We start from the raw sequence: 57,526 nt of genomic DNA, 5'->3' as shown, positions 1-57,526 counted from the left end.
GATAAAGCGACGCAAGAAGCGATCGATGCGCGCGTCAAATCATCGCAGGAACTGGAAAGAACGCAGACTGAGCTCAAAATTGCCGAAGCTGAAGCGAAGAAGAAAAAGATCGAAGCCGAAGGGATCGCAGAGTATAATGAAATTATCAAAAAATCAATGTCAGACGAAATGATTCAATACCAATGGATACAAAAGTGGGATGGAAAAATGCCGAAGGCTACGGGTTCGAATGCTTTCATCCAGCTCCCGCAAGATGAAAACGATAAATAGGTGAACACATCTGTGAAAAATCCCTTACTTGTCTAAGGGTTTTTTCGCGTATTTGATCGAATAAGGAAGGAGGGCGGAAAATGCTTGCATCGAACGACATCCTTTTGACATGGAGAAAATTTGACCATTTTCCGATGGAAACGCTGACGAAAGCGTGGTATGATCAGCGGGCCGGCGAAAAGAAGCAGCGAGATGTGTCTTTAATGAAAGAGCATTACCGCCAATACGGGATTTCAGGCAATTGCTTTGACCTGGCGATTTGGCTGCTTGACGAATTTCAAAAAGACGGGATAGAAGCTTATACATCATTTCAAAACAGACGGCGCGCATGCCGCGGTGATCGCCCTTGATGAAAAAGGTAGGCGTTTTCTATGCGATTTGGGTGACCAATGGCTGCAGCCGATTTTAGTGGACGTTGACTCCGAAGACTTTACCGTTGAAAAATTGAGCGGCTTTTTTCCGGCTGCCCAGGTTCAAGTGAGGCCCGTCCCAGAGCGAATAGAAGTCGTCTATCACAGGCCTAACGGAAAAACGTCAACCCAAATCTATCATCCGGAGCCTGTCGACAAGAAGATGTTTTTAGAAGCCGCCGAATACTCTCAAAACGTACTAAAGAATGAGCCGTTATTGGAATGCAGAGTGCCGTATCAAGGTGAAACGGCGCATTGGGAGTTTTCCGGCTGGAACAGCTGGTTGAGCACAAGCAGGGGGATGGTCACAGAGCCCGCTTACGGCGATGTTAAGGGATGGGCCGAAAAAATTCATCACATGACCGGATATAACAAACATGTCCTGCGCGAAGCCTTGGAGATTTACAGCTTACGAACGTAAGATTTTGCTATTGAAAAAAACGGATTTTATTCATATCATTTTTGGTGAGGAGAGGATAACATGAGCCACTATGATCAACAATACAACGCAATCATCCAAAAAATCATTGAAACCGGCATTTCTGATGAAGAATATGACGTGCGGACAAGGTGGGATTCAGACGGCACTCCGGCCCATACATTGAGCATCGTCAGTCAGAAGATGCGTTTTGACAATTCAGAAGTTCCGATTTTGACGACAAAAAAAGTGGCTTGGAAGACGGCGATTAAAGAATTGCTGTGGATCTGGCAGCTTAAATCAAACGATGTCCGGACGCTTCAAGATATGGGCGTGCACATATGGGATCAGTGGAGGCTTGAAGACGGCACGATCGGTGCGGCTTACGGGCATCAATTAGGCAAGAAAAACAGAACGATAAACGGCGAAAAAGTAGACCAGGTCGATTATTTGCTTCATCAATTAAAGCATAACCCGTCATCGAGAAGGCACATCACGATGCTGTGGAACCCGGACGATTTGGATGATATGGCGCTGACGCCGTGCGTATACGAAACGCAATGGTATGTAAAGGAAGGAAAACTATCCTTGGAAGTAAGGGCGAGAAGCAATGATATGGCATTGGGAAATCCGTTTAATGTGTTCCAGTATAATGTATTGCAGCGGATGATAGCTCAAGTGCTGGGATATGAACTCGGCGAATATATTTTCAATATCGGGGACTGCCACATCTACACCCGTCATATCGACAATTTACATATTCAGCTCAAACGCGAGCAGTACGAGGCTCCAAAGCTGTGGATCAATCCGGACGTCCAAAATTTTTACGACTTTACGATTGATGATTTTAAATTGATCGATTATAGGCACGGCGACAAGCTGACGTTTGAAGTTGCAGTATAAAAACAGGCGGGAAACCGCCTCTTTTTTTTGCTTTCGGGAGGAATCAACGTGAAGAAAAAACTCGCCTGACTTTATGCACATCATTCAAACATTGTATTCTCAGCATACGATATCGAGATCGTTCATTTTCCAGATCCGATGTTTAAACCTGAACAAAAAGCAAGGGAGCAAATGAATGAATGGCTGCGGGTAAGTCTGATGCGATTCTTTTGACTTGCACCTATTATATTGCCGTTTTGGAGGGGGCTTCGCTGCCTGTTTCAACGCCGGTTATAAACATTTTGATGAAATCTGCCGAACGAACGCATCCGGATACTGTGAAAGGAACGATGGATCGTCTGAACCGCCATGCAACTCACCGCCAGGCATCTGTGGATGTAGAGATTGCCGTAATTGATGATGCGTTTGACCTGATCATGAAAGGAAGAGCACGAACATATGGTGGCAAGTTTTTTTGAGTACGTTTGAAAGACGGCTGCAAGGCGGTGGCTGCCGCTCAGCTGGCGATGACAGATGCCGCAAAAACAGCAAGTCAGACAGGGGGAGGGTACGATCAGGACGCCGCTTGATGTACTCGAGGCTGATATCGTCAATCAACTTAAGCTAAAATGGCAAGGGTGGAAACCGGCAGCGGTTTTTCCATCTTTTTTTATAAATCAGTTTCAATTGGCAGAGGAGATTTCATCATCGACAGCCAATTTATAACATTGAAGCAAAGAGGGCGGTCATACCGGCTCTTTAGCGAAGATACAGCCAAGCTTTCCCGCCCATTTCAGCGCTTACATTATAAGAAAGAGGTGTCTTTAGAATGGTGCAATTCAGGAAACCTTTTGATGTGTCTCTACATGCAGGATGGCGGTCTCATTTTCGTGAGGATTCCATTACGCTACCAGAAATGGAGCAGCTCAAAGCAAGGATGCAAAATCTGATACAGCATGCAGGGGCTTCTCAAAGCGTTGAAGTGACAGATGCCAGGGTGACGGCCGAAGGAGAGATCACCTCACTGTTAAAGGAGCGGCTGGACAAGGAATATCATAAACTTCTCAGCAAAATCACCAGGGAAGTAAACGTCGAAGATTTTGGGGCTGTACCCGACGGCAGGGACAATACCGAAGCTTTTCAGAAAGCGATCGGCACAGGATGCGTTAAGGTAAACGTTCCGGCAGGCGTTTATCTTGTTCAGGGAATTAAGCTGCCGTCCTGGACGTATTTCGTCGGACAGGGAAAAGGCGTAACGGTCATTAAGCTTCACGAAAACGCCCCCGCCTATGAGTGGGTGATCACAAATGATGACTATGAAAATGGAAACCGCAATATTTTTGTCCAGGGCATGACATTAGACTGGAATCCGGACAGACAGGGCGGCGTGAGAAATCCGGGCGGGCAGTATTCAAGCTGTTTAACGTTTGCCAAAGTCGAATTCGGCTGGATCAAAGATATTGAAGCCGTCAATGCGGGGCTTCACGGCATTGATATTACATCGCCGACATATGACCACCTGCCTGATACCGACTGGACAAAAGACGGTTCCAAATATATTTGGGTCGATAATTGTGTGGCGTATGGCGCAGGGGATGACGGCATTACCACGCATTACAGCGAATACGTTTTTATTTCTAACTGCCATTCGGCAAATCCGCGCGGAACAGAGCATGCTGAAGGGATGTCCAACTCCAACGGGATAGAGATTGACGACGGATCCAAACACGTTTGGCTGTTAAACAACATAACAAGCGGGAATATCCGCGGGGTGGAAGTGAAGGCGCACGAGATGTGGCCGGCTTCGCAAAACGTTCATATCATCGGGCATATCTCCTACCGTGATGTCCGCGCGTTCGACCTTCGGCATATCGGCCATCACCAGGCTTCAGATCCGGAAAGCACCACAGCGTACGATGTCACGCTCACCGACTGTACGGCCGTCGAGCCTGTCTTCAACCCGCTTTACGACGGTGTGACGCCGAGGGCGCTCGTTGTTTCTGCATATAAGAATGTATATGTCAACGGATTTACGGCGATCGGCGATCCCGAGTATGACTATGGAGGCAATCCTGTGGTTGCTTTACAGTACCGCAGCCAAAACATCACGATCAACGGGATTAAAATCCGCGGGTTTAAAAAGGCCGGTGTTGATATTAATTTATCCGGCGGGGCCAATAAAACCGATTATGTCAAAATATCAAACTTCGATATTTATCATTCCGCTCCAAAAGGAATCTCGATCGGCGGCGGGCTTTATAACGTCAATATGATGAACGGAACGATGATAACAGACAGCGGAACGGTTGGAATCCAATCGCCAAACAGCCAAGCCGTGATCATCGGCGTGCAGGCGGCCGGATATGATGCGGCAGCTTCCATTAAAGGCCAAACGTATGAGCAGGTGCCTGTCAGCTTAAAGGGTGGGGCGCAAATTGCCACCACCTCAGGCTTTGCGTTTGGGGAATCGAGCGCCGTCATTGCCGGCACCGGCGATATTACGGCAAAAGGCGAAAGAAATGCTGTCATCGGTTCTTCAGGCGGTTCGAGTACAGAGGGCTCCCGCGCTTTCGTCGCTGCTTCAAACAACTCCCATATTAAAGGAAACAGCGTATCGAGATCGATTTTGTCTTCAGAAAGCATTACGCTAGAAGAGCCGTACACCGTGGCAGGCGGATACCAGACCATCAACTGGCTTTTGGACTCTCTGCACGGGAACGGCACATTTGCCGGCTCTGTAAGATCATCATTGCCCTGCGGATACGGAGAGTATTTTGAAAGTGAAAACGGGCAGCTGATCGATACGGGGACCATCGTAGCATTAAGAGGGGAAAAAATCGCGCCAGCTCAAGAAAGGGATGATATGCTGGGTGTTGTGTCGGAAACGGCTGCATTTATATCGGGAGAATCGAGCTTCACCTGGCAGAACCGCTATTTGACAAACGAATTCGGCGGATTGATATATGAGGAAAAAATGGATGAAGAAACAGGGGAGCTGATTCGCGTACCGAAACAGAATCCACATTTTCAAGAGGTTTTGGAAGAAAGTTATCTTTCACGGGCTGCAAGGAATGAATGGCATGTTGTCGGACTGTTGGGCCGGCATTACGTCCGGATAGACAGTACGGTTCGCCAAGGAGATTACGTCAAGGCGCTTAACGGGATCGGGACGAGAGCATCTGAAGGCTCCTGGAAGGTGATGAAAATAACTGCCCCATACAATCCTCAAAATGGATACGGCATCGCGCTTGCTATGATCAAATAGTAAATTGAGACAGGTTTCTAACTTTCACCAAGGAAGTGATAGTGATTGAACAGGAAAAAGCCGATGCCAAGCTGCCAAACATTTTTCGTGTGAATGAGCTTTTTGACAAGCGCGACAGAACGTTTATTTTAAGAAACGTAAAGAACGGACAAACCTTTGTCTACATCAAGAAAAGAGCCCAATGAAAGGCTGACGTCCGATCCGCTTTTTAAGCGGAAAATGCGCTGTTCGGATTTCAGACCGGGACCGTCAGAGATGAATACGATGTCAAGCGCCTGGACGGCGTGAAAAGGGAGTTTGATTCCTGGAATCGCGGTCATTTGCCCGGGGCGGGTATGCATGATTCGGTTTTACCAGGCGATGGCCGGGGTATCGGTGAGCAGCGCATGGAAGAATGGATCCGGAAATTGTCATACGGAAATAAGCGGCTGAATCGGTCAGTTTTGGCGTGCAGCACACTGAAGATTTCCGCGATCGTACAAGCGGATTTCACGGAAAAGCTGTACAAAGAATCGCTGCCGTTTGATAAGCCCGTTATGAAAACAGTAAAACGGATGATGATTCAGGAAGAAACGGACAGCTGTACCCTTTATGGAAAATCCGGCGCGAGATTGTCCCGCTCCGGATTAAGATGGTTTGCAGGCTTTATCACATCAGGTGACAGCACTTATGTATTCACTCTAAACATGAACGGCTCAGTAAGGGAATAAACAAGAATCCCCCTGGTCTATCGGCAAAGAGATTTGAATACCTTTAAAGAGTTTCCTTTGTACAACTTTTTTGTTGACAGCAAATATAGTTTTCGAGATAATGAATTTGTAAGCATATTATGAATTCCTCTTTTTCAGGTTCGTATCCCGCGGGACATGAACCTGATTTTTTTGTGAAGAAAAAGGCTGCCGGAAAACCGGCAGCCGAAACGAGATGCTTGCAGATTAATGAACGGTCCGAAACACGCCGATGACCTTTCCGAGAATGGTCACATTTTGGAGAATGATAGGCTCCATCGTCGGGTTTTCCGGCTGAAGGCGAATGTGGGTCGCTTCTTTAAAGAAACGCTTAACGGTCGCTTCATCGTCTTCGGTCATGGCAACGACGATATCCCCGTTGTTTGCCGTGTTTTGCTGCTTTACGATCACATAGTCTTTGTCCAATATTCCCGCGTCTATCATGCTTTCCCCCATAATCTCCAGCATGAAGACATGCTCGTCCGGCGGAGCCAGTCGATCCGGCAGCGGAAAGTACTCCTCGATGTTTTCGACGGCGGTAATCGGCGTTCCGGCCGTTACCTTTCCGATGACGGGAACGTTCACAACCTGGCTTTGCGGAATGTGTACCCCTTCTTCAGTGTCCAATATTTCGATGGCTCGCGGCTTTGTCGGGTCCCTTCTGATCAGCCCTTTTGACTCGAGCCGCGCCAAGTGGCCGTGTACGGTTGAACTTGATGCCAGGCCGACCGCTTCGCCGATTTCCCTGACGGAAGGCGGATAACCTTTGCGTTTCACTTCTTCTTTGATGAAACGCAAAATATCAAGTTGTCTTTTTGATAGCTTCGTCATGATTTGCACCTCAAAACGTCGATTTTAGCTAGATTATAGCATGTTTTTCCTTTGAGTACAAACATAGGTTCGAAAAAAGCGATTGACAGAAACATTTGTTCGTATGTATACTGAACAAAAAGCGAACAAACATTCTATCTTGAGGTGATCGTATTGAAAAGAGAATCATTGATTTTCGTCAGTCTATTTACCGCTGCGATTAGCACCTGTGTTCTGTTTTTGTCTTTTGCCGCTAAGCTCGAAGAAAGCAAGCAATATGTTAAAATAGAAGTTCAGCAAGGAGATTCGCTATGGAAGCTGGCCGACCGCATTGAAGGCGGAACAGCTGCTGACAAGCAGAAATTCGTCGAGTGGGTTGCGGATCGAAACGGTCTGCCGACGTCTGTCATCAAACCCGGCGATGTTTTAGTCGTGCCGGTAACGAAGCAGCATTCTGATCAGTATCAGCTGGCGGTTGTAGAATAGAAGGAACGGGGGGATTTCTGTGAATGCGATTATATACACCAGGGTGAGCACGGCGAAAGAAGAGCAGGAGACCTCCTTAAAGCGGCAGGAAGAAGAGCTTGCAAGGCTCGCCGCCGAACACGGCATGACCGTCGTAAAAGTCATTTCCGAACAAGCGAGCGGATACGAGCTGGATCGGGACGGCGTTTTTGAATTGCTCGAGGAGATTAAAACATCCGATGTCGACGCCGTTTTAATCCAGGACGACACGCGGCTGGGCAGAGGGCATGCAAAGATTGCGCTCCTTCACTTTTTGTATAAAGAAGGCGTTCAAGTATATACGCTTGCCCATAGAGGACAGCTTGAGCTTTCTGAAGCCGACTCAATGGTTTTGGAAATCGTCGGGATTGTGGAGGAATACCAGCGGAAAATACATAACCTGAAAATTAAAAGGGGCATGAAAAAAGCGGTCGAAAACGGCTACCGCCCGGAAAAGAACTTAAAAAACCGCGGCGGAGGAACCGGGAGGGAGCGGATTGAAGCGCCGCTTTCGGAAATCATCAGGCTGAGGGAAAACAAGCTGACATTTGCCGAAATAGCAGCCGTCCTGAGAGGTTTTGGATACAGCATTTCCAAAGCTACCGTCCACCGCCGCTATCAGGAATATATGGAGGACGGAGTAGCCGAATCTGTTGTCAAACGAGACTGAATTTAGTAGTATGAAGGTGAAACAAAACAAAGGAGTATATCATGATTTCTAAAGAGAAAATAGCCAGAATCAACGAGCTTGCCAAAAAATCAAAAACTGGCTCTTTAACAGACGAAGAAAAAGCCGAACAGCAAAAGCTGCGGCAAGAATATTTGAAGGGCGTCCGCGCATCTATGAAAAATACGTTGAAAAACGTGACGATTGTAGATCCTGAAGGCAACGATGTGACTCCCGAAAAGCTGAAAAAAGAAAAAGGGAACCGCAGGCTGCATTAATTTATGGGAATACGTCAATATCGTATTCCTTTTTTGTATATACTACAAATGACATTTGTTCACGATTTTTCATTCAGCTTTTGAGCTGAAATGGTTGTGAAAACCGATGTGTCGATTTATGATAAGAAAGTAGAGTACATACAGGAAGGGGATTAAAATGAAAACGATTGAATTAAAATCTGTGGCAACGATACGAACATTATCTATAGATGCCATTGAAAAAGCAAAATCCGGCCATCCGGGTATGCCGATGGGAGCTGCTCCGATGGCTTACACGCTTTGGACGAAAATGATGAATGTGAACCCTGAAAATCCAAACTGGTTCAACAGAGACCGCTTTGTGCTGTCTGCGGGACACGGTTCGATGCTTTTGTACAGCATGCTTCATTTAAGCGGCTATGACGTTTCAATGGAAGACTTGAAGAATTTCCGCCAATGGGACAGCAAAACGCCGGGGCATCCTGAATACGGACATACTCCCGGGGTTGATGCGACGACCGGTCCGCTCGGCCAAGGAATCGCAATGGCAGTCGGCATGGCGCTTGCAGAACGCCATCTTGCGGAAACTTACAATCGTGACAAATATCGTGTCGTTGACCATTATACATACAGTATTTGCGGTGACGGAGACTTAATGGAAGGAATCTCTTCAGAAGCAGCTTCCCTTGCAGGCCATCTGAACCTCGGCCGTTTAATCGTGCTGTACGATTCCAACGATATTTCCCTTGACGGAGATCTTGACCGCTCATTCTCCGAAAATGTGAAGCAGCGCTTTGAAGCGATGAACTGGGAAGTCCTTTATGTTGAGGATGGAAACAATATTGCCGAAATCACTGCAGCGGTTGAGAAAGCAAAGCAAAATGACAAACAGCCGACATTGATCGAAGTAAAAACGACGATCGGCTTCGGTTCTCCAAATCGGGCTGGAACGTCAGGCGTTCACGGTGCTCCGCTCGGCGCAGAAGAGGCTAAACTGACGAAAGAAGCATATGAGTGGACATATGAAGAAGATTTCCATGTTCCTTCCGAAGTGTACGAACACTTTAATGAAACGGTGAAAGAACCGGGCAAACGCAAAGAACAGGAATGGAACGAGCTGTTCGCCGAATATAAGAAAGCTTATCCTGAGCTTGCCGGGCAGCTTGAATTAGGTATTAACGGAGAACTTCCGGCAGATTGGGATCAAGATATTCCTGTCTATGAAAAAGGAAGCAGCCTTGCTTCCCGAGCTTCTTCAGGAGAAGTATTGAACGGAATCGCAAAAAGAGTGCCGTTTTTCTTCGGAGGATCTGCCGATTTGGCCGGTTCTAATAAAACAACGATCAAAAACGGCGGAGATTTTTCAGCGAAGGACTATGCCGGCAGAAACATTTGGTTCGGTGTCCGCGAATTTGCCATGGGCGCTGCTTTAAACGGAATGGCTCTCCATGGCGGTCTGCGGGTGTTTGCGGGTACATTCTTCGTCTTCTCAGACTACTTGAGACCGGCGATCCGTCTTGCCGCATTAATGGGGCTTCCGGTCACATACGTATTTACCCATGACAGCATCGCTGTGGGTGAAGACGGACCGACGCACGAACCGATTGAACAGCTTGCATCGCTTCGCGCCCTTCCTAACTTGTCTGTCATGAGACCTGCGGACGGTAACGAAACGGCCGCTGCATGGAAGCTTGCGCTGCAATCGAAAAGCCAGCCGACTGCGCTTGTCTTGACGCGTCAAAACCTGCCGACGATCGATCAGTCTGCTGAGGCGGCATATGAAGGCGTGGAAAAAGGAGCCTATGTCGTATCAAAATCTCAAAATGAAAAACCTGCGGCTATCCTGCTTGCGAGCGGATCAGAGGTCGGACTTGCGATCGACGCCCAAAGCGAACTTCGGAAAGAAGGCATTGATGTATCTGTCGTCAGCGTTCCGTCTTGGGACCGCTTTGACAAACAGTCAGACGAGTACAAAAACGCCGTTCTTCCTTCTGACGTGACGAAGCGCCTTGCCATTGAAATGGGCTCTCCGCTTGGATGGGAAAGATACACAGGCACTGAAGGGGACATTCTCGGAATCGACCGATTCGGCGCATCTGCCCCTGGCGAAACGATTATGAAGGAATACGGTTTTACGGCTGAAAACGTAGCAGACCGCGTGAAAAAACTGTTGCAGAAATAATGTAAGGTGATATAGAAAAGAGAATGATCAGTCCAATCATTCTCTTTTCTTTGTTTTCGACAAAATTAGTCCCTTCTCTTATCATCATCAGACAATTATTTCTCTCCCCCTTTTGTATAATAGAAGGCATATCATCAGAATCGTGATACAAGGGGGATGGGACAGGGATGGAACGCCATTATTACACGTATTTGATTGAAGAGGAGTTTGCGAGCCACTATTTCGGAAAGGAATCTGTCATGTTCAAACTTTTCTATGATTATCATTGGACAAGCCCTGAGGAAAAAAAGTCACAGCTTGCGGCTAAGCAAATCGAGTATATTACAAAGCCGATTCCGGTTTCCCATATTCACAAAAGGCTTAAAATGAACCTCAGCAGGGAGGACTATACACAGGTCGACTGCATATATCGGCTGCTCGTCCCTGAGGGAAGCGCTTCCTTTATCATGAAAGACCAATATATCGAAATTCTGGCAAACGGCAAATTCGATGCCGAAACCGTCTTTTTTGAAATATTGAGGAAAGTGAGCCCTTGCTTTCTCGCGATGGATTTTGGTATGGAACGATACGGGTGGCTCAACCCTGTAAAAGAAAGAAATTTTATTTAAAAGAAAGAATTTGGACTGTAAATGTTGTATAATAGCCTTTGGTTTAGTACACTTTATACGAGACAACATGAAGGAGGAAATTAAATGGATTTATGGGTTGTCATCCTGGTGGGCGTTTTGGCTTTGCTCGCAGGTGTTGCACTAGGATTTTTTATCGCTCGTAAATATATGATGAACTATTTGAAAAAAAATCCGCCAATTAATGAACAAATGTTACGCATGATGATGATGCAGATGGGCATGAAGCCGTCCCAAAAGAAAATTAATCAAATGATGAAAGCCATGGAAAATCAAACGAAATAATGCGAATGCGATTATGACATAGAAGAAACATGGTTATAAAATAAAAAACCCGCTTTTTTTGGGTTTTTTATTTTGATCTATAATTATTGTGTGCTGCCGCTCAGCGATAGTTTTTGGTATTCTAAAAGAAGGATATCAAGCTGCTGGCTGTGCTGAATGGTAATATTTGATGTCATGCCATTTGTCATGACAATTTGCAGCAACTCTTTTCTTTTTTCCTCAATTTCATAAAGCAGGTTTTCTTTCATCACAGGAATTTATCCTTTCTTCTGTATATCATCTTTTTCGATGCCTACTAAATGCTATTATATCCATATATAGGTTTCTTTTCAATTCAAAAGGCAGGAAGGGTAAATAGCCGAAAATCGATTATATAAAGAAATTCGGAAAGACTATATCTTTTTTGGTGATATGTTGGAAAATTGAAATGTAATTGTCATAGTAGATGTTTTTCTTGCATGATATTCCTGTAAATGGAAGGGAGAAAGAGAATGACAGATATTAATTATGTTCTGGCTTTCGGCGCAGGATTCCTATCTTTTATTTCGCCTTGCTGCCTGCCGCTGTATCCGGCATTTTTATCCTATATCACCGGCGTCAGCATGAGTGACATTCATTCGGACAGAATGATGCTGCAAAAAAGAAGCCTGCTGCACACGGTCTTTTTCCTGATCGGATTTTCGGTTATTTTTGTTGCCTTAGGCTACAGTACATCGCTTGTCGGCTCCTTTTTTAAGGATTACCACAATTTGATCAGGCAGCTTGGAGCCATATTGATCATTTTTTTCGGTTTTGTCACATTGGGCGTGTTTAAGCCTGAATTTTTAATGAAAGAGAGGCGGCTTCACTTTAAAAACAAGCCGGGCGGTTTGCTGGGCTCCGTCGGCATTGGGATGGCTTTTGCGGCCGGCTGGACGCCGTGTACGGGTCCGATATTAGCTGCCGTAATCGCGCTGGCCGGGACCAATCCGGTATCTGCGGTGCCGTATATGCTGCTGTATGCACTCGGATTCAGCCTGCCTTTTTTGCTTCTGTCCTTTTTTATCTCAAAAGTTAAATGGCTCAGGAAGCATCAGCTTCTGATCATGAAGATCGGAGGCGCTGCGATGATTTTGATCGGAATCCTCCTGTTTTTTGACTGGATGACGAAAATTATCATCGTATTATCGGAGCTGTTTGGCGATTTTAGAGGATTTTAGGATCTTTTTTAGAGGGTGGCCGTTTTTGTTATAATAAACTGGACTGTGATATTGGAGGGGAGTATGACAAGGGTTTTAATTGTTGATGATGCAAAATTCATGAGAGATAAAATAAGGGGAATTCTCGAGGCGGAAGATTTTCCTGTCGCAGGGGAAGCCGAAAATGGCGAGGAGGCTGTATTGCTGTATGAAGAGCTCAGACCGGACCTTGTCATCATGGATATTACGATGCCTGTGAAAAACGGAATCGAAGCGTTAAAGGAAATGATTCAAATCGAGCCGAAGGCAAAGGTGATTATGTGCACGGCCATGCGTCAGCAGCGGATCGTCGTAGAGGCGATTGAGGCCGGCGCAAAAGACTTTATCGTCAAGCCTTTTGAGGAAGCAAAAGTAATGGAAGCCATTCGGCTTGTGCTCGGGAAAGCGTAAACGAAGGTAACCCGCGGGAATGGTTTTTTTCTGCGTTTTGGAGTATAGTATACAGTAGAAAAATTTGCAAAAATATAAAGGGATGATACTTTATGATGATTGTAGTTTCATCTATGCTTGCCGTTGTGATGGCCGTCGTTGTCATGGCTGTCAGAATCAAGTCATCTGAAAAACCGGCTACGGCCAAAAAAATTATATTGCCGCCGATTTTTATGAGCACAGGCGCATTGATGTTTTTATTTCCGATGTTTCACGTTACAGGCGCAGAATTTTTGGAAGCCATTACTGTAGGGATGATTTTTTCGATTTTCTTGATTAAAACGTCAAAATTCGAAATCAGGGAAGATAAAATTTATTTGAAGCGTTCCAAAGCCTTTGTATTTATTTTGATCGGTCTTCTTTTGATCAGAATCGTCATGAAAAGCATTTTGAGCACATCAATCGACTACGGGGCTTTAAGCGGAATGTTTTGGATCCTTGCATTTGGGATGATCGTTCCGTGGCGGATCGCCATGTATTTATCCTTCAGAAAGCTTTCAAACCAACTGGAAGCGTCAAACAATATGCAGATCAATTAAAGCAAAACCTTTCCGTTTATCAGGAAAGGTTTTATTTTATTTAAAAAGCGCCTGGTACGGGGAGTGGTCAATATTTTTTTCCTTCAAGCGTTTGAGCAGAAACTTATGATCCCTTTTCGGGGTAGCCAGTATATAGCCTCTGACGATTAAGTCCTGGTCGATCGAACCGGCGTTTTCTTTTAAAGCCAGCTCGCCGATTTTTCCGGCGATTTTCGCTTTCGCTGTGTCGCGAAACAGCTCGGGAACCGGAGACACCAGCTCTTCAAGCAGCTCTTTTTCTTCCTGCTTCCACATGTGCCTCGTCTTCTCAATGTAGTAGTCCTGCCAGTCAAGCTCTGACTTTCCGTCCTCTTTTGGAAGACGTTTTAAAAATTTGCGAAACATAAAAAATCCGCCGATCGATAAAAGGACGATCATCGTGACGATCCACAGCAGCATCAGCCATAAAAACCAACCTTCCAGCATCTATCATCACTCCTTTATCTACAGACTATTGTACATGAACCCATTTTAGAAGAACATAGAAAAAATAATATAAATTGGCGGCATCCGTCTAATCAAAAGAGCCGCTAGAACATAGTCTATCGTATAGCAATTCTCTTTTTCGGCCATGGAGGATTGCTAGAGGATATTTGACGGGTGAACGGAAAAACCCCGGCAGGGCTAAGCGTCGCGAAGCATGCCGGGGTCCTTTTTATTCATGAAAAGGAATATGAAAAGAAACGGATGTTTCATCTTTGTTTGCTTGTTTGCTGATTTTAACGGTAAGGATTTGATTTTTGCATTCGGTTTCAATCTGCTTGTCATTCAGAAAAAAAGGAAGCATCATCGTTTTTTCGTACTCCTGTTCGTCTGATATGACGGCAAGTTTGAAATCATAACCGGAAAACGTGATGCGCAGGCTGCGGGGGGTGACGTTTGACAATTCTGTTTCAATAATATATTCGGTACTTGTCTCATACAGATCAATGGGAAGGGTTTCATCGTACAGGACAAAGGGGTCATCAAAAAACTGCTTCATCCATTCCTCTTCAAAATCAGAGGAATCGAACTGTTTTGCATTTGTCATTGAAGCATTCCTCCATACCTAGCCTTCATGATAAGGTATGCTTCACTTTGAATACTTGTGAAAAGGGAAACGCCTGCGCCGGCATAAGCCTGTCCGCAGGCGTTTGCGATTACATATCGTGATGCGAGTTGTGTTTTTGCCTTGTGTGGTTACGGTTTTTCACCTTTTTGCTTCCGTCCAAAGGTTCCGGCTGCTGGCCTGCTTGAGCTCCCTTCGGCGCGTTTTTGCGCATATCTTTGCCGTCGTTTTTATTCGTCAATATTCCCGACCTCCTGTTTTGGGTTTTATTGATTCGTTTTGCGCTTTTTATTGTTTTGGCGTTCGGCTTCGGTCAGGATGTGCTGGTCATCCTCAATGTAGCCGGCGCCGTTTCCTTGCCTTTTCGCATTGTTCATTCCGGGAATGACATGATTTGCTTTTCGCTTTGACAATGCTATCACCTCAGGCTGTAGTATATCCGCGTTTCCGCCTTTGTATAAAAAAATGTATTTCCAGTAAAATAAACTTTTTTACAAGTATAAGGCATTCTTATTGAATTTAATAAAAACATTGATATTTACTTATGTTTAAAATTGTTTTAAGATTAAATTGTGAGAAAATTGTGGTGAAATATGCCGATTTTTCTGGTATATGATCTTGATCTTTAAAGGGGGATTTTGGAGAAATGGCGAAACAGCAGCAAATCGCAAAAAAAGACGCTTTTCAGTCAAGAAAAACGTTTACTGTACACGGCAAAACGTACAGCTATTATTCTTTAAAAGCATTAGAGGATCAAGGAATTGGAAAAGTGTCGAAATTGCCTTATTCCATCAAGGTCCTGCTGGAATCTGTACTTCGTCAAGTCGACGGAAGAGTCATCACAAAGGAGCACGTTGAAAATTTAGCAAAATGGGGCACTGCTGAATTAAAAGACCTTGATGTTCCTTTTAAACCTTCCCGGGTTATTTTACAGGATTTCACCGGTGTTCCTGCCGTAGTAGACCTCGCTTCATTGCGCAAAGCAATGGCGCAAGTCGGCGGAGATCCGGACAAAATTAATCCGGAAATTCCGGTTGACCTTGTCATTGATCACTCCGTACAGGTTGACAAAGCGGGTACCGATGATGCGCTGACTGTCAACATGGATCTTGAATTTGAAAGAAATGCAGAACGTTATAAATTTTTAAGCTGGGCAAAAAAAGCGTTTAACAACTATCAAGCCGTTCCGCCTGCAACAGGTATCGTCCACCAGGTAAACCTTGAGTATTTGGCGAATGTCGTACATGCCGTCGAAGAAGACGGAGAAATCGTCACTTACCCTGATACGCTCGTCGGAACAGACTCTCATACGACGATGATCAACGGAATCGGCGTTCTCGGCTGGGGTGTCGGCGGAATTGAAGCCGAGGCAGGCATGCTTGGACAGCCTTCTTATTTCCCTGTGCCTGAAGTCATCGGAGCGAAACTCGTCGGCAAGCTTCCAAACGGCACGACGGCAACGGATCTTGCGTTGAAAGTGACGCAGGTTCTCCGCGAAAAAGGCGTTGTCGGCAAATTTGTCGAATTCTTCGGACCGGGTGTGGCTGAGCTGCCGCTTGCAGACCGAGCGACGATCGCCAACATGGCTCCAGAATACGGCGCAACATGCGGTTTCTTCCCGGTTGATGAAGAGGCGCTTGAATACATGAGATTAACCGGCCGCGATGAAGAGCATATTGCGGTAGTAAAAGAATATTGCCGACAAAACGGTCTGTTCTACACGCCTGATCAGGAAGATCCTGTATTTACAGATATCGTTGAAATCGACTTGTCAAAAGTTGAAGCAAACCTTTCAGGTCCGAAGCGTCCTCAGGATTTAATCCCGCTTTCCGACATGAAGGAAACGTTCCACAAGCATTTGGTCAGCCCTGCGGGCAACCAAGGTTTTGGTTTGGAAGCTTCTGAAGCGGACAAAGAAATCAAGTTTGCGCTTGGAAACGGCGAAGAAGCCGTTATGAAAACGGGTGCAATCGCGATTGCGGCAATCACGAGCTGTACAAATACGTCAAACCCGTACGTATTGATCGGAGCGGGACTCGTTGCCAAAAAAGCGGTGGAACTCGGCTTAACAGTACCTAACTATGTGAAGACATCCCTTGCACCGGGTTCTAAAGTCGTTACAGGCTATTTGGTCAATTCAGGACTTCTTCCTTATTTGCGCGAGCTTGGATTCAACATCGTCGGATACGGCTGTACAACATGTATCGGAAACTCCGGACCGCTTGCGCCGGAAATCGAAAAAGCGGTAGCAGAGAACGATCTCTTGATTACGTCCGTTCTTTCCGGAAACCGTAACTTTGAAGGACGGATTCACCCGCTTGTCAAAGGAAACTATCTCGCGTCTCCGCCGCTTGTCGTCGCATATGCGCTGGCTGGAACCGTTGACATCGATTTGAAAAATGAGCCGATCGGGGTCGGCAAAGACGGACGGAAGGTCTACTTCAACGACATTTGGCCGACGATGGACGAAATTAATACGGTCGTCAAACAAACCGTTACACCTGAGTTGTTCAGAAAAGAATATGAGCGCGTCTTCGATGACAATGAACGCTGGAATGCGATCGAAACAACGGATGAAGCTCTTTACAAATGGGACGAAGAATCGACTTACATTCAAAACCCGCCGTTCTTTGAAAATATGTCAGTTGAGCCGGGAATTGTTGAGCCGCTCAAAGGCTTGCGCGTTGTCGGCAAATTCGGAGACTCCGTCACAACAGACCATATTTCTCCTGCGGGAGCAATCGGAAAAGATACGCCGGCCGGCAAATATCTGCAGGAAAAAGGCGTTTCACCTAGAGATTTCAACTCATATGGTTCACGCCGGGGCAACCATGAAGTCATGATGAGAGGTACATTCGCCAACATCAGAATCAAAAACCAGATTGCTCCGGGAACAGAAGGCGGATATACAACATATTGGCCTACAGGTGAAGTCATGTCCATTTATGATGCATGCATGAAGTATAAAGAAAGCGGCACAGGTCTCGTCGTCATCGCCGGAAAAGATTACGGAATGGGATCTTCACGCGACTGGGCGGCAAAAGGAACGAACCTTCTCGGCATTAAAACGGTCATCGCCGAGAGCTTTGAAAGAATCCACAGAAGCAACCTCGTTCTCATGGGCGTTCTTCCGCTTCAATTCAAAGAGGGAGAAAACGCGGAGACACTCGGTTTGACAGGAAAAGAAACGATTGAAGTGGATGTGAATGAAACAGTGCGTCCGCGCGATCTTGTTCCGGTAAAAGCGACAAGCGAAGACGGAACGGTGAAATCGTTTGAAGCCGTCGTACGCTTTGACAGCGAAGTCGAAATTGACTATTACCGCCACGGCGGAATCCTGCAAATGGTTCTCCGTAATAAAATGAAACAGTAGTCTGTGTGTCAGGAAGAGAGAGCGATTGCTTTCTCTTCTTTTTTCAGGTGCACATGCCTTAATTCTTGGAGGATATCGATGATTAAAAAATCGCTGGCAATCACCTTCCTTCTTCTGTTGGCCGGTTTTGCGGTTTGGAATTTTGCAATGCACAAGGAAGCTGAAATCGGGATTGAAAAGGGAGAAAAAGCGCCGGATTTTACGCTTCCCTCTTTAAAAGGCGGAGAGGATGTCTCGTTATCCGACTTTAAAGGAAAAAAAGTGCTGCTCAATTTTTGGGCGACGTGGTGCAAGCCTTGCAGAACTGAGATGCCCGATATGCAGCAGCTTCAAAATGAGCATCGGGATATAACCGTACTGGCCGTTAATTTCACTTCTTCGGAGAAAAACCGCAAGACGGTTGAAGCGTTTGCCGACAGCCTTGCGTTAACATACCCGATCGTTCTTGATCAAGAAGGAATCAATGCAAAATACGGGATTTTTTCCTATCCGACGACATTTATTATAAATGAAAGCGGTATCATAGAAGACATCGTCCTAGGAACGATAACAAAAAAAGAAATGGAAGAAAAGCTGGGATTATAAAAATCCCGGCTTTTTGCTTATATTGCAAAAAAAATGGCGAAAATGAAAATCATCTGGAGGTGATTCAAAATGAAAAAGACACATCGGCGCACATTTGAAGAACTTGTCTCAGAAAACAAAAAAGAGCTTTTGACCAACCAGGAATTTCTCGACCGGCTTGAAGACAAGCTTGAAGAGAAGTTCAGGTTGAAGTGACTTTTTAAAATTTAGGTTCATGTTTGCACCTCTTTTTGAGAATCCTAATGCTTAAAAGGAGGGATAGACATGCCGAGAGAGCATGACAAACAGGCGAAATTTGCCCCGAGCCACCTTGGGACAAAGCCGGTTGAACATAAGCGCAATAAAGGTAAGAAGATGCACGATAAATCAGGTGAAACACCGATTATCATGCAGACAAAAGGCGAATAACTGCTAAAAAGGAGGCAATACGAATGATGGAAAACGGGCAGAAGCACAACCCCGATGACAGAAGCGACAACGTTGAAAAGCTTCAGGATATGGTTCAGAATACGATCGAAAACATCGAGGAATCAGAAGAGCAGCTGTCCTTTGCAAGCGGTGAAGAACAGCAGCAGATCCGCGAAAAAAATGAACGCCGAAATGAAAGCATTGAGGCGATGCGCAGCGAAATTCAAGATGAAGCCGATGCTAGGGAAAAAGGATATGATCAATAAACCAGGGCAACCTGGTTTTTTGCATGCGGCGGATCGGAAAAGCCGCCATTCGTGTTTTTACCGGCTGCTTATGCTAAAATGGGATTACATTTTTTGATAAGGGAGTAGAGAATTTTGTACGTCTCAAAAAAAGAAATCGAAGTTCGGTACGCCGAAACAGACCAAATGGGGGTCGTCTACCACGCGAATTATCTTGTTTGGATGGAGGTTGGGCGGACGGCATTGATTAAAGACCTCGGCTTTTCCTATGCTGAAATGGAAAAAGACAACGTCTTGTCGCCTGTCGTCGATGTCAACGTTCGATACATAAAGCCGCTTCGCTATGGAGAAACCGCGACCGTACATACATGGATTGAAGAATACAACGGTTTTAAAACGGTTTACGGCTATGAGATTTTAAACCCGGAAGGAGAAACGGCCGTAAAAGGGACAAGCTCGCACATTTGCGTTGACCGCGACAGTTTTAAGCCGCTTCAGTTCCGGAAGCTTTATCCGGAGTGGCATCAGGCATACGAAGAGGCCAAAAAGTAAATGGCCTTCGGAATCAAGAGACAGGAGCTGAATGAATGGAAGCGTGCGGTCCAAAACGGCGAGATAGCGTTTTTAACTCACTACTGGATCGATGACAGGTTTCAGGATTCCCGCACTGTGACAAAAGCTGGCTGCCAAAACATCGAAAAGCTTGCCGCATGGGGAGAGCAGTACGGTCTCAAAAAAGAATGGATCGATCAAAGAAGCGGATTTCCCCACTTTGATTTAATCGGCCAAAAGCAAATCGAGATTTTAACAAAAGAAAAGCAGTTCAGCCATATCAAACGTTTCCGGCTCGAAGAACGATGATGAACCTGAACAAAAAAAGAACGCTTCATAGAGCGTTCTCAGGCTGTCGAGAAAATCGACAGCCTTTTTCATTTTTCCCTTAAATTATCCATTTCACCATTTTATAATAAAGAAAAGCCTTCTAAAAGGACGGTGTCTGTTCATGTTCTACACAAGGAATTCTTCCCAGAACGAAGCTGAATTTGTATTGCTTGATCAGCTTGTTGAAGAGGATCACCTGCTTCGTAAAATTGACAAGTACATCGATTTCTCTTTTATCATTGAAAAGGTTAAACCTTACTACAGCGAAAATAAAGGCCGCCCCTCACTTGATCCGTTGATTTTATTCAAAATGATGTTTATCGGATACCTTTACGGTATCCGTTCAGAAAGACAGCTCGAAAAAGAAATTTACTATAATATGGCTTACCGATGGTTTTTAGGGTTAAACATCAACGATCCAGTTCCTCACCATTCAACCATCAGTTGGAATAGACGTACACGCTTTAAAGATACGACCATTTTTCAAGACATTTTCGATGAGATCGTTCTTCAGGCCATTAATCATGATATGGTAGGAGGCCGTGTCCTTTTCACAGATTCAACTCACCTCAAAGCCAATGCCAATAAGCATAAATATACGCGAAAAACGATTGAGCAGGATACACAAAACTATATAAAGGACTTGGATAAAGCCGTCCAAGAAGATCGGGAAGCACGCGGAAAAAAGCCTTTAAAAGCCAAAGAGGAGGTGAAAACTAAAAAGGAAATTCGTCATAGTACAACTGATCCCGAAAGCGGCTATCTTTACCGTGAAAACAAACCTGAAGGTTTTTTCTATTTAGATCACCGAACAACGGATATGAAATTCAATATCATCACCGATGCCTATGTAACGCCCGGTAATGTCCATGATTCTGCGCCTTATCTCGATCGATTAGACCACCAAATCGCACGATTTGGTTTTCAAGTTGAAGCCGTCGCTCTTGATTCTGGCTATCTGACAACTCCAATCTGTAAAGGACTGTCCGACCGTCGAATTTTTGGCGTTATTGCTCATAGACGCTTTCATCCTACAAAAGGTTTGTTTCCGAAGTGGAAGTTTCATTATGACCGTGAAAAAAATCAGTACATTTGTCCGAACGGACAAACACTCTTATACTCAACAACAGATCGAAAAGGCAACAGATTTTATAAGTCCAACCCTGAAAAGTGTGTCTCATGCCCTCTGCTTGAAAACTGTACAAGATCGAAAAACCACCAGAAGGTCGTCTCAAGACACATATGGGAGGACCATAAAGAAAAGGTCAGGCAAAATCGTTTGTCCGACTCCGGAAAAATCCTCTACAAAAAAAGAAAAGAAAAAATAGAGCGGAGCTTTGCAGATTCAAAACAGCTGCATGGGCTTCGCTACTGCCGGTTGAGGGGAAAACAAAATGTGAGCGAACAAGTTCTCCTCACCGCCGCTTGCCAGAATATGAAGAAGATTGCCACACACTTAGCCAAGCTTGGCTAAGTGTGTGGGAGGGCTTTTTCCTTTTATAAAGATTAAAAAATGAACAAGAAATTTTATGAAATAAAAAAGCTTGTAGGAAAAAACATGTTTTTCTCTACAAGCTGAGAACGCTTCATAGAGCGTTCTTTTTTACTGATATTCAAACACCGGTTCTTCAGCGGACGCGTTATAGGTCACACGCAAATCATGGTTGTCAAAGTACCAAATATCGCTTTCCTCAATGAAAAACGTAATGCCGTCCGCTTCGGCGCTTGCTCCGATTTGCTGCGGCTCATCTTTCGATACCCCGAGGGAAAATCCTTTTTGAACGTTGCTGCATCCGCCGTAACGGACGAAGAAGCGGACTTGGTCTCCTTTTTTCAGGTCAAGCTCGTCCTTGTACCACTTAAGCGCCTCTTCATTAATGTGCAGTTTCACGAGAAAAGCACTCCTTTTTTATGGATTGTTATATCTAGTATATAATAATTTGGATTGTTCATAAACATATCATGTTCTGTCAGCGGTTTTTGCCTGACATCCATTTGATTTTCGGCTCGGTTTTGTTAAAAATTCTCTTGATGTTCGTTCTGTGTCTGTAAATGACAAATACCGTAAGAACGACGACGACCGCCACCAAAAAAAGATCCTTTGTGAACAGGCTGTATATCGTCGTATACAGGCCGGTTAAAATAGAAGACAGCGATACGTACTTGGTAATGAACAAAAACAGAAAGAACACCGCGACCATTGTGAGAAACAGGATAGGCTCATAGCACAGCATCACGCCTCCTGAGGTAGCGACCGCTTTTCCCCCTTTAAATTTTGCGAAAACGGGGAACATGTGCCCGATGACGGCTGCTACGCCGGCCAGCAAAGGATGGACATCGACGTGCAGGACGGCGGGCAAAAAAGCGGCAAGCGTTCCTTTTAAGATATCGGCAGCGATGACGATCGAACCCGCTTTGACTCCAAGCGTACGAAAAGCGTTGGTGGCTCCGAGGTTTCCGCTGCCGTGTTCTCTGATATCGATTCCTTTGGCAGCTTTACCCACAATCAAGCCGGATGGAATGCTGCCGAGTAAATAGGCTAAAATCAATAATAAAGCAATTAACATTTCATTTCTCCTTTTTTGATGATCCCTACTCTTTATTTTAACACGAGAGGCACCCTTCATGGCGGCTTTTGTTAAATAGCACCGTATATATCATACAGGATAATGCGCTTTAATCCTATTAAAACTTTGTATATCCTGTATGTTTTCATGTAAACTGAATATAAAAGGAGCTGATGCGGAATGGAAAATCCAACGAAACAGGAGATCAAAAACATTCTTGAGAACAGCAGACGAATTGCGGTCGTCGGCCTTTCGGCCAATCCGGAGAGAACCTCCTATATGGTATCAAAAGCGATGCAGGATGCAGGGTATGAAATCATCCCGGTTAATCCGACCATCGACGAAGTGCTCGGGGTGAAAGCTGTTGCTTCGCTAAAGGATATCGAGGGGCACGTCGATATCGTGAATGTGTTCAGAAGATCCGAGCATCTTCCGGAAGTAGCCAAGGAGTTTTTGGAAATTGACGCTGACGTGTTTTGGGCGCAGCAGGGACTTGTCAATGAAGAAGCGTATCAGTTGCTCAATGAAAAGGGCTATACAGTTGTGATGGATTTGTGCATAAAAGTAGCCCATGCATTGACCAAATCGGCTTAAAAAAGACAAAAATCCTTGTCATTTCAAGGATTTTTGTCTTTTTTATTCAAGAATATGTTTGCGATTTGTTGTGAAACAGATACAATAAGTCTTGGACAGTTTTTTTAAGAACGATTTTCCAATCGCACCTGCGCCGCCTTGTGCTGCATCAGGAGATTCGTGTAAAATAACGGTTGTGCCAACAGCCGCATTATTTTTGACATTTTTCTGACAACACTTGAAGCGATGCGGGGAAATCAGCCGGATATCGCTTTGATTTATATATTAGAGTGTGTATTATTCTTTATAAGCAATGTTTGATGTTTGAAAGGGGTTTATGCATTTGGTTAAAAAACAGCAGGTTGACTATAATGATGATTCCATTCAGGTGCTCGAAGGCCTTGAAGCGGTCAGAAAGCGCCCCGGCATGTACATCGGTTCAACGGACAGCCGCGGCCTGCACCACCTCGTATACGAAATCGTCGACAACTCCGTCGATGAAGTCCTTGCAGGGTACGGGGATCACATTATAGTAAAAATACATAAAGACAACAGCATTTCGGTGCAGGACAGAGGCCGGGGAATGCCGACAGGAATGCATAAGCTCGGCAAACCGACTCCTGAAGTCATTTTGACCGTGCTTCACGCTGGAGGAAAATTCGGCCAAGGCGGCTATAAAACGAGCGGCGGCCTTCACGGCGTCGGAGCATCTGTCGTAAACGCCCTGTCCGAATGGCTGACCGTAACGATCGAACGGGACGGCAATATATACAGGCAGCGCTTCGAAAACGGCGGGAAACCGGCGACATCCCTTGAAAAAATCGGAACGACGAAAAAAACCGGCACTCTGACTCATTTCAAGCCGGATCCGAAGATGTTCAGCACGACAACGTATAACTTTGAAACGCTTGCGGAACGGCTGAGAGAATCCGCCTTTTTATTAAAAGGCTTAAAAATTGAATTGATCGATGAACGCCACCAAGTACACGAAACGTTTCTTTACGAAAATGGGATTGAAGCTTTTGTCGCATATTTAAATGAAGAAAAAGACACATTGTCTGAAGTGGTGTCGTTTGAAGGAGAGCATAACGGAATCGAAGTCGATTTCGCATTTCAATTCAATGACGGCTATTCTGAAAACATTCTTTCGTTTGTCAACAATGTCCGGACGAAAGACGGGGGAACCCATGAATCCGGCGCCAAGACGGCGATGACGCGGGCGTTCAACGAATATGCGAGAAAGGTGGCCCTTTTAAAAGAAAAGGACAAAAACCTAGAAGGCGCAGATATCCGGGAAGGGCTTGCGGCAATTGTGTCTGCCCGCATACCTGAAGAGCTTCTGCAGTTTGAAGGCCAGACAAAAGGAAAGCTCGGGACAAGCGAGGCGAGGTCTGCGGTGGATGCCATCGTCTCTGAACAGCTCGCATATTTTCTGGAGGAAAACAGAGATACGGCGACTTTGCTCGTCAAAAAAGCCATCAAAGCGGCACAGGCGAGGGAAGCCGCACGCAAAGCAAGGGAAGAGGCCAGAAGCGGAAAAAAAAGAAAGAAATCCGAAGCGACGCTCTCAGGCAAATTGACGCCGGCTCAGTCGAGAAATCCGGCCAAAAACGAATTGTACCTTGTAGAGGGGGATTCTGCGGGCGGCTCCGCCAAGCAGGGAAGGGACCGGAAATTCCAGGCCGTCCTGCCGCTTCGCGGAAAAGTCATCAACACAGAAAAAGCAAAGCTTGCCGACATCTTTAAAAATGAAGAGATCAATACGATTATTCATGCGATCGGCGGAGGCGTCGGCGCCGATTTTGACATCGAGGATATCAACTATGATAAAGTCATCATCATGACGGACGCCGACACAGACGGCGCCCATATCCAAGTGTTGCTGCTGACCTTCTTCTACCGCTATATGAAGCCTCTGATCGAGCACGGAAAAGTGTTTATTGCGCTTCCTCCGCTTTATAAAGTCAGCAAAGGCTCAGGCAGAAAAGAGATCATTGAATACGCTTGGTCTGACGAAGAAATGGACGATGTCCTGAAAAAGGTCGGAAAAGGATATACGATCCAGCGCTATAAAGGTCTCGGCGAAATGAACGCTGATCAGCTGTGGGAAACGACGATGAACCCGGAATCGCGGACGCTCGTCAGGGTGAAAATCGATGACGCTGCCCGCGTAGAACGGCGCGTGACGACACTAATGGGCGACAAAGTTGAACCGAGAAGAAAATGGATTGAAAAAAATGTCGCTTTCGGACTTGATGAAGACAGCAACATTCTGGAAAATGAGAACTTATCGGTCGCTGAGGAGGTTTAAATAGATGGCACAGCCAGAAGTATTTCATGATTTACCATTGGAAGATGTGATCGGCGACCGTTTTGGCCGATACAGTAAATACATCATTCAAGACCGGGCCCTGCCCGATGCGCGTGACGGACTGAAACCGGTGCAGAGGCGGATTTTGTATGCCATGCATGCCGAAGGAAACACACACGATAAAAATTTCCGCAAAGCAGCCAAAACGGTCGGTAATGTCATCGGGAACTACCATCCGCACGGAGACAGCTCCGTCTATGAAGCGATGGTCAGGATGAGCCAGGACTGGAAGGTCCGCAATGTGTTGATTGAAATGCACGGTAACAACGGAAGCATCGACGGAGACCCTCCGGCTGCGATGCGGTATACGGAAGCACGGCTCGCGCCGATCGCGGCGGAGCTATTGCGCGATATCGACAAGGATACGGTCGAATTCGTCCCAAACTTTGATGATACGAGCAAGGAGCCTGTCGTCCTTCCGGCGATGTTCCCGAATCTTCTCGTGAACGGATCGACCGGTATTTCAGCCGGCTATGCGACAGACATTCCGCCGCATCACCTCGGAGAAGTCATTGATGCCGTTATTAAGCGGATCGATTCACCGAACTGCAGTGTTGACGACCTTATGGAGTTCGTAAAAGGCCCCGATTTTCCGACAGGCGGAATCATCCAGGGAAAAGAGGGCATCAAAAAAGCTTATGAAACCGGAAAAGGAAAAATCATTATCAGGGGAAAAGCCGAGATTGAAACGATCAGAGGCGGACGCCAGCAAATCGTGATTACCGAAATTCCGTTTGAAGTCAATAAAGCAAACTTAGTGAAAAAAATGGATGAATTCAGGATTGATCGGAAGGTAGAAGGGATTTCAGAAGTCCGCGACGAGACGGACCGAACAGGCCTCAGAATCGTCATCGAGCTGAAAAAAGAAGCGGATGCGAAGGGCATCTTAAATTTCTTATACAAAAACACCGATTTGCAAGTCCCGTATAACTTCAACATGGTGGCCATTCATAACAGAAGGCCGATGCTGATGAATCTGACCTCGATTCTTGATGCCTACATCGGGCATCAAAAAGAAGTCATCACCAATCGTTCGCAGTATGAGCTCAAGAAAGCGAAGGAAAGGCATCATATTGTCGAAGGACTGATGAAAGCTCTGTCCATCCTGGATGAAGTCATTTCAACGATCCGCTCATCAAACGATAAGCGGGATGCCAAAAACAACCTGATCGACAAATTCGCTTTTACGGAGCCGCAGGCTGAAGCGATCGTTTCATTGCAGCTCTACAGATTAACGAATACAGATATCACGGCTTTACAGGAAGAGGCAAAAGAGCTTGACCAAAAAATAAAAGAGCTTGAAGCGATTCTCTCCAATGACAAAAAGCTGATGAAGGTCATCAAGGACAATCTGAAAAAGCTGAAAAAAGCCTATGCAGGCGAAAGACGGTCAGTGATCGAAGAAAAAATCGAAGAGATTAAAATTAATCTTGAAGTCATGGTAGCGGCGGAAGATGTGTATGTGACGGTGACGAAGGACGGCTATATCAAACGAACAAGCCAGAGATCGTTCGCCGCTTCAAACGGCCAGGATTTCGGCATGAAGGATACGGACCGCCTGCTCTGTCTATTGGAAATGAACACGACAGACGTGCTGCTGCTGTTTACGAACAAAGGAAGCTATGTCTACTGTCCTGTCCACCAGCTACCGGACATCAGATGGAAGGACTTGGGCCAGCACATTACGAATATCATTTCAATTGACAATGATGAATCCATCGTAAAAGCGATACCTGTCAAGGAATTTACAGACTCGGAATACCTCCTGTTTTTCACGAAAAACGGGATGGTGAAAAAAACCCCGCTTCTTCAATATAAAGCGCAGCGCTATTCTAAGGCACTGGTCGCCTTGAATCTAAAAGGCGATGACGAAGTGGTGGATGTCCATGTCACAGATGGCACGAAAGACGTGTTCATCGCTACCCGCACGGGCTACGGCCTATGGTTTACAGAGGAAGAAATCAGCGTGGTCGGCGCCAGGGCGGCCGGCGTGAAAGGCGTGAACTTAAAGGACGGCGATTTTGTCGCCTCAGGACAGATTTTAGAGGAAACAGATGTCCTTGTCCTTGTAACGCAGCGCGGCTCTGTCAAGCGAATGAATCGCACCGAATTTGAAAAAACCTCACGAGCCAAACGCGGCGTTCTCATGCTGAGAGAGCTGAAGAAAAAGCCTCACCGCATCGCCGGGCTGCTCACATGCTCATATCATGACCAGATCATGATTCAGACTGAAAAGGGTGCCACAGAGGAGAGGCTTGTCAAAGAAATCAAGCTGCATGACCGGTACAGCAACGGATCATTTATCATAGATGAAGATGAGGCCGGGGAAGTAACGGATGTATGGATTAGCAAACATGAACAGGAGTGAAATCGACCTGCACCCCAATTGCAGTTCAATATCTAGGGGTATCACCTATCAAGCCAACACCAGTGAATACTTAGAATAGAGCCATTTCTGCAAGAACGTTATGCTACCTGCCTGTGACACAAGTAGACAACACCCATTTTCTGATTCGAAATTAAATAGTGATGAGCACATTAAAGTTCTCTCTCTTAATTGATAAAGAGTAAAAACAACCCAGTCCATGTTCACGCCTTTAGTGAACATGGACTGGGTTTTCCTTACTACGTCAAGATTATTGTACTTCTAACTCTTTTACAGTTTCGCCTTCAATTAACACCGGTTGATAATAGGTTTCGTTTGGCAAATCCTTCTTTCCTTGTAATTTCTTAATGACCCAATCAGCTGCATCGCGTCCCATTTGTTCTTGAGGGTGTGTCAATGTCGTTAGTTTGATATTCGCATTTTTGGCAATATACGAATTGTCCTGACCAACAATTGACAATTTGTCCGGAACAGAAATATTAAGTTGTCTGCATACATTTGCTACTTCCAACCCTACTTCGTCGTTATAGCAAACAATTGCAGTCAACACGTCTCTATTTTCATTTAGGAACTTCTTGAGGTTTGTGTATAGGTCCAGCTTCGTCTCCGTATTGTACGAAAGCACATGCTCCGGTTGAAATCGTAATTTGGCTTCGCCAAGCGCTTTTATATATCCCTTCATTCGATACTTTCCTTGTAAATCATCCTCTTTTGAAATAAGGCCGATTTGTGTATGTCCTTTTGATATTAATTCTTTTGTTGCGAGATAGCTAGACTGCACGTCATCGAGACAAAGAAAAGGAACGTCTAATTCTTCATAATAAGCATTGATCATGATGAAAGGAATATCCTGTTCCTTGAACGACAGGTAGTAAGCAATATTGGGATTGTATAGATTGCTTTTCGTAGGTTCAACAATCAAACCGTCTACGCCAAATGACAACATCATTTCCAAAGCTTTTTTTTCTTGTTCGACATCATTATTTGTACTAGCTAATAGCAACGAATAATTAGCCTCATTCAATCTCCCTTCAATTCCACGAATAATGGAGGGGAAAATGTAATCAGAAATGTAGGTCGTGATTACACCGATTGTTTTATTATTGGAATTCCCGCCAGATTTTGATTGATACTGGTTACTAACATAAGTGCCAGACCCTTTTTCACTTCTTAAGAATCCCTCGTTCGATAGTTCTAAAATGGCCTTTCGAACAGTGTGCCGGCTAACTTTGTACTCTTCTTGTATGGCGGATTCAGTAGGAATTTGTTCTCCTACGCTGTAAACTCCTGAAAGAATTTTGCTTTTTATATCATCAATGATGACTTTATACTTTGGTTTCATTTCACTCACTTCTTTCATAGTTGTTCGCATTCTAATTTTTAAAATTGAATTATTTGTGTGGACATATTTTATCATGGCTTTGAATGAATTAAAAGATTCCACCTTATTTTCGTGAAAATTAACAAGCAATTATAATTTTTTATGTTATACAAATACCTTTTATTATAAACATTAAAAGAAAAAACAGAAATATCGTTGTGATATTTATATGAACATATATTATTTTGATTGACAAATGTACGTACAAAAAATATACTAAGGTTGTTCATAAAGTTAAGCGAAAAGGAAAATGCCTTCTTTCGATTAATTTTGAAATCGCTATCAGAGAGGGGATCAACGTGAAAACGAGCCGAGTAAACATCAAACAAGCGATAACTGAGGGAGAAACATCTCTTGGAATCGAATTCGGATCCACACGTATTAAAGCAGTGTTGATTGATGGTAGTTTTGAAACAATCGCATCTGGAAGCTATGAGTGGGAAAACCTCTTGGAAGATGGAATTTGGACGTACAACTTAGTAGATATTATCACTGGATTGCAAACAGCTTACAGTGAAATGAAGAAAGAAGTTGAACGAAATTATGGTATCACCATTCGCAAAATTGGTTCTATTGGATTTTCTGCAATGATGCATGGGTATATGGCTTTTGACAACACAGGGGAGCTGCTTGTTCCGTTTCGAACTTGGCGTAACTCAACAACCAGTGCTGCAGCAAAAGAATTAACAGATAAATTTCAATTCAATATCCCTGAACGGTGGAGCATTGCTCACCTGTATCAAGCAATATTAAATGAAGAGAAGCATTTGCCTCGCATTGATTATATCACCACTTTAGCCGGGTATATTCACTGGTTGCTGACTGGCAATAAAGCAATCGGCATTGGAGATGCTTCTGGCATGTTCCCGATTGATGAATCAACGCAAAATTACAATGAATCGATGGTCAGGCAGTTTGATGAACTGATTTCGATCAAGGGCTATCCTTGGAAGCTGAAGGATATTCTTCCTAAAGTTTATATTTCAGGCGAGCAAGCAGGTGAATTAACCGAAATTGGTGCAAAAATTCTGGATCAATCAAAAAATTTACAACCAGGCATTCCAATTTGTCCACCGGAAGGCGATGCTGGAACAGGAATGGTTGCTACGAATAGTGTGAGGAAACGCACTGGAAACATCTCAGTAGGAACTTCAGTTTTTGCCATGATTGTATTAGATAAAGAACTGTCAAAAGTATATCCGGAAATTGATTTGGTAACAACACCAAACGGTAGTCCAGTTGGAATGGTTCATGCGAATAACTGTTCAAGTGATATTAATGCTTGGTTGGGATTGTTCCGTGAATTTTTTGAGGCAATGGGACAAAAGGTTGAAACGAATAAATTATTCGAAGTGATGTTAAATAAAGCTTTGGAAGCTGACTCAGATGGCGGTGGTTTACTTAGCTACGGTTATTTCTCCGGTGAAAATATCACAGGATTAGAAAAAGGCCGGCCGTTATTTGTCCGCTCACCAGAGAGTCATTTCAATTTAGCAAACTTCATGCGGACCCACCTTTTTACAGCTTTTGGTGCTTTGAAAGTCGGAATGGATATTTTGATAAAAGAAGAAAATGTTGCAATTGACAGCATTGTAGCTCACGGCGGTTTATTCAAAACCCCTCTTGTTGGGCAAAAAATTGTTGCAGCTGCAATGAATGCTCCAGTATCAGTTATGGCAACAGCCGGAGAAGGCGGTGCATGGGGAATGGCTATTCTTGCTTCTTACATGATGAACAAAGATCAAGAAGAAAGCTTAGAAGACTTCCTCGACAAAAAAGTCTTTAAAGAGGATGAGGGGCAAGAAATTTACCCTGATCAATTAGATGTTGAAGGATTTGAAGCATTTATCGAACGGTACAAAAAAGGTTTAATGATTGAGCAGGCTGCTGTAGATCATTTGATTTTATGAGTGGAAAGACGGAGGGATTGACGTGTTAGAACAACTGAAAGAAGAAGTATTTCAAGCAAATTTGGACTTGCCTAAATATGGACTCGTGAAATACACATGGGGAAATGCAAGTGCCATTGACCGTGAAACTGGTTTATTCGTTATCAAACCCAGCGGTGTTGATTATGAAACGATGAAAGCTAGTGATATGGTGGTTGTTGATCTAGACGGCAATGTTGTTGAAGGAGAGTTAAGGCCTTCATCAGATACAGCGACTCATGCAGTACTTTATAAGCATTACCCCGAAATTGGAGGAATTGTACACACCCATTCAACTTGGGCGACAATCTGGGCACAAGCAGGCCTTGATGTTCCAGCGATGGGGACCACTCATGCAGACACATTCTATGGTTCCGTACCATGTGCCCGTTACTTGACACAAGAGGAGATTGATCGTGGTTATGAAGCAGAAACAGGTCATGTAATTATCGAAACATTTGAAGAGCGTGGGTTAGATATTTTAGCTGTTCCTGGTGTCTTACTTCATGGTCATGGTCCATTTACTTGGGGCAAAGATGTAAAATCAGCAGTATTGAATAGTGTGGTGTTGGACGAAGTTGCGAAAATGAATTTATTTACACGAGAATTAAATCTTTTTGCAAAAGAATTACCACAACGTATTTTAGATAAACATTATTTACGAAAACACGGTAAAAATGCTTATTATGGTCAAAAGTAATATCAATTCTATCAAACTATCAATTATCCCATTAATTTAAGAAAAGAGGGTTATTATGTTAACAACAGGGAAAAAAGAATTTTGGTTTGTCGTAGGTTCACAACATCTTTATGGGGAAGAAACGTTAGCAGAAGTCAGAGCACACGCACAAGCCATGACCGATGCATTAAATGAAAGCGCTGTTTTACCATATCCGCTTGTATTGCAGGATTTAGCTGTCAGTGCAGATAAAATTACAAGCATCATGAAAGAAGTAAACTATCGTGACGAAGTAGCCGGTGTCATCACTTGGATGCATACTTTCTCACCTGCAAAAATGTGGATTCGCGGAACGAAATTATTGCAAAAACCATTACTTCATTTAGCGACACAATTTAATGAAAGTATTCCATGGACAACGATTGACATGGACTTTATGAACCTAAACCAATCTGCTCACGGTGACCGTGAATATGGTTTTATCAATGCCCGTTTGAAAAAACAAAATAAAGTTGTCGTAGGTTACTGGGAGCGCCCTGAAGTGCAACAGCAAATTGCAGAATGGATGGATGTAGCGGTTGCTTATAACGAAAGCTTCAACATCAAGGTCGCTCGATTTGGCGACAACATGCGTAACGTTGCTGTTACCGAAGGGGATAAGGTTGAAGCACAAATTCAATTTGGCTGGACAGTTGATTACTTTGGTATTGGTGATCTTGTTCAATACGTGAATGCGGTTACTGATGAAGAAATTAATGATTTGTTTGCAGAATACGCAGACCTTTATGAATTTGATTATGGCACTTACAGTCATGAAGATTGGGAGAGGAGCGTAAAAGTACAAGCAAGCTATGAAATCGCCATTAAACGTTTCCTGGATGATGGCGGTTACAATGCCTTCACAACTAACTTTGAAGATTTATATGGGATGAAACAGCTTCCAGGTCTTGCCGTCCAACGTTTGATGGCGCAAGGATATGGCTTTGCTGGTGAAGGGGATTGGAAAACTGCAGCGCTCGATCGCTTACTCAAAGTGATGAGCCGTAACCAATCAACTGGCTTTATGGAAGATTACACATATGAATTAGGTGCTGGTCAAGAATCAATCCTTCAATCACATATGCTTGAAGTTGACCCATCTTTAGCAAGCAACAAACCAAAAATTATCGTATCTCCATTAGGTATTGGTGATCGTGAAGACCCGGCGCGCTTAGTGTTCGACGGAAAAGCAGGAGATGGTGTTGTTGTTTCAATGGCAGACTTTGGTACGCATTACAAACTGTTGATTAACGAAGTTTTTGCATTTGAACCAACTGTTCCAGCACCAAACCTTCCGGTGGCACGGGTGCTTTGGGAAGTGAAGCCTAACTTCCAAGATGGAGTGAAAGCATGGCTTGAGAATGGGGGCGGTCACCATACAGTGGTTTCATTGAATGTAACAACAGACCAAATGATCACTTATGCAAAGCTGGTTGACCTGGAATATGTAGTTATTAAGTAATGCCTTTAACCTCTGAGGAGGTTCCGCTTCCTTGGAGGTGAAAAATAAGTATATCAGATATCAACATATTCATGGTTTTGTAAGCGTTATCGTAACGTTCAGGAAAAAATGAAAGCGTTTAATAATATCCGAATAAAACTATGAGATTTAAGGAGAAATCCCAACAAGTAATATCCAAGCATGTATCTGCAGTTTGAAAACACTTTTATTATTTTTTAAAAAGCCATCAATATTTTTAGCGGCGGGATTTTTACACAATATAATGTCAACCTTGAGGAGGGAACTTTAATGGTTAATGAAAAGAAAATCTCAAGTGGCTTCATTTATTTTTTTGGGGCTTTTGCCGGCATTCTTTTCGGTTATGATATCGGCGTTATGACGGGTGCTTTGCCTTTTCTGCAGCATGATTGGAACCTTCAAGACAACGCTGGGGTTATTGGCTGGATTACCTCTTCGGTAATGTTAGGAGCTATTTTTGGAGGCGCCCTGGCCGGACAACTTTCTGATCGTTTGGGACGGCGCAAAATGATTTTAATTTCCGCTATCATTTTTGTTGTTGGATCCATTTTGTCAGGAATAGCACCTCATAATGGGATACTATTTTTGATTGTTTCTCGGGTTTTATTGGGATTGGCCGTTGGTGCTGCTTCTGCATTGGTCCCAGCCTATATGTCGGAAATGGCGCCTGCACGTTTACGTGGACGGCTGTCAGGAATTAATCAAACAATGATTTGTTCTGGGATGTTGCTTTCTTACATTGTTGATTTTCTATTAAAAGATTTGCCGGAAACAATGGCATGGCGGTTGATGCTTGGTTTGGCTGCCGTACCTGCTTTGATCTTATATGTTGGAATGTTAAAGTTACCCGAATCACCACGTTTTTTAATAAAGAACAATAAACTTGATGAAGCTCGCAAGGTGTTGAGCTATATTCGCGCTAACAAAGAAGAGATTGATTCTGAAATAACACAAATTCAAGAAACTGCCAGAGAGGAAGCGAAGGCAAATCAAAAAGCATCATGGGCTACACTCTTAAGCAATAAATATCGTTTTTTATTAATTGCCGGTGTGGGTGTTGCTGCTTTTCAACAATTCCAGGGTGCAAACGCAATTTTTTATTACATTCCTTTGATTGTAGAAAAAGCAACAGGGAATGCGGCTAGTTCAGCGTTGATGTGGCCGATTATTCAAGGAGTAATTCTCGTACTAGGTTCATTAATATTCTTAATGATTGCTGATAAATTTAATCGCCGTACTTTATTAACAGTGGGCGGAACAATTATGGGGCTGTCCTTTATTTTGCCGGCAATATTGAATATATTAATTCCTAATGCAGATCCGATGATGATGGTTGTCTTTTTAAGCATCTATGTAGCACTTTATTCATTCACGTGGGCTCCATTAACTTGGGTCATCGTTGGAGAAATTTTCCCGCTGGCAATTCGCGGGCGTGCGTCTGGATTAGCTTCATCATTTAACTGGATTGGTTCTTTCTTGGTTGGATTGCTATTTCCTATAATGACCGCTTCGATGTCTCAAGAAGCTGTGTTTGCAATCTTCGGTGTGATTTGTTTACTTGGAGTTGTATTTATCCGGACACGCGTCCCTGAAACTCGAGGTCGCAGTTTAGAGGAAATTGAAAAAAATGAAGAAAATAGACAAATTAACGGAAAAAGCGCGCAAATAAACCTATGAGGTTTGGGGTTGAATGGAAAGGAGCTATCTTGGGCACCGCTTATCGCAGGGGAAATCTTCGCACCAGTGCATTTTGAACAAAAGTAAAGTACTATACAAACCGTGAACATGATATGGAGGCGGAAAATTTCCCCCTCCATATTTGAAAGAAATTCGTTCAGCTTATATGTTCAAGATGTGAAACAAACTGTGATCTTTGAATCATTTGAAACTTAATTAAATACCATGCCGCCATCAATGATAAGAGCTTGACCAGTCATATAATCTGAATCTGGTCCTGCAAGGTAGGAAACGCATGCTGCTACATCTTCCGGCTCGGATAGGCGTTTTAATGCAATATTTTTAGAGAATTGCTCCAGTCCCCATTCAAATGGCTTGCCTGCTTCATCAGCGGTTTGCTGTGCAATGTCCATCATCATAGGCGTTTTAACGATGCCCGGACAAAAGGCGTTTACAGTAATGCCTAATTCAGCCAGATCTTTTGCGGCAGTTTGAGTAATACCGCGAACAGCGAACTTTGTTCCGCCGTAAACTGCTAAGCCCGGGTTGCCGACTTGACCGGCTTGAGAAGAAGCATTGATTATTTTTCCGCCGTGTCCAAGTTCTTTGAAGGCTTTTACAGCTGCTTGTATTCCCCAATAAGTACCGCCGACATTAACATCATAAACTTTCCGATAATCTTCATAAGTAATGCTTTCGATAGGGGTGGTTGGTCCAAGCCCTGCATTATTTATCACCACATCAAGTCCGCCAAGACTTTTTACTGTTTCATCGACAGCTTTAAAAACATCATCACGATCAGCCACATTTACTTTAACTGCAATTGCTTTACCATTAGATTGGTTAATTTCCTCGGCAACTTTTTTTGCAGTTTCTTCATTGTAATCAGCAACTGCAACAGCGAATCCATCTTCTGCTAAGCGTTTGCAGATTGCTTCACCAATTCCTTGGCCGCCGCCGGTAACAAAGGCAATTTTTCCGGATACTTTACTCATATGAACATCATCTTCTTTCTATATGTAATTAGTATTATATGGTACAGAAATATTATATCTTATATTTGTCGATGTGAAATAAAACCGCGACGTTTGTAAGAAAAATGTGATATTTTACATAAAAGTTGCGATTTTTTGAAAAAAGTTCAACTTTTTAAAAGGGGTACAGCCAATTGTCATTAAGACTATACACAGTCTCCCTGAACCATTGATAACATTTGAGAAAATTCCGGCAAACGAAAAGTCTTGAACAAGGTTGCCACGGCACTTAAAGAGATGGGACGAATAGAAAAGACGATCTTTATCCTGGACTTACATTCTCAAGCGCATCGATGCGCCGCTGTATTCAGCGTTGTTTTAACAAAGGAGAAGCAATGAATGCTCTGGCACGAGCCATTTTTTCGGGAAACATGGAGAACTAAGAGAACGGGCTTTACGGAACGATTAAAGCGTGCGAGCGTTTGAACATCCCGTGAAATAAGATCAAATGAAAAGGCATGAGTCCGGTACAATATCGGACTCATGCCAATCAAACTGCTTTATATTATTGTCTAACTTTTTAAGGGCGCTTTTTTTATTCAGCTGTCCTGGCGATTAAACAGATCAGTAATCGCATGCATAAATTCAATTCCTTGAAATACAAACAAGTTTAAAGCTGTCAATGAAAAGAGACCGATAATCACCATTCTTATGATAAATAACATGTTTAAAACCTCCTGTTTTTTCAAATGCGGTTATGGTTTTGAAACATGTGCATTGCCGAAATAAGAAGAGTGATAGAAAACAGCGAGCATAAATGCCTTCAGATGTTCTTTCAGCCGGTTTACGATGTAAACCCGGACGGAAACCGCAGCCAAGATCAAGAGCAGCAAGAATGCTTCTTTTAATCCGGGCGAATTCCATAACGATTTAGTCTTTTCTTCACCATGTTTGCCGACTGTCAGTTCGTGAAGCTCATCGCCTGTAACAGCCGCTTTTTGTGCATGATGACTTGCAGGCAGGTGGGGCATTGAGAACGAATGAAGGCTTGCAATGACTAGGAAAAACATAGACAATTGCAGAAACAACGACTTTTTCATCAGATCCCATCCCCCCTTTTATTCTCATAATCTTAGCATATTTAATTATATAAGAAAAGATGATTTTTTTGTGACATTTTAGTTAAATTTATTGACAAGTTATTGTTTTGTATTTACCCGTATTTTATATTTTTAGTCTATTCAATGCAGAAAAGGCGCCACTGTAAATGGCGCCTCAGCTTGTCGACAAAGTCACAAAAAAAGTGGCTTGATCGACAAGCTTTTTTTGTTAAAATGTGTGTGGAATCTAATTTTTGGAGGTTTTACCATGTTGACCAAACACTCTAAAGATCAGCGTGAACAGCTTGAAGTCTTTGCCTTAAGTGAGCTTGTACCTGAAGACCATTTGGTCAGGAAGATGGAAGAAGCCATTGATTTTTCATTTATTTATGAAAAAGTTGCCCCTCTTTATTCTTCAAAAGGGCGTCCAAGTATTGATCCTGTTGTACTGATTAAAATGGTGCTCATTCAATACGTGTTTGGTCATCGCTCCATGCGCGAAACCATTAAGCGAATCGAAACTGATGTAGCCTATCGCTGGTTTATTGGATATGGATTCTCTGAAAAAATCCCTCATTTTTCAACCTTCAGTAAAAACTATGAACGTCGCTTTCATGACACAGACCTATTTGAAACAATCTTCTATAAGATTTTACGTCAAGCCATGGATCTCGGCCTCGTCGATCCTTCGGTCGCCTTCATCGACAGCACACATGTCAAAGCGAATGCCAATAAGAAAAAGTTTGTGAAAAAGATCGTAAGAAAAGAAACAAGAGCTTATCAGGAGCAGCTAGATCAAGAAATTAATGCCGATCGCGAAGCGAACGGAAAAAAGCCCTTAAAGCCCAGGCGATGCTTAGAGGAACGAGAAGTAAAGGAAAGTACAACTGATCCTGAGAGCGGATATTTTGTCAAAGGCGAACGAGAACGTCTTTTTGCCTATGGATTTCATACAGCTTGTGATCGGAACGGATTTGTGCTGGGAACGGTTGTTGAGCCTGCCAATATCCATGACAGCCAAGTGTTCGCGTCGCTGTTTCAACAAGTAAAAGAGCGCGTTGCCAAGCCTCATACGGTCGCAGTTGATGCCGGATACAAAACACCGGTTATCGCAAAATTTCTTCATGAAGAAAACGTTCGCCCTGTTATGCCTTACACGCGTCCGCAAACCAAAAAAGGATTCATGAGAAAACACGAGTATGTTTACGATGAATTTTATGATGTCTATATCTGCCCGCAAGACCATATTCTCTCCTATCGCACAACCAATCGGCAAGGTTATCGAGAGTATGCTTCAGATCCAAAACGATGTAAACCATGTCCATTACTACATACATGTACAGAAAGTAGAGATCATCGAAAGATGATTCACAGACATATCTGGCAGGATCATTTAGACGAAGCTGATCATCTTCGGCATACGGAAGAGAATAAACAAATCTATGCCAAACGTAAAGAGACGATCGAACGAGTTTTTGCCGATTTAAAACATAAGCATGGCCTGCGCTGGACAACCCTACGGGGAAAGAAAAAATTGTCCATGCAGGCGATGCTTGTTTTCGCTGCCATGAATCTGAAAAAGCTGGCGAATTGGACCTGGAAAGGTCCTAACCGCCAGCCTTCTGATCGAAATAATAGAATAAAATGGACAAAAACAGGTCGGATTTTAAAAATCCGACCTGTTTTGTCAACGGTCTGAGGCGCCACTGTAAATGGCGCCTTTTTTCTTTTTAAAATTGGCAGCTGAATGAAGTGATTTCATTCAAATCGATGCCGAAATAGACCCAGCGGAATTGACGCGGCCTCCACCTGTATCCCGCGATGGAGCGGCGGCCGACAAACACAGGATAGAACCAGAAGCGGCTTCCGTTTCTTAAGCGGATGACTGTATAACGGTACAAGCATCTTCTAATTCCGCCGGGATCAACGGCGAAAGCAGAGACCCCGGTTTCCGCGGGAAACTGGCTTGGAGGAGGGGGCAAAAACTGCTGCTGAGTCTGTCCTCCCGCACCCGGAGGCGGGCCTGGAGGAAATTGCTGGCGGTACGGATCATATATATCGAAATCATAATATGGGTACAATCAAAAACGCTCCTTTCTGTTTGTTTTTTTATCATATGATGCGACCGGAAAATGGGAGCTTGCCTATCAAGGATTTTAAGAAGAGAAAAAAATCCCTAAAGCCGAAACGGCTTTAGGGAGAATGTCAAATGCTTTTGCGCGGGGCGCGTTTTCGATAGACGACATAGCTTCTTGTCAAATATTTGAGCGGCATGCTGAACACGTGGACAAGCCGGGTGAACGGCCAGACGATGAAAACGGCGTAGCCCACGACGATGTGAATTTTAAACCAGAGCGGCACGCTTTCCATGAGCGAGGCATCCGGTTTGAACAAGAAGATACTCCGGAACCACGGTCCGATCGTTGTACGGTAGTCAAAGCCTTTTGAATCGATGTTTAAAAACGTTGACGCAAGTCCCGTCGCCATCATAAACAATAAAGTGACAAGGGTGATCAGGTCGCCGGCAGAGCTCGTTTTCCGGATCCGTTTATCAGCCGTTCTCCGGTAAGCAAGAATGATGAGTCCCGACAGTGCGGCAATGCCGGCAGGCAGGCCAAAGCCGATGGCGATTTTATGGTACATATGCTCTGATACGCCGATCGCCTCGTAAAGGCTTTCCGGTATTAAAATCCCCATCACGTGTCCGCCGATGACAAAAAAGATTCCCCAATGAAACAAACTGCTTCCTACCGCCAGTTTTTTCTTTTCGAGCATTTCGCTCGATTTGGCTGTCCAGCCAAACTGGTCATGTTGATAGCGGTATATATGCCCCCCGATAAAAACCGTCAGAACGATGTAGGGGAGAATGACCCAAAGTATTTGTTCGATCATGACTCTACAGTCCTTTCAACGCCGATTTCCGCCAATGCGATCAATAAACCGTCCAAAAGCGGAGCATAGATGCTCTCGTTTTCGAGAAGCTGCGATTTCAGCTCTTCCAGGTTTGATACATATTTTTGAAAGACGTCCTTGGCCTTATGAAGCTCGGCAACGGCAGCAAATTCAAGCATGAGCGGGAGGTAGTCCGGAAGTTCCTTGTCCGTCGGCTGAAACCCGGATTGCTGATACAGATCTTTCAGCTGCAATAGCTCGATTCCGCGCTCACGCTGTTCACCGGAGTTGAAATAGGTGACATAAAGGTTCGTTTTTTTGCCGAAATCAAATGTGTATACATACGTTTCAATCAATTCCTCCGGAGAATAAGCTTCCGCTTCTTTTAAAAATGCGAGCAGCCGCTCCCGCAGGTGCTCAGGCTGAATGTCGCTGATGAGGCTTTGCCAATCAGAGCGTTCCAGTCTCCATTCTTCATCAGGATAAGAGAGAAGATAGGAGAGGGCGGCGAAAACGGCCTGTTTATCTGTTGCATCCATTTTTGCTTCACTCCCGTTTTATATGTTTTGGCAGGAGCCGGGGCCTCCGGCAAATGACAATCCGCAGCTTCCTTGTTCCATATATAGGTCTGCCACTTCTTCGCGATGTGAGGTCGGAATGACGAAGCGGTCGTCGTACTTCGCGATCGCTAGCAGACGGTACATTTCTTCAATCTGCTGTTCTGTCAAGCCAGTAGATGCAATCAGGTCAGAATTCATCGGTTTATTTGTCTGGGTTGACCTCATGTACATGCGCATGACCGACATTTTCTTTAATGTAGTTCTGATATGGGACGTATCTCCGGCCGTCAGCAAATTCGCCAAGTATTCAATCGGAATTCTCATTTGATCGATGGCAGGGAAAATATCTTCCGCCGATTGGGCCGTTCCTTTTCCTTCAAACATGTTCATGATCGGGCTGAGCGGCGGAATGTACCATACCATTGGCAATGTCCGGTATTCCGGATGCAAAGGCAGCGCGATCTTCCAATCGATAATCATTTTGTAGATCGGCGATTTTTGTGCTGCTTCAATCCATTCCGCCGGAATGCCTTGGGCTTTCGCTTCTTCTGCGACAGCGGGATCATTCGGATCAAGGAAAACGTCCAGCTGTGAATGATACAAGTCTTTTTCATTTTCGGCTGATGCGGCTTCCTGGACTTTGTCGGCGTCATAGAGCATAACGCCGAGGTAGCGGATTCTGCCGACACAAGTCTCGGAACAGATCGTCGGCAGTCCGGCTTCTAAGCGGGGGAAGCATAGTGTGCATTTTTCCGCCTTGTTCGTCTGCCAATTAAAATACACTTTTTTATAAGGACATGATGATACACAATGTCTCCATGAACGGCATGCATTCTGATCGACGAGGACGATCCCGTCTTCTTCGCGTTTGTACATCGCGCCTGAAGGGCAGGAAGAGACGCATGCCGGATTGATGCAGTGTTCGCAGATTCTCGGAAGATACATCATAAAGACATCTTCAAATTCAGTTTTAATCGATTGTTCCATGTTTTGAACATTCGGGTCTTCAAGTCCTGTGATATGTCCGCCGGCGAGGTCATCTTCCCAGTTCGGGCCCCATTCGAGGTTCATGAAGTCTCCCGTAATGGAAGACTTCGGCCTTGCGACAGGCTGATGCTTTTTCTCCGGACTGTTTGTCAGCGTTTCATAATCATAGTTCCAAGGCTCATAGTAATCGTCGATCGTCGGCTGATACGGGTTGTAAAATAAATTCATCAGCCTTGTTGCTTTTGCGCCCGATTTCAGCTGGAGCTTTCCTTTTTTAAGCTCCCAGCCGCCTTTATATTTATCTTGATTCTCCCATTGTTTCGGGTAGCCGATGCCCGGCTTTGTTTCGACATTGTTGAAATACATATATTCTGCACCGGAACGGTTTGTCCATGTGTTTTTGCACGTAACGCTGCATGTGTGGCAGCCGATGCATTTATCCAGGTTCATGACCATTCCGATTTGCGCTTTAATCTTCAAGCCAATCGACCTCCTTCAATTTTCTGATCACGACATTGAGGTCGCGCTGATTTCCTGTTGGCCCGTAGTAGTTGAAGCCGTAGCTGAGCTGTCCGTAGCCGCCGATCATTTGCGTCGGTTTGACGTGGATGCGGGTCGGGCTGTTATGGGTGCCGCCGCGGTTGTTCGTCAGCTTTGTACCAGGTACGTTGATATGTCTGTCCTGGGCATGGTGCATAAACGCCATTCCTTTCGGGATGCGGTGCGAGACGACAGCGCGGGCGACGACGACTCCGTTTCTGTTGAAGCATTCGATCCAATCGTTATCTTGAATATCGGTTTCAGCTGCATCGTCCTTATTCATCCAAACCGTCGGACCGCCCCTGAAAAGGGTGAGCATCGGCAGGGAGTCAAAATACATGCTGTGAACCGACCATTTATTGTGCGGCGTTAAATAGTTCAAAACGATTTCTTTGCCTTCTTGCGCCGGGCGCTTGTTCAAGAACGGGCGATGGATGAGGATCGGTTTAAACGTCGCCATGTTTTCGCCGAATTCTGTAATCATTTCGTGATCGAGATAAAAAGACTGTCTGCCGGTCACTGTTCTCCACGGGATCAGCTTTTCAACATTTGTCGTAAATGGAGAATAGCGGCGTCCGCCTTTTTCAGACCCGCTGAAAGCAGGGGAGGTGATAACGGTTTTCGGCTGAGCCGTTATTTGCTCAAAAGTAAAATGTTCTTCTTCCCGCTCCTCAGCTAAATCTTTCAATTCGAGATTCGTAATTTTTTCAAGCGATTCCCACGCTTTTACGGCTACCTTTCCGTTTGAAGTAGACGAAAGGGTCAAAACGGCTTCAGCGGCCTGTTTCGCATCATTGATAATCGGACAGCCTTTTGCCACGGTGTCTTCGGTTACTACTCCGAGTATTTTTTTCAGGGAGTTGTATTCCTCTTCGACTGACCAGTTCATTCCTTTTGTACCGAAAGGCTGTTTGACGACATTTGGCCCGAGCGCCGTCATTTTATTGAATATCTGTTTGTAATCGCGTTCGACGACATGAATTTGCGGCATCGTTTTTCCTGGAACAGCCGCGCATTCCCCTTTGCTCCAGTCTTTGATTTTCCCCAATGGCTGAGCCATTTCCTGAGGAGTGTCGTGAAGGAGGGGAGAAGCGACTGCTTCTTTCACCGGATTCATGTCGACTTCCTCGGCTAATTCGGAGACCGCTTTGGCCAATGCTTTAAAGATATCCCAGTCGGATTTTGCTTCCCAAGGAGCCGAAATCGCCGGATTAAACGGATGAATGAACGGATGCATATCCGTGCTGCTGAGATCGTGCTTTTCATACCATGTGGCCGCAGGCAGCACGATGTCAGAGTACAGGGCGGTGCCGGCCATTCTGAAGTCGAGATTGATCAACAGGTCGAGCTTGCCTTCAGGCGCTTCGTCCCGCCAGGTGATTTCATCCGGCCGGATGCTGTCATGATCCTCATTCATTAACCCGTTCGTCGTGCCGAGCAAATGCTTCAGAAAATATTCGTGGCCTTTGCCGGAGCTTGAAATTAGGTTCGCTCTCCAAACGAAAAGGTTTCTCGGAAAATTCTTTTCATTGTCAGGGTCTTCAATCGCAAATTTGAGCTTTTTATCCTCAAGCTGTTTGGCGATATAGGCTCCGACTTCTTTAGCGTTTTCGGCACCTGATTGCGCAGCTTCCTCGTATAAATCAATGCCGTTTTTTTCGAATGTCGGATACGACGGGAGCCATCCGAGCCTTGCCGCCAGCACGTTATAATCGGCATGGTGCTTATAGCGTGACGATTTGACGATCGGGGAGGCGAGGCCTGTGACCGGCTCATCTTCGTAGCGCCACTGGTCAGTGGCAAAATAGAAGAATGAAGTGCCGTTTTGCAGCTTTGCAGGGCCGCCCCAGTCTTTTGCCATGGCAATCGTCTGCCATCCTTCGGCCGGGCGGAGCTTTTCCTGGCCGACATAGTGGGCCCATCCGCCGCCGTTGACGCCTTGCGCGCCCACAAGGAGCACGAGATTCAATACCGCTCTGTAAATGGTGTCAGAGTTGAACCAGTGGTTAATACCGGCGCCGACGATAATCATTGAGCGGCCGTCTGTATCGATGGCGTTTTGCGCGAATTCTCTTGCGATTTTGACCACCTGGCTGCGATCGACGCCTGTGATCTGTTCCTGCCAGGCCGGTGTGAACGGTTCTGGATCATCAAACGACTCGGCAGCCTGCCCGCCGATCCCGCGGTTGACGCCGTAGTTTGCGAGCGTCAGGTCAAACACGGTGGAGACAAAGACTTCCTCGCCGTTCACATTCATTTTTTTGATCGGAAGGGGTCTTTCAAGCACTCGGTTCCCATCATGGGAGAAATAAGGAATTTTGACCGTGCCGATCATATCTTCTTTTCCGAGCATGGAAAGCCGCGGAGAAATCTGCTTTTCCGTATCTTCATCAATCATGCGCAAATTCCATTTTCCTTTGCCGTCCCAGCGTGAGCCCATCGTTCCTTGAGGTATGGCGAAATCGTCTGTTTCTTCATCCCAGACGGCCGGTTTCCACTCGTCATGTTCAGTTATGCGGCCAATGTCTTTCGCATGGAGAAAACGGCTAGCCGTAAATTGTCCGCCTTCTTTTTTCAACGTCACCAAAAACGGAAAATCCGTATATTGTTTCGCATAGTCAATAAAGCGCTTCGTCTCATTGTTGACGTAAAACTCCTGCAGGATGACGTGTCCCATTGCCATTGCAAGCGCTCCGTCGGTTCCTTGTCTAACGCTCAGCCAGTCGTCGGCAAACTTTGTCGATTCCGCATAATCGGGGCTGATGGAAATCACCTTCGCACCTTTGTATCGGGCTTCGGCCAAAAAGTGTGCATCAGGGGTTCTCGTAAGCGGGACATTTGACCCCCAAGTCATAATGTAGCCGGAATTGTACCAATCGCTGCTTTCCGGCACATCCGTCTGATCTCCCCAAATTTGCGGGGATGCGGGAGGGAGGTCGGCATACCAGTCATAGAAACTGAGCATCGGACCGCCGATCAGCGACATAAAACGGGAGCCGGCTGCATGGCTGAGCATAGACATAGCCGGAATCGGCGAGAAGCCGACATTGCGGTCAGGTCCGTATTTCATGACGGTATAAAGGAGGGAAGCCGAGATCAATTTGAGCACTTCTCCCCATTCAGCCCGGACAAATCCGCCTTTTCCCCGCGCCTGTTTATAGGCTTTTGCTTTTTCGGGATTTTCGACGATCGATTTCCATGCGTCTAAAGGATTGTTGTGCTTGCTTAGAGCTTCCCGCCACATGTTGATAAGCACGCCTCTGACATACGGGTATTTCACGCGGAGCGGGCTGTAAATGTACCAGGAAAAGCTGGCTCCCCGCGGACAGCCGCGCGGTTCAAAGTCAGGCATATCAGGACCTGTTGAAGGATAGTCAAGGCGCTGGCCCTCCCAGGTGACGATCCCGTTTTTCACGTAAATATTCCAGCTGCACGACCCTGTACAATTGACCCCGTGGGTCGAACGTACTACTTTGTCGTGCTGCCATCTTCTTCTGTATACATCTTCCCAGTCCCGGTCTTCATAAGAAGTCTGGCTGTGTTTATTGGAATGATGCTCGATCGGAGAGAAAAAGTTTAATCTCCTGAGAATTGGGCTCGTTTTCTTTTTCTTCATTGCGGTTTCACTCCTCTTGAGTCAGTGGTGCTACTTCCACTATATACGGAGGAAGAACGGCACCTTGTTAACTTTGTCACAAGGTTGATGCATTTCACAAAGTTGTCACAAAAAATAAGAGAAAGGAAGAGGGGAGGAGGGAACCCGAAAAAAAGCCCGCTTTCTTTTAATATAGAAAGCGGACCGATCTTACTCTTCAGAGCTTAATATTCTTTTTTCCCCTGAAATGTCTTGAATCGGGGCGATGTTTTGGGTGAATTCCAGTGTGCCGACGTACTTGCCGTTTTCGTCACGGACGGCAAAGTAGCGGATGTAAACGTATTTGTCTTTGAATTTGATCCAAAAATCTTCTGCATCTTTTTTGCCCGATTTAAAATCGTCGAGAAGTTTGTTGACGATGTGGACGCTTGCCGGCGGATGGCAGTTTTGCACGGTTCGGCCGATCACGGCTTTTGTCCTGGCGAAAATCCGTTCTTTGCCGTGGGAAAAATAACGGACAACATCATGTTCGTCGATAAACGTCAAATCAACGGGGAGATGGTTCAGCATTTGTTCAAGCTGTTTAACGGATAAGATGCCGGTGGGGAGGCGGACGTATCCGTCACCGGCTTTTTCATTTGCTGTATTGAGCTGATGGCGTTCAGGTTTCCACTCGGCTTCAGGCTCTGTCAGACAGTAGCCGATGTCGCCGCTTTCGGCCGCTATTTTCAGCCATTCGTCTTCAGTCAATGTCCGAAGCGCCATCGGCAGCAGAATGTTCTCTTCCTTATAGATCATCTCTGTGCCTTCCTTTATGATAAAGCCGAGCTCGCGGATGATGTCGTCTTTTTTGTCAGACGTGTAGTTTTCCAATAGCGCTTTCGTTTCTTTAATGCTTTTGCGGATGAAGTCATCAATCGCCCACATCACTTTGCTTGGGCCTGTGATGCCGTACCTTTCAAGGTAGGGGAAGAGCAGATTTTCCTTTTTGCTGTAATGCTTGTCAACGTCGGCCAGCAGATTTAAATCGCTGATCAGCTTCAAAATGTTTTCTCCGCTGTCTTCTTTTTCGAATCGTTCCAAATGAAGCTGGATTTTAAAATTCAGCAGGAGGTCGATTTCTTTGTTTTCCTTTATAAATGTATGAACCGGGTGGCCCGGCATCTTGTCAGCCTCCGGCTTATGAATGTGTTCGATCGATCCTTTAAAAACGTCCGCATGAACGGAACACAGCTTTTGGATCTCTTCAGGCGCGATGCCTTCTTCTTTCATTAACGCCTGTTCCAGATGGGCGATCTCCTCCGGATCGACCGAGCCGAAAGCTTGCTGAAATCGTTTTTTTACTTCATCATAGGGTGTTCCTTTATGAAGGGCGATGATGATGTCTTTCAGCTGCTGCATTCTTTCATTTGATAAGTCTTGCTGAATTTCTCTGTTGTTAATGATTTCGCTCATTGTTCGTCTCCTCTCCAAAAACAGGTTCAAAACCGTGTTCCCTTAATGCATCCAAGACGTGCGCCAAGTCGATTTGTTTCAGCCGGGCACCCTTTGGGATCGTCATGATGCGGCCGGCAGTTTCAAGCATTCCAGGCTTTGAGATGTGATCAAAACCGATGTCTTTCATCAAGTTTTTCAGCTCAGGATGCAATGTGCAAAGGTCGTAGACCGAAGCGTTTAAATTCAATGTCTTGTTCAACAGGAATCACATCCTTTGAAATTGATGATCATTCTCATATATAACGATAATACAAGTGCACCAAAGTCTTTGTGATCCAGGTCACATTTTCTAGCGCAATGCCTTCGGAATATAGATGCAGCTCGGGTCGCTTTCCAAATAATCGCCGGTCAATGCATAGGCGCGTGAACGTGATCCGCCGCAGACATGCCGGAATTCGCAGATTCCGCATTTGCCTTTATATCCGTCGGGGTTTCGCAACTCTTTGAAAACGGGCGACTCCCGGTAAATCTCTGACAGCGGCTGTTTTCGGACGTTTCCGGCTTTTACGGGCAATAGGCCGCTTGGATATACATCGCCTATATGGGAGATAAACAAAAAGCCGTTTCCGTCATTGACGCCTTTAGGCGCACGCCCTAATCCGCCGATCGCGTCAATTTTGCCTTTTTCAAGCGCATCCTCATAGCGGATCTGAAGATCGGGGTCTTTGGCCTCCCGCATTTTTTGCTGGATGACAACCCGTCTGTAGGGCTGGGCTGCCGTTGTTTTAATATCAAACGGTGCTTCCTTTGCCAAACGGCTGAGCCAAAGAAACACTTTTTCATGTTGTACGGCTGAAATCATGTCATCCCGATGGGCACGTCCGGTCGGAACGAGGAAAAACACGCTCCACAGCACACAATTCAGTTGTTCAATCAGCTTTGCCATTTCCTCCAAATAATCGATGTTATACGTTGAAATGACGGTATTGATCTGCAGCGGAAGATTGAATTCATGAATGTATCGAATCGCTTTCATCGTTAAATCAAAAGAACCGTCTGTTCCTCTAAAATGATCATGGATCTTGCGGTTGGGTCCGTCTAAGCTGAACGCCCAGCGGGATAAGCCGATATCTTTGGCGGTTTTGATGGCTTCCTTCGTCACATTTGGCGTCGCGCTCGGCGTCATGGAAATGCGGACGCCTTTTTGGACGGCGTATTGAATGATGTCAAAGACGTCCTCCCGCATGAGCGGATCACCGCCGGTCAGCACTAAAATAGGATTGTTCATCAAGTAGATTTCATCGATTAACGCTTTTCCTTCTTCAAGCGAGAGCTCCCTCGGGTCGCGATAGTGTTGCGCCGAAGCCCGGCAATGGAGGCATTTCAGCTCACAGGCTCTTGTCAGCTCCCAAATTACGATAAACGGAGCCTCATGAAAATTGCACTGTATCATCTGTCATCTGTCCTTTCCTTCACATTCGAGTCCATCGTATCGGAAAAAGAGAAGCAGAAATGTTAAGTAGATCACATCTAAAAGGGGAGAGAAGGGGAGAAGCCCTTCTCAATTGGCATCTTCCGGGGCGGAACGGAGGTAGCGCAAAAATAATTGATAGGAAAAGTATAAATTTTGCTGGAGAAGTTTGAGAAAGTTCATTTGCAGTTGGTGATTGTACGTCATCATTTTTTTGAATATCGTAAAAGGAATTTCAAGCACAGCGGTGTCAGCGGCAGTTTTAACAGAAATAAACGGAGACAAAAAAGGTTCTCCCTTTTGATCAATGGGAAATACATCGCCTTTTTCCCACTCGGCGATGATGCGGGATTCCTCGGGAAGCCTTTTGTCCGCAAAATAAACTTCACCTTTCAAAACAAAATAGACGGATTGAGAATGCAGAAACGATCGGCAAGGACGGGACGATCCGATATCGATCACTCTTCCGTTTTTCAGAAGCCTTTTAATGATGGGAAGAGGAACTCCCAGAAACATAGGAAGATTTTTCAGAAATAACAAGTGGTCAAACCGGTCCATTGATTGTCCTCCTTCTATGTAGGTAGCTACAGTATAGAGCGGCAGCCAGAAAAAGGCAGTGATATAATTCACACTTGTATGAAAAATGTCACTCTCTGGCAGGCATAAAGTTTTTATAATGGAAGAGAAGGAAGGGAGGACTTTTTATGAAAATGTTGATACCAAAACAGCATGGTGCCTGGGCAATGCTTGTGATTCCTTTTCTCCTCGGAGTGATCGGCGGGGGAATGCATATGCGGCATATCCCGCTGTTTGCCGGCTGGCTGTTTCTGTACCTTGCCGCTTTTCCCGTCACGATGATGGTGAAAAAGAAAAAGACCGCTTTCTATCAAAAATGGGCGGCTGTCTACAGCATACCGGCCTTGCTTTTCCTGCTGGCCGCAGTATGGACGCTTCCTGAGCTTGCCTGGGTCGGATTGTCTCTGTTTCCGCTTTTTCTCGTCAACCTTTACTATGCGAAAGGAAACAATGACAGGGCGCTCCTGAATGATGTCGCAGCGATCATCGTTTTTGCATCCGGGGGGCTTCTCGGATATTGGGCAGGGGCGGAACATCTCGACGGCTGCGCATGGTTCGTTTTCTTCCAGTCGATTTTGTTTTTTGTCGGTAGCGCCTTTTACGTAAAATCGATGATCCGCGAGAAGAAAAACAAGCGGTTTCAATATTATTCATGGGGCTATCATGCTGCACTGCCTTTTTTATCTTTGGCTTTTGGAGCGGGCTGGGCGGTTATTGCTTTTATTCCGAGCAGCTTGAGGGCATGGTATTTATACGGCAAAAAGCTTACAGTTAAGAAAATCGGCATCCTTGAGTTGCTGAATGCCTGTTTTTTTATGTTCGCGATAGGCGCCTTTTTGCTGAACACATAAATAAAAACAAGGACGGTTCTTGTCCTTGTTTCCGTTTGCCGCAAAGGAAGCAGTCAACCGGGCCGTTTCCAAGCCGGGGCCCTGTTTTCCCTTTTAGTCGATGTTGCATATTTCAATCGGGCAGTTTTCGCAGTCAATTTCGCGTTTTAAGTAGTTCAGCTTGTGGATGACGATTTTTCCGGATTCTTCAATCGAGATGACGCCGCTTTTCCGCAGGTCACTCAGCATCCGGTTGATGCTTTCTCTTGCAGCCGCGCAAAATTTCGCCAAATCCTGGTTTGTCAGCACGATGTTAATGAGAATGCCGTCACTCCTCGTAATGCCGTAGCTGTTCGCGAGGCGGATCAGCGTTGAATACAGCGCGCCTTTTTTCCCATTGAGCAGGAGATCGCGGATTTTCGATTGAATCTTGCGCAAATGAGTACTCATCCATTTCATAAATTCAAAAGTCATCGCACCGTTTTGAATCAGTTCTTTTTCGAGTTTATCTTTTTTAATGACCATTACTTCGCCGTCTGAGAGGATCTTTGCGCTCAGCATATATTTTGCTTCATCAGTGAAAAGCGTCAGCTCTCCTACAATATCATTCTTTTTGCACATTCTTAGTGTCAGTTCTTTTCCGTCGGACGTCAATTTGCCAATTTGGACGAGCCCTGACTGAATGAGATACAGCTCTTCTGCATCCATACCTTCTTGAAAAAGATAAGTATTTTGTCGGATTTTTCTTTTGGTGCTGATCGATTCCAATAACCGGTACAAGTCAGCGGAAAGCAGATCTGTATCAGATTTTCGAACAGTCACATTCATCGAGCGTCACCCCTTTTAAAGAAAATCATATGAAAACAGTTTTATTGTACCGTTAAATAAGCCTGAAGGGTCTCGAAAGTAATAACAATCTTGTGAACATAATCCGATTGTCACAGAAAAAGAACCTGAGAGCAATAGTCTCAGGTCTTTCGTATGAAGTGCGCTTATTGGACATCGCGTGTGTCTGTCCTTGACGATGTTTTCCCCGATTCCTGAAAATACATCCATGCCACGATGACAAAGCTGGCAAGGGCCGCTTCAGACAAAGCCATGAATCCGATCGCATAATGGCCTGTCGCCTGAAAGACGCTTGACAGGATGAGCGGCGGGAAGAATCCGCCTAAACCGCCCATTGCCGAAACGATGCCATTGACGATTCCGGCTTGTTTCGAAAAATAAAGCGGCACTAATTTGAAGACGACTCCGTTTCCGATTCCGGCGCATACGGCGACTGTCAGTACCCCGAATCCGTAGAGTCCTAGATTCGGCGAGAAGGCCAGTAAAATTCCGGACAGCGTACAGCCTGCGAAAACATACATTAAGAGCTTCAGCGGGTTGAACTTATCTCCAAGCCATCCCCCGACAGGTCTGAGAAAAGTCGCGACGGCGATAAAGCCGGCGGTTCTGAGGCCTGAATCAACCGGATCAAGTCCGAAGTGGTTCACAAGAAAGTTCGGAAGGTAGACTGTGAACGCCACAAAAGAACCGAATGTGATAAAGTAAAACAGACTTAAAAACCATAGTTTTTGATTTTGATAGACGGCTTTCATTTGCTCTTTTACCGAAACTGTAACCCTCGGTTCTTTCTTGTCTCCAAATAAAAAGTTCAGCAAAGCAAATGCAGCGACCAGGATCAGATACATTCGAACCGTATTCGGCCACCCCGCGGTTTTGGCGATAACGGGAGCGGCAAACGTGGTAATTGCCGTTCCAATGTTTCCGGCTCCATAAATCCCATTGATAAAACCGTGTTTTTCTTTCGGATAATACTTTGGCAAAGATGTTACTCCGATCGAGAAGACCGCTCCGCTGATCCCCAGGAAAAATCCGCCGATGACTAAATCGGACAATGAATCAGCTGCACTGATCCAAAAAATCGGGAACAGGAGCAGCAAAAAACTGATCATGAACGTTAATCGCGCCCCAAATTTGTTTGTATAGTACCCAAGCGGTATCCGAAGCAGCGACCCAAGTATGACCGGGATAGCGGTAACCAGGGAAATCTCGCCTTCAGTCAGGGGAATATCCTTTTTAATATGAGGCATTAAAGATGAAATCAACACCCAAGCCATAAATCCTGCCACCAAACTAAATGACTGCAGCGGCAACTGCAATTTTTGACGATTTACCATGACGGCTTTGCTCCTTTCAAAAGGGAAAAATGTAATATTTCATTAGCATGTTTATCTTACAAAAAGTCTTCAACAAACATTGTGAACAACATCACACGGCAATCGGATTGATTGATGTTTAAGAGGCGGGGGCAAAAGAATGAATTGGTTCTACAAAAAATATTCGTTCATTGATTTAACATTTTCGTTTATCATGAAAATAAAAGGAGTGCGATTTATGCTTTTACAGCTGACACAAGAAGAAAAACAAGCAGTCATGAGTGAGATCAAGCGTTTTTATTATGAAGAAAGAGGGGAGGAAATCGGCGATATTGCGGCGATTCAGACGTTTGAATTCATAAAGGAAAAGCTGGGCCCCTACTTTTATAATCAGGCGCTTAAAGACAGCCGCAGGGTTGTTGAAGAAAAAGCGGCAGCGATGGAAGAGGAGCTTTTTGCGCTTGAAAGGCGCATTTAAAGGAAGACCTGGCAAAATGCCTGAAGGGATTGAAGGTTTAAATGGAGTTTCTGAAACAGTTTCTGATTTTCAGCGGTTTGAATGGCGAAGAATTCAGCCAAATCGAACAGATTGCGATAAAGCGGAAATATCAGCCGCGAGTGTTTGTGTTTATGGAAGGGGAAGAGCGGGAAGCCGTTTTTTTCGTCAAATCAGGACTTGTGAAAACCTATAAGATTGATGAAGAAGGCAATGAACAAGTGATTTCGCTTTTACAAAGCGGAGATATGTTTCCGCACGTCGGTTTTTTTGACCGCTCCCCATATCCGGCAACGGCTGAAGCAGTCCAAGAAACCGAATTGATCGTCATCCGCATTGACGATTTTAATGAACTGCTCATGAAATACCCGGAGATGACAATGAAAGTCATGCAAATCATGGGAAAAAAAATCCTTGATCTGCAGGAACGCATTCAAGGATTTATTTCAAAAGACGTCCAGCACCGCCTGACTCACGCTTTAAAGAAGCTGGGAGATGAACACGGGGTCAAAAAAGGAGAAGGCATTTATATTAATCTGCCGATTACCAATCAGGACTTTGCGAATATGGTCGGAACATCAAGGGAAACAATTAACAGGACCCTTAATGAAATGAAAAAGAAAAAACTGCTTTCCTCCGACAGAAGCGGCATTATGATACATGATCAGGAATGGCTGAACGGCTGTGAATAAATAAAAAACAGGCTCTCCTTTTTCAATGGAAAGCCTGTTTTTTTAATTCACAAATCTGCCATCATTTAAGTGATCTGGTTCACAACCGGTGTGATGCATATCCAGTATCTTAGGACATGCAAATAAGAAAGGAGTGAATCAGATGGAAGTTCAAAGGGAGACGGTGCCAAACAAGAAGCCGGCAAAAAACGGATTTTTGAAATCGGTTCTCGTTTTTACGCTGATTGCAAGTTTTTCGGTGTTGTTATTGGGAGGATATTGGATCTTCAAGGGGCTTGCGCCAAGACCGCTTGAAGTGTCCGCTCCAAACGGCGAGGTGCTGATGACAAAATCGTCGATCAAGGGTGGACAGGCCGTCTTTCAAAAATATGCGCTCATGGATTACGGGACCATTTTGGGCCACGGATCTTACATGGGGCCCGATTATACGGCAGAAGCCCTGAACATTTATACAAAAGGGATGCAGGACTTTAAAGCGCAGGAGCAATATGGAAAACGCTTTGAAAAGCTTTCCGATGAAAAGCAGTCTGTGATCCGCAGTAAAGTGATCAGTAAAATGAGAAAAAACCGCTATAACAAAGATTCCGACACATTACAGCTGACTCAGGCCCAAGTCTACGGACTCGAAAAAGTGCGCACTCATTACCGCAAAGTATTTACAAAAGGCGATGGCTGGGGGCTTGAGTCTGGTTTGATCAAGGAAAGCCATATGCCTGACCGCAACAGAGCTTGGATTTCGGGCGGGGATCAGATCAAACAGGTTTCTGATTTTATCTTTTGGACGGCCTGGCTGTCCAGCACATTGAGGCCCGGGGATGACATCACCTATACAAACAACTGGCCGTATGATGAAGAAGCCGGCAATACGATGTCATTTGCCGCGGTGTGGTGGAGCGGCGCCAGCGTTACGATTCTTATTTTATTTGTCGGCATCATCTTATTTGTGTTTTACCGCTACAAGCTTGGAATGAAGGAGGCTTATCAAGAAGGGAAATTCCCGGCCTTTGATTTGGAGAAGCAGCCGCTCACTTTATCGCAAGTCAAAACAGGGAAGTATTTTGCCGTTGTTTCCCTGCTGTTCTTTGTTCAGGCCATGCTGGGGGCATTGCTTGCCCACTATTATATCGAGCCTGACAGCTTCTTTGGCATCGATTGGATCAGAAATCTGCTTCCATTTAGCATCGCCAAAGGGTACCACTTGCAGCTTGCAATCTTTTGGATTGCGACCTCATGGCTTGGCATGGGAATTTTTGCGGCTCCGCTTGTCGGCGGCAGGGAGCCGAAAAGACAAGGTTTACTCGTCGATATTTTGTTCTGGGCGCTGATCTTTCTTGTCGGCGGCTCGATCGTCGGAGAATGGCTCGGTGCGAAAGGCTATTTGGGGAACAATTGGTTTTTATTCGGCCATCAAGGAATGGAATATATTGAACTGGGCCGATTCTGGCAGATCATACTCGCACTGGGCATGCTGATTTGGCTGTTTATCGTCTTCAGGGGCATTAAGCGCGGCCTTAAAAAAGAGACGGATAAAGGCGGTTTGATTCATTTGCTGTTTTATTCATCAATCGCCATACCTCTGTTTTACGGCGCCGCCTTTATGTTCAACCCCGGTACAAGCATCACGATGTCCGATTTTTGGCGTTGGTGGATCATCCACTTATGGGTGGAAGGGATCTTTGAAGTGTTTGCCGTCGTTGTCATCGGCTTTTTGCTGGTACAGATGAATTTGGTGACGAAAAAGTCAACCGTCAGAGCGCTTTACTTTCAGCTGATATTGCTGTTGGGAAGCGGTGTAATCGGAATCGGACACCATTATTATTACAACGGCTCATCAGAAATATGGATCGGGCTCGGTTCGGTTTTCTCCTGCTTAGAGGTTATTCCGCTTACACTGCTCGTCCTGGAAGCTTATGAACAATACAAGATGATGAGGGATGGGGGGCATCATTTCCCTTATAAAGCAACATTCTGGTTTTTAATTTCTACGGCCATATGGAATCTGGTCGGTGCAGGCGTATTGGGCTTTTTAATCAACCTTCCTGCCGTAAGCTATTTTGAACACGGCCAGTTTTTAACGCCTGCCCACGGACACGGGGCGATGATGGGAGTATACGGTATGTTCGCTATTGCCGTTTGGCTGTACACATTGCGCAATATCGTCAAACCTCGTGCATGGAATGATAAATGGCTGAAAATCGCATGCTGGACACTGAACATCGGCTTGTTCGGAATGGTCTTTATCAGCTTGCTTCCGGTCGGCTTTCTTCAATTGAAAAAAGCATTTGAAGAAGGATATTGGAGCTCAAGGGCGCCCGGGTTTTTGCAGCAGGACGCAGTTCAGACGCTGCTTACATGGCGTGCTGTTCCAGATACCGTCTTTTTGATCGGTATTGTGCTGCTTCTGATTTTCAGCATCAAGGCATTGTTCCATCTCCGCAAGCCGACGCATCGGGAAGGAGAAGCATTGCCTGTAAAAGACATTGCGTCAGAGGATTAAAAAACCTTGATCAAGCTGTCGAGATTTTCTCGGCAGCTTTTGTTTTTTCTAAATGATCCAAAGTGTAAGTTTCAATACGATGATCAAAAAGAATTTGTCTCAAGAGGAACATAAGGAGAAGATTAAAAAAAAGCCAGACAAAATAATAGAGCGAAGCTTTGCAGATGTAAAACAGCTGCATGGGCTTCGCTACTACAAGATTTAGGGGAAAACAGAATGTGACAGAGCAAGTGCTTCCCCCATAATAGACTTTTCTTTTCTATTGCTTTGCTTCGGCCTCTAAACGAGGGAACAAAATATTATTTTCTAAATGAATGTGCTGAAAAATGTCTGTTTCCAATTCATCGAGTTTTAAGTAAGTCAGTGTATATGTCGTGCAGGCCCCTTCAGGAAGGGAATAGTCATTGGTTGCTTTTCTGAGCTCTTTCAAAATATTTCCGCAGGCCTCATGCTCTTGTTCAAGCACATCGATCGCCTTTACTGCTTCAGCTAAGTGCGCTTCTGACTTTGTTTCTTCGTAAGATTTGATTTTCGGAAAGATCTGTTCTTCCTCCTGAATCAAATGGTGCTCCAATTCAGCCTTGAGCTGATGAAACAATTGGTGAACTTTGGCCAGCTCCGGATGATGGGTGCCGTGGACGCGGTATACCTTTGTGACAAAGCCTGACAGTTCAGGAAGCACTTCAAACAAATAAGCATGGTGGGTCTGAACCACATAATCAATCAACCGGGAATAGGAGGCTTCGTTCCAATTTGTTTCTTTTTCATTTAACTCTTTCGTCTCCTGGTATAGTGCATTGATTTTTGATAATACTTCTTCAGCGTTTAAATTTTGTTCTTTAATGGCTTCTGCGATCGGACGGTTCCCGCCGCAGCAAAAATCAATTCGATATTCCTTTAACAGCCGGCTGGCTCTTGGAAAACGCGCAACAATATCACCGGTTTTCGTTGTTTGATCAAAGATTGTATCCATTATAAAACCTCCTGATGCTTATAATGATGTTCCAGGTTAAATGTATCGCGATTACAAAGAGAAATTCGTGATCTACATCACATTCCGAAAAAATCGCATAAAGCGCAATAAGTCAAGAAGAATCGGGAATACCTAAACATAGACACTTTCGTATAATTGGAGGCTCAGGATGGAGGATATATCGTGGCTTACGTATGTGATGCTGATTCTCGCCAGCTATCGGTTAACCCATTTGATTGTCTTTGACAAAATCACAGAGTTTATCCGAAAGCCGTTTATGAAGAACAAGAAAATCATCGATGAAAAAGGCCATGTCGACGTGAAAAAAGTACCCAAATCAAACGTCGGCTATTTGCTGAATTGCTATTGGTGCGCAGGGATTTGGTGCGCAATTATCATCGGTCTCGGCTATCTGCTCATTCCGAAAGCGAGCACCCCGGTCATTTTTATTTTGTCGATAGCGGGCGCACAGGCGATCCTTGAAACATTTGTCGGAATCGGAACGAAGCTCATCGGATTTTTAGCTGACGTAAAGAAATAACGTTGTAGCAGGTTGATTTTATTTTTTGTCTTTAA

61 protein-coding genes and 2 pseudogenes (1 of these 63 running past the window's edge) are annotated in these 57,526 nt (G+C 44.8%); 39 read left to right on the top strand and 24 right to left on the bottom strand.

From position 1 onward, the window contains the following. The 8 genes and pseudogenes from MHB78_RS13105 to MHB78_RS13070 form a co-directional block, all read left to right on the top strand. Positions 1–270: the 3' end of a prohibitin family protein gene (locus MHB78_RS13105; protein ID WP_046132801.1), read on the top strand. 564 nt of this gene lie to the left of the window's left edge; 270 of the gene's 834 nt are visible here — the last part of the coding sequence; its start codon lies beyond the left edge, outside the window; it ends in the stop codon at positions 268–270. Between the two features lie 80 nt (positions 271–350). Next, a pseudogene (locus MHB78_RS13100) lies at positions 351–1,101 on the top strand (hypothetical protein). Positions 1,102–1,161: 60 nt separating this feature from the next. Further along, positions 1,162–2,001, top strand: a complete 840-nt coding sequence (locus MHB78_RS13095) for a thymidylate synthase (protein WP_046132802.1) — start codon at positions 1,162–1,164, stop codon at positions 1,999–2,001. Between the two features lie 179 nt (positions 2,002–2,180). Continuing rightward, entirely contained in the window at positions 2,181–2,459 is a 279-nt protein-coding gene (locus tag MHB78_RS13090; protein ID WP_046132803.1) for a hypothetical protein, read from the top strand. Between the two features lie 55 nt (positions 2,460–2,514). Further along, on the top strand, positions 2,515–2,706 hold the full coding sequence (locus tag MHB78_RS13085) for a hypothetical protein (RefSeq protein WP_046132804.1): 192 nt from the start codon (positions 2,515–2,517) through the stop codon (positions 2,704–2,706). 103 nt (positions 2,707–2,809) lie between these two features. Continuing rightward, on the top strand, positions 2,810–5,245 hold the full coding sequence (locus tag MHB78_RS13080; RefSeq protein ID WP_046132805.1) for a peptidase G2 autoproteolytic cleavage domain-containing protein: 2,436 nt from the start codon (positions 2,810–2,812) through the stop codon (positions 5,243–5,245). Between the two features lie 41 nt (positions 5,246–5,286). Next, positions 5,287–5,430 (top strand): hypothetical protein, encoded by a 144-nt coding sequence (locus MHB78_RS13075; RefSeq protein WP_157759336.1) that lies wholly within the window; start codon positions 5,287–5,289, stop codon positions 5,428–5,430. A 39-nt stretch (positions 5,431–5,469) separates the two neighbouring features. Then, the gene (locus MHB78_RS13070; RefSeq protein WP_330217801.1) at positions 5,470–5,955 is read left to right on the top strand and encodes a penicillin-binding transpeptidase domain-containing protein; all 486 of its coding nucleotides are present in this window, start codon (positions 5,470–5,472) and stop codon (positions 5,953–5,955) included. 225 nt (positions 5,956–6,180) lie between these two features. Here MHB78_RS13070 and lexA read toward each other — a convergent pair whose 3' ends face one another. After that, positions 6,181–6,804 carry a transcriptional repressor LexA gene (lexA, locus tag MHB78_RS13065; RefSeq protein ID WP_046132806.1) on the bottom strand — a complete coding sequence of 208 codons (624 nt, stop codon included), beginning with the start codon at positions 6,802–6,804 and terminating at the stop codon, positions 6,181–6,183. A 153-nt stretch (positions 6,805–6,957) separates the two neighbouring features. On the opposite strand from lexA, the gene yneA reads away from it, so the two are divergent. The 6 genes from yneA to MHB78_RS13035 all read left to right on the top strand — a co-directional run bounded on the left by yneA (position 6,958) and on the right by MHB78_RS13035 (position 11,304). Beyond that, positions 6,958–7,269 (top strand): cell division suppressor protein YneA, encoded by a 312-nt coding sequence (yneA, locus tag MHB78_RS13060; protein WP_046132807.1) that lies wholly within the window; start codon positions 6,958–6,960, stop codon positions 7,267–7,269. Between the two features lie 19 nt (positions 7,270–7,288). Next, the gene (locus tag MHB78_RS13055) at positions 7,289–7,957 is read left to right on the top strand and encodes a recombinase family protein (protein ID WP_046132808.1); all 669 of its coding nucleotides are present in this window, start codon (positions 7,289–7,291) and stop codon (positions 7,955–7,957) included. Positions 7,958–7,998: 41 nt separating this feature from the next. After that, entirely contained in the window at positions 7,999–8,232 is a 234-nt protein-coding gene (locus MHB78_RS13050) for a DUF896 domain-containing protein (RefSeq protein ID WP_046132809.1), read from the top strand. Positions 8,233–8,389: 157 nt separating this feature from the next. Beyond that, complete coding sequence (gene tkt, locus MHB78_RS13045) at positions 8,390–10,393, top strand: transketolase (RefSeq protein ID WP_046132810.1); 2,004 nt, start codon at positions 8,390–8,392, stop codon at positions 10,391–10,393. A gap of 167 nt (positions 10,394–10,560) precedes the next feature. Beyond that, a complete protein-coding gene (sirA, locus tag MHB78_RS13040) occupies positions 10,561–11,001 on the top strand; it encodes a sporulation inhibitor of replication protein SirA (RefSeq protein ID WP_046132811.1) in 441 nt (146 codons plus the stop codon). 84 nt (positions 11,002–11,085) lie between these two features. Continuing rightward, positions 11,086–11,304, top strand: coding sequence for a YneF family protein (locus MHB78_RS13035; protein ID WP_003182236.1), 219 nt, complete (start codon positions 11,086–11,088; stop codon positions 11,302–11,304). 83 nt (positions 11,305–11,387) lie between these two features. Here MHB78_RS13035 and MHB78_RS13030 read toward each other — a convergent pair whose 3' ends face one another. After that, the gene (locus tag MHB78_RS13030) at positions 11,388–11,552 is read right to left on the bottom strand and encodes an aspartyl-phosphate phosphatase Spo0E family protein (RefSeq protein ID WP_046132812.1); all 165 of its coding nucleotides are present in this window, start codon (positions 11,550–11,552) and stop codon (positions 11,388–11,390) included. Positions 11,553–11,795: 243 nt separating this feature from the next. Here MHB78_RS13030 and MHB78_RS13025 point away from each other — a divergent pair, with 243 nt between their 5' ends. From MHB78_RS13025 to MHB78_RS13015, 3 genes are all read left to right on the top strand, one after another. Continuing rightward, positions 11,796–12,503 (top strand): cytochrome c biogenesis protein CcdA, encoded by a 708-nt coding sequence (locus tag MHB78_RS13025; protein WP_046132813.1) that lies wholly within the window; start codon positions 11,796–11,798, stop codon positions 12,501–12,503. A gap of 63 nt (positions 12,504–12,566) precedes the next feature. Further along, positions 12,567–12,932, top strand: a complete 366-nt coding sequence (locus tag MHB78_RS13020; protein WP_046132814.1) for a response regulator — start codon at positions 12,567–12,569, stop codon at positions 12,930–12,932. Positions 12,933–13,024: 92 nt separating this feature from the next. Next, positions 13,025–13,510: a CcdC protein domain-containing protein gene (locus MHB78_RS13015; RefSeq protein WP_046132815.1), complete on the top strand. Its 486-nt coding sequence runs from the start codon at positions 13,025–13,027 to the stop codon at positions 13,508–13,510. Positions 13,511–13,546: 36 nt separating this feature from the next. On the opposite strand, the gene MHB78_RS13010 is transcribed toward MHB78_RS13015, so the two are convergent. The 4 genes from MHB78_RS13010 to sspO all read right to left on the bottom strand — a co-directional run bounded on the left by MHB78_RS13010 (position 13,547) and on the right by sspO (position 15,010). After that, positions 13,547–13,975, bottom strand: a complete 429-nt coding sequence (locus MHB78_RS13010; protein ID WP_046132816.1) for a DUF2621 family protein — start codon at positions 13,973–13,975, stop codon at positions 13,547–13,549. A 229-nt stretch (positions 13,976–14,204) separates the two neighbouring features. Then, positions 14,205–14,579, bottom strand: coding sequence for an Hsp20/alpha crystallin family protein (locus MHB78_RS13005; protein WP_046132817.1), 375 nt, complete (start codon positions 14,577–14,579; stop codon positions 14,205–14,207). Between the two features lie 109 nt (positions 14,580–14,688). Beyond that, positions 14,689–14,838 carry a small acid-soluble spore protein P gene (locus MHB78_RS13000; protein ID WP_065894538.1) on the bottom strand — a complete coding sequence of 50 codons (150 nt, stop codon included), beginning with the start codon at positions 14,836–14,838 and terminating at the stop codon, positions 14,689–14,691. 25 nt (positions 14,839–14,863) lie between these two features. Next, entirely contained in the window at positions 14,864–15,010 is a 147-nt protein-coding gene (sspO, locus tag MHB78_RS12995) for a small acid-soluble spore protein O (protein WP_046132818.1), read from the bottom strand. Positions 15,011–15,243: 233 nt separating this feature from the next. Here sspO and acnA point away from each other — a divergent pair, with 233 nt between their 5' ends. The 8 genes from acnA (at position 15,244) to MHB78_RS12955 (ending at position 21,564) form a co-directional block, all read left to right on the top strand. After that, positions 15,244–17,970 carry an aconitate hydratase AcnA gene (gene acnA, locus MHB78_RS12990; protein WP_046132819.1) on the top strand — a complete coding sequence of 909 codons (2,727 nt, stop codon included), beginning with the start codon at positions 15,244–15,246 and terminating at the stop codon, positions 17,968–17,970. A 78-nt stretch (positions 17,971–18,048) separates the two neighbouring features. Continuing rightward, the gene (locus MHB78_RS12985) at positions 18,049–18,555 is read left to right on the top strand and encodes a redoxin domain-containing protein (protein WP_046132820.1); all 507 of its coding nucleotides are present in this window, start codon (positions 18,049–18,051) and stop codon (positions 18,553–18,555) included. A 69-nt stretch (positions 18,556–18,624) separates the two neighbouring features. After that, positions 18,625–18,750 carry an FbpB family small basic protein gene (locus tag MHB78_RS12980; protein WP_065894540.1) on the top strand — a complete coding sequence of 42 codons (126 nt, stop codon included), beginning with the start codon at positions 18,625–18,627 and terminating at the stop codon, positions 18,748–18,750. Positions 18,751–18,819: 69 nt separating this feature from the next. Then, complete coding sequence (locus tag MHB78_RS12975; protein WP_046132821.1) at positions 18,820–18,963, top strand: acid-soluble spore protein N; 144 nt, start codon at positions 18,820–18,822, stop codon at positions 18,961–18,963. A gap of 23 nt (positions 18,964–18,986) precedes the next feature. Further along, complete coding sequence (gene tlp, locus MHB78_RS12970; protein ID WP_046132822.1) at positions 18,987–19,229, top strand: small acid-soluble spore protein Tlp; 243 nt, start codon at positions 18,987–18,989, stop codon at positions 19,227–19,229. 114 nt (positions 19,230–19,343) lie between these two features. Continuing rightward, complete coding sequence (locus MHB78_RS12965) at positions 19,344–19,760, top strand: thioesterase family protein (RefSeq protein WP_046132823.1); 417 nt, start codon at positions 19,344–19,346, stop codon at positions 19,758–19,760. After that, entirely contained in the window at positions 19,761–20,069 is a 309-nt protein-coding gene (locus tag MHB78_RS12960; RefSeq protein WP_046132824.1) for a hypothetical protein, read from the top strand. It abuts the gene before it with no gap. Between the two features lie 142 nt (positions 20,070–20,211). Then, the gene (locus tag MHB78_RS12955; RefSeq protein WP_046131917.1) at positions 20,212–21,564 is read left to right on the top strand and encodes an IS1182 family transposase; all 1,353 of its coding nucleotides are present in this window, start codon (positions 20,212–20,214) and stop codon (positions 21,562–21,564) included. Between the two features lie 129 nt (positions 21,565–21,693). Here the strand turns inward: MHB78_RS12955 and MHB78_RS12950 are convergent, their stop codons facing one another. After that, positions 21,694–21,981: a HesB/YadR/YfhF family protein gene (locus tag MHB78_RS12950; RefSeq protein ID WP_046132348.1), complete on the bottom strand. Its 288-nt coding sequence runs from the start codon at positions 21,979–21,981 to the stop codon at positions 21,694–21,696. A gap of 79 nt (positions 21,982–22,060) precedes the next feature. After that, positions 22,061–22,657 carry a glycerol-3-phosphate 1-O-acyltransferase PlsY gene (plsY, locus tag MHB78_RS12945; RefSeq protein WP_046132349.1) on the bottom strand — a complete coding sequence of 199 codons (597 nt, stop codon included), beginning with the start codon at positions 22,655–22,657 and terminating at the stop codon, positions 22,061–22,063. 180 nt (positions 22,658–22,837) lie between these two features. On the opposite strand from plsY, the gene MHB78_RS12940 reads away from it, so the two are divergent. The 3 genes from MHB78_RS12940 (at position 22,838) to parC (ending at position 27,969) form a co-directional block, all read left to right on the top strand. Further along, positions 22,838–23,251 (top strand): CoA-binding protein, encoded by a 414-nt coding sequence (locus MHB78_RS12940; RefSeq protein ID WP_046132350.1) that lies wholly within the window; start codon positions 22,838–22,840, stop codon positions 23,249–23,251. Between the two features lie 322 nt (positions 23,252–23,573). Further along, complete coding sequence (gene parE, locus MHB78_RS12935) at positions 23,574–25,541, top strand: DNA topoisomerase IV subunit B (protein ID WP_046132351.1); 1,968 nt, start codon at positions 23,574–23,576, stop codon at positions 25,539–25,541. 4 nt (positions 25,542–25,545) lie between these two features. After that, entirely contained in the window at positions 25,546–27,969 is a 2,424-nt protein-coding gene (gene parC / locus MHB78_RS12930; protein WP_046132352.1) for a DNA topoisomerase IV subunit A, read from the top strand. A gap of 268 nt (positions 27,970–28,237) precedes the next feature. On the opposite strand, the gene MHB78_RS12925 is transcribed toward parC, so the two are convergent. Continuing rightward, positions 28,238–29,329: a GntR family transcriptional regulator gene (locus tag MHB78_RS12925; RefSeq protein WP_046132359.1), complete on the bottom strand. Its 1,092-nt coding sequence runs from the start codon at positions 29,327–29,329 to the stop codon at positions 28,238–28,240. A 338-nt stretch (positions 29,330–29,667) separates the two neighbouring features. Between MHB78_RS12925 and MHB78_RS12920 the strand changes: the two genes are divergently transcribed. From MHB78_RS12920 to MHB78_RS12905, 4 genes are all read left to right on the top strand, one after another. Then, positions 29,668–31,278, top strand: coding sequence for an FGGY-family carbohydrate kinase (locus MHB78_RS12920; protein WP_046132353.1), 1,611 nt, complete (start codon positions 29,668–29,670; stop codon positions 31,276–31,278). 22 nt (positions 31,279–31,300) lie between these two features. Next, positions 31,301–31,996 carry an L-ribulose-5-phosphate 4-epimerase gene (locus tag MHB78_RS12915; protein WP_046132354.1) on the top strand — a complete coding sequence of 232 codons (696 nt, stop codon included), beginning with the start codon at positions 31,301–31,303 and terminating at the stop codon, positions 31,994–31,996. A 55-nt stretch (positions 31,997–32,051) separates the two neighbouring features. Further along, complete coding sequence (gene araA, locus MHB78_RS12910) at positions 32,052–33,476, top strand: L-arabinose isomerase (protein ID WP_046132355.1); 1,425 nt, start codon at positions 32,052–32,054, stop codon at positions 33,474–33,476. 288 nt (positions 33,477–33,764) lie between these two features. Next, positions 33,765–35,171, top strand: a complete 1,407-nt coding sequence (locus tag MHB78_RS12905) for a sugar porter family MFS transporter (protein WP_046132356.1) — start codon at positions 33,765–33,767, stop codon at positions 35,169–35,171. A gap of 212 nt (positions 35,172–35,383) precedes the next feature. Here MHB78_RS12905 and MHB78_RS12900 read toward each other — a convergent pair whose 3' ends face one another. After that, complete coding sequence (locus MHB78_RS12900; RefSeq protein WP_046132357.1) at positions 35,384–36,166, bottom strand: (S)-acetoin forming diacetyl reductase; 783 nt, start codon at positions 36,164–36,166, stop codon at positions 35,384–35,386. A gap of 249 nt (positions 36,167–36,415) precedes the next feature. Between MHB78_RS12900 and MHB78_RS12895 the strand changes: the two are divergent. Further along, positions 36,416–36,605, top strand: a pseudogene (locus MHB78_RS12895) (Tn3 family transposase); the annotation flags it as partial. A 139-nt stretch (positions 36,606–36,744) separates the two neighbouring features. On the opposite strand, the gene MHB78_RS12890 reads toward MHB78_RS12895, so the two are convergent. Further along, positions 36,745–36,870 carry a hypothetical protein gene (locus tag MHB78_RS12890; RefSeq protein WP_256860391.1) on the bottom strand — a complete coding sequence of 42 codons (126 nt, stop codon included), beginning with the start codon at positions 36,868–36,870 and terminating at the stop codon, positions 36,745–36,747. A gap of 30 nt (positions 36,871–36,900) precedes the next feature. Further along, positions 36,901–37,245, bottom strand: coding sequence for a hypothetical protein (locus MHB78_RS12885; protein WP_046132358.1), 345 nt, complete (start codon positions 37,243–37,245; stop codon positions 36,901–36,903). 268 nt (positions 37,246–37,513) lie between these two features. Here MHB78_RS12885 and MHB78_RS12880 point away from each other — a divergent pair, with 268 nt between their 5' ends. Next, positions 37,514–38,944 carry an IS1182 family transposase gene (locus MHB78_RS12880; protein ID WP_065894240.1) on the top strand — a complete coding sequence of 477 codons (1,431 nt, stop codon included), beginning with the start codon at positions 37,514–37,516 and terminating at the stop codon, positions 38,942–38,944. Positions 38,945–38,975: 31 nt separating this feature from the next. On the opposite strand, the gene MHB78_RS12875 is transcribed toward MHB78_RS12880, so the two are convergent. The 9 genes from MHB78_RS12875 to MHB78_RS12835 all read right to left on the bottom strand — a co-directional run bounded on the left by MHB78_RS12875 (position 38,976) and on the right by MHB78_RS12835 (position 49,285). Continuing rightward, a complete protein-coding gene (locus MHB78_RS12875; RefSeq protein WP_046131383.1) occupies positions 38,976–39,326 on the bottom strand; it encodes a hypothetical protein in 351 nt (116 codons plus the stop codon). 124 nt (positions 39,327–39,450) lie between these two features. Then, positions 39,451–40,137 (bottom strand): respiratory nitrate reductase subunit gamma, encoded by a 687-nt coding sequence (narI, locus tag MHB78_RS12870; protein ID WP_046131384.1) that lies wholly within the window; start codon positions 40,135–40,137, stop codon positions 39,451–39,453. After that, on the bottom strand, positions 40,134–40,676 hold the full coding sequence (narJ, locus tag MHB78_RS12865; RefSeq protein WP_046131385.1) for a nitrate reductase molybdenum cofactor assembly chaperone: 543 nt from the start codon (positions 40,674–40,676) through the stop codon (positions 40,134–40,136). The genes narI and narJ overlap by 4 nt, the downstream gene beginning before the upstream one ends. Positions 40,677–40,694: 18 nt before the next feature. Then, complete coding sequence (gene narH, locus MHB78_RS12860; protein WP_046131386.1) at positions 40,695–42,164, bottom strand: nitrate reductase subunit beta; 1,470 nt, start codon at positions 42,162–42,164, stop codon at positions 40,695–40,697. Continuing rightward, positions 42,154–45,840, bottom strand: a complete 3,687-nt coding sequence (locus MHB78_RS12855) for a nitrate reductase subunit alpha (protein ID WP_046131387.1) — start codon at positions 45,838–45,840, stop codon at positions 42,154–42,156. The genes narH and MHB78_RS12855 overlap by 11 nt, the downstream gene beginning before the upstream one ends. Before the next feature lie 189 nt (positions 45,841–46,029). Further along, positions 46,030–47,274: a DUF438 domain-containing protein gene (locus MHB78_RS12850; protein WP_046131388.1), complete on the bottom strand. Its 1,245-nt coding sequence runs from the start codon at positions 47,272–47,274 to the stop codon at positions 46,030–46,032. Beyond that, positions 47,258–47,515 carry a DUF1858 domain-containing protein gene (locus MHB78_RS12845; protein WP_046131389.1) on the bottom strand — a complete coding sequence of 86 codons (258 nt, stop codon included), beginning with the start codon at positions 47,513–47,515 and terminating at the stop codon, positions 47,258–47,260. Before MHB78_RS12845 ends, MHB78_RS12850 begins: the two co-directional genes overlap by 17 nt. A gap of 90 nt (positions 47,516–47,605) precedes the next feature. Continuing rightward, positions 47,606–48,709, bottom strand: coding sequence for a TIGR04053 family radical SAM/SPASM domain-containing protein (locus tag MHB78_RS12840; protein WP_046131390.1), 1,104 nt, complete (start codon positions 48,707–48,709; stop codon positions 47,606–47,608). 108 nt (positions 48,710–48,817) lie between these two features. Beyond that, positions 48,818–49,285 carry a Crp/Fnr family transcriptional regulator gene (locus MHB78_RS12835; RefSeq protein ID WP_046131391.1) on the bottom strand — a complete coding sequence of 156 codons (468 nt, stop codon included), beginning with the start codon at positions 49,283–49,285 and terminating at the stop codon, positions 48,818–48,820. A gap of 146 nt (positions 49,286–49,431) precedes the next feature. Here MHB78_RS12835 and MHB78_RS12830 point away from each other — a divergent pair, with 146 nt between their 5' ends. Further along, positions 49,432–50,154: a YwiC-like family protein gene (locus MHB78_RS12830; RefSeq protein WP_046131392.1), complete on the top strand. Its 723-nt coding sequence runs from the start codon at positions 49,432–49,434 to the stop codon at positions 50,152–50,154. Between the two features lie 93 nt (positions 50,155–50,247). On the opposite strand, the gene MHB78_RS12825 is transcribed toward MHB78_RS12830, so the two are convergent. Both MHB78_RS12825 and MHB78_RS12820 read right to left on the bottom strand, forming a co-directional pair. Next, on the bottom strand, positions 50,248–50,961 hold the full coding sequence (locus MHB78_RS12825) for a Crp/Fnr family transcriptional regulator (RefSeq protein WP_046131393.1): 714 nt from the start codon (positions 50,959–50,961) through the stop codon (positions 50,248–50,250). Positions 50,962–51,125: 164 nt separating this feature from the next. Next, positions 51,126–52,313 (bottom strand): nitrate/nitrite transporter, encoded by a 1,188-nt coding sequence (locus MHB78_RS12820; RefSeq protein WP_046131394.1) that lies wholly within the window; start codon positions 52,311–52,313, stop codon positions 51,126–51,128. Positions 52,314–52,452: 139 nt separating this feature from the next. Between MHB78_RS12820 and MHB78_RS12815 the strand changes: the two genes are divergently transcribed. From MHB78_RS12815 to MHB78_RS12805, 3 genes are all read left to right on the top strand, one after another. Beyond that, on the top strand, positions 52,453–52,770 hold the full coding sequence (locus MHB78_RS12815; protein ID WP_231947465.1) for a DUF2164 domain-containing protein: 318 nt from the start codon (positions 52,453–52,455) through the stop codon (positions 52,768–52,770). Positions 52,771–52,811: 41 nt separating this feature from the next. Further along, a complete protein-coding gene (locus tag MHB78_RS12810; RefSeq protein ID WP_046131395.1) occupies positions 52,812–53,480 on the top strand; it encodes a Crp/Fnr family transcriptional regulator in 669 nt (222 codons plus the stop codon). Positions 53,481–53,622: 142 nt separating this feature from the next. Further along, positions 53,623–55,977 (top strand): nitric-oxide reductase large subunit, encoded by a 2,355-nt coding sequence (locus tag MHB78_RS12805; RefSeq protein WP_046131396.1) that lies wholly within the window; start codon positions 53,623–53,625, stop codon positions 55,975–55,977. A gap of 259 nt (positions 55,978–56,236) precedes the next feature. On the opposite strand, the gene ric is transcribed toward MHB78_RS12805, so the two are convergent. Next, positions 56,237–56,950, bottom strand: coding sequence for an iron-sulfur cluster repair di-iron protein (ric, locus tag MHB78_RS12800; protein ID WP_046131397.1), 714 nt, complete (start codon positions 56,948–56,950; stop codon positions 56,237–56,239). Positions 56,951–57,119: 169 nt separating this feature from the next. On the opposite strand from ric, the gene MHB78_RS12795 reads away from it, so the two are divergent. Further along, positions 57,120–57,491 carry a DUF1360 domain-containing protein gene (locus MHB78_RS12795; protein WP_046131398.1) on the top strand — a complete coding sequence of 124 codons (372 nt, stop codon included), beginning with the start codon at positions 57,120–57,122 and terminating at the stop codon, positions 57,489–57,491. Positions 57,492–57,526 lie beyond the last annotated feature (35 nt).

The sequence above is a fragment of the Bacillus sp. FSL K6-0138 genome (assembly GCF_037982765.1).
GTDB lineage: Bacteria > Bacillota > Bacilli > Bacillales > Bacillaceae > Bacillus > Bacillus glycinifermentans.
Note: the sequence above shows the minus strand (reverse complement) of the source record. Positions and strands in the feature narration are given on the sequence as shown.

Bases quoted from the DNA above. Each gene is read 5' to 3' on its own strand.
- MHB78_RS12835 (WP_046131391.1), bottom strand. From the start codon at position 49,285: ATGGACCGGTTTGACCACTTGTTATTTCTGAAAAATCTTCCTATGTTT.
- MHB78_RS12815 (WP_231947465.1), top strand. From the start codon at position 52,453: ATGAATTGGTTCTACAAAAAATATTCGTTCATTGATTTAACATTTTCG.
- MHB78_RS12840 (WP_046131390.1), bottom strand. From the start codon at position 48,709: ATGATACAGTGCAATTTTCATGAGGCTCCGTTTATCGTAATTTGGGAG.
- araA (WP_046132355.1), top strand. From the start codon at position 32,052: ATGTTAACAACAGGGAAAAAAGAATTTTGGTTTGTCGTAGGTTCACAA.
- MHB78_RS13015 (WP_046132815.1), top strand. From the start codon at position 13,025: ATGATGATTGTAGTTTCATCTATGCTTGCCGTTGTGATGGCCGTCGTT.
- MHB78_RS13080 (WP_046132805.1), top strand. From the start codon at position 2,810: ATGGTGCAATTCAGGAAACCTTTTGATGTGTCTCTACATGCAGGATGG.
- MHB78_RS12890 (WP_256860391.1), bottom strand. From the start codon at position 36,870: ATGTTATTTATCATAAGAATGGTGATTATCGGTCTCTTTTCATTGACA.
- MHB78_RS13095 (WP_046132802.1), top strand. From the start codon at position 1,162: ATGAGCCACTATGATCAACAATACAACGCAATCATCCAAAAAATCATT.
- narI (WP_046131384.1), bottom strand. From the start codon at position 40,137: ATGATCGAACAAATACTTTGGGTCATTCTCCCCTACATCGTTCTGACG.
- parC (WP_046132352.1), top strand. From the start codon at position 25,546: ATGGCACAGCCAGAAGTATTTCATGATTTACCATTGGAAGATGTGATC.
- plsY (WP_046132349.1), bottom strand. From the start codon at position 22,657: ATGTTAATTGCTTTATTATTGATTTTAGCCTATTTACTCGGCAGCATT.
- lexA (WP_046132806.1), bottom strand. From the start codon at position 6,804: ATGACGAAGCTATCAAAAAGACAACTTGATATTTTGCGTTTCATCAAA.
- MHB78_RS12900 (WP_046132357.1), bottom strand. From the start codon at position 36,166: ATGAGTAAAGTATCCGGAAAAATTGCCTTTGTTACCGGCGGCGGCCAA.
- MHB78_RS12925 (WP_046132359.1), bottom strand. From the start codon at position 29,329: ATGAAACCAAAGTATAAAGTCATCATTGATGATATAAAAAGCAAAATT.
- MHB78_RS13035 (WP_003182236.1), top strand. From the start codon at position 11,086: ATGGATTTATGGGTTGTCATCCTGGTGGGCGTTTTGGCTTTGCTCGCA.
- MHB78_RS12855 (WP_046131387.1), bottom strand. From the start codon at position 45,840: ATGAAGAAAAAGAAAACGAGCCCAATTCTCAGGAGATTAAACTTTTTC.
- MHB78_RS13005 (WP_046132817.1), bottom strand. From the start codon at position 14,579: ATGACAAATGCAAAACAGTTCGATTCCTCTGATTTTGAAGAGGAATGG.
- MHB78_RS13090 (WP_046132803.1), top strand. From the start codon at position 2,181: ATGGCTGCGGGTAAGTCTGATGCGATTCTTTTGACTTGCACCTATTAT.
- MHB78_RS12820 (WP_046131394.1), bottom strand. From the start codon at position 52,313: ATGGTAAATCGTCAAAAATTGCAGTTGCCGCTGCAGTCATTTAGTTTG.
- MHB78_RS13085 (WP_046132804.1), top strand. From the start codon at position 2,515: ATGCCGCAAAAACAGCAAGTCAGACAGGGGGAGGGTACGATCAGGACG.
- MHB78_RS12955 (WP_046131917.1), top strand. From the start codon at position 20,212: ATGTTCTACACAAGGAATTCTTCCCAGAACGAAGCTGAATTTGTATTG.
- MHB78_RS13050 (WP_046132809.1), top strand. From the start codon at position 7,999: ATGATTTCTAAAGAGAAAATAGCCAGAATCAACGAGCTTGCCAAAAAA.
- tkt (WP_046132810.1), top strand. From the start codon at position 8,390: ATGAAAACGATTGAATTAAAATCTGTGGCAACGATACGAACATTATCT.
- MHB78_RS12980 (WP_065894540.1), top strand. From the start codon at position 18,625: ATGAAAAAGACACATCGGCGCACATTTGAAGAACTTGTCTCAGAAAAC.
- MHB78_RS13020 (WP_046132814.1), top strand. From the start codon at position 12,567: ATGACAAGGGTTTTAATTGTTGATGATGCAAAATTCATGAGAGATAAA.
- narJ (WP_046131385.1), bottom strand. From the start codon at position 40,676: ATGGATGCAACAGATAAACAGGCCGTTTTCGCCGCCCTCTCCTATCTT.
- MHB78_RS12985 (WP_046132820.1), top strand. From the start codon at position 18,049: ATGATTAAAAAATCGCTGGCAATCACCTTCCTTCTTCTGTTGGCCGGT.
- tlp (WP_046132822.1), top strand. From the start codon at position 18,987: ATGATGGAAAACGGGCAGAAGCACAACCCCGATGACAGAAGCGACAAC.
- MHB78_RS13010 (WP_046132816.1), bottom strand. From the start codon at position 13,975: ATGCTGGAAGGTTGGTTTTTATGGCTGATGCTGCTGTGGATCGTCACG.
- MHB78_RS12795 (WP_046131398.1), top strand. From the start codon at position 57,120: ATGGAGGATATATCGTGGCTTACGTATGTGATGCTGATTCTCGCCAGC.
- sirA (WP_046132811.1), top strand. From the start codon at position 10,561: ATGGAACGCCATTATTACACGTATTTGATTGAAGAGGAGTTTGCGAGC.
- MHB78_RS12905 (WP_046132356.1), top strand. From the start codon at position 33,765: ATGGTTAATGAAAAGAAAATCTCAAGTGGCTTCATTTATTTTTTTGGG.
- MHB78_RS13030 (WP_046132812.1), bottom strand. From the start codon at position 11,552: ATGAAAGAAAACCTGCTTTATGAAATTGAGGAAAAAAGAAAAGAGTTG.
- ric (WP_046131397.1), bottom strand. From the start codon at position 56,950: ATGGATACAATCTTTGATCAAACAACGAAAACCGGTGATATTGTTGCG.
- MHB78_RS12850 (WP_046131388.1), bottom strand. From the start codon at position 47,274: ATGAGCGAAATCATTAACAACAGAGAAATTCAGCAAGACTTATCAAAT.
- MHB78_RS12880 (WP_065894240.1), top strand. From the start codon at position 37,514: ATGTTGACCAAACACTCTAAAGATCAGCGTGAACAGCTTGAAGTCTTT.
- acnA (WP_046132819.1), top strand. From the start codon at position 15,244: ATGGCGAAACAGCAGCAAATCGCAAAAAAAGACGCTTTTCAGTCAAGA.
- MHB78_RS12830 (WP_046131392.1), top strand. From the start codon at position 49,432: ATGAAAATGTTGATACCAAAACAGCATGGTGCCTGGGCAATGCTTGTG.
- MHB78_RS13025 (WP_046132813.1), top strand. From the start codon at position 11,796: ATGACAGATATTAATTATGTTCTGGCTTTCGGCGCAGGATTCCTATCT.
- MHB78_RS12825 (WP_046131393.1), bottom strand. From the start codon at position 50,961: ATGAATGTGACTGTTCGAAAATCTGATACAGATCTGCTTTCCGCTGAC.
- MHB78_RS12805 (WP_046131396.1), top strand. From the start codon at position 53,623: ATGGAAGTTCAAAGGGAGACGGTGCCAAACAAGAAGCCGGCAAAAAAC.
- MHB78_RS12940 (WP_046132350.1), top strand. From the start codon at position 22,838: ATGGAAAATCCAACGAAACAGGAGATCAAAAACATTCTTGAGAACAGC.
- MHB78_RS12885 (WP_046132358.1), bottom strand. From the start codon at position 37,245: ATGAAAAAGTCGTTGTTTCTGCAATTGTCTATGTTTTTCCTAGTCATT.
- MHB78_RS12810 (WP_046131395.1), top strand. From the start codon at position 52,812: ATGGAGTTTCTGAAACAGTTTCTGATTTTCAGCGGTTTGAATGGCGAA.
- MHB78_RS12975 (WP_046132821.1), top strand. From the start codon at position 18,820: ATGCCGAGAGAGCATGACAAACAGGCGAAATTTGCCCCGAGCCACCTT.
- MHB78_RS12960 (WP_046132824.1), top strand. From the start codon at position 19,761: ATGGCCTTCGGAATCAAGAGACAGGAGCTGAATGAATGGAAGCGTGCG.